Annotated in this window: 47 protein-coding genes (2 of these 47 cut by a window edge); 27 read left to right on the top strand and 20 right to left on the bottom strand. The window is 43.2% G+C overall.

Going from position 1 to position 57,671, the window contains the following annotated elements:
• Nucleotides 1-16 carry the 3' end of a DUF3718 domain-containing protein gene (locus AMBT_RS09030; protein WP_013784311.1) on the top strand. Its footprint begins 302 nt before the window's first position, so only the last 16 of its 318 coding nucleotides appear in the window; its start codon lies beyond the left edge, outside the window; it ends in the stop codon at nt 14-16.
• 115 nt (nt 17-131) lie between these two features.
• Here the strand turns inward: AMBT_RS09030 and AMBT_RS09025 are convergent, their stop codons facing one another.
• The 5 genes from AMBT_RS09025 to AMBT_RS09005 all read right to left on the bottom strand — a co-directional run bounded on the left by AMBT_RS09025 (nt 132) and on the right by AMBT_RS09005 (nt 9,207).
• A complete protein-coding gene (locus tag AMBT_RS09025; RefSeq protein WP_013784310.1) occupies nt 132-3,254 on the bottom strand; it encodes an efflux RND transporter permease subunit in 3,123 nt (1,040 codons plus the stop codon).
• Complete coding sequence (locus AMBT_RS09020) at nt 3,241-6,615, bottom strand: efflux RND transporter permease subunit (RefSeq protein ID WP_013784309.1); 3,375 nt, start codon at nt 6,613-6,615, stop codon at nt 3,241-3,243. Before AMBT_RS09020 ends, AMBT_RS09025 begins: the two co-directional genes overlap by 14 nt.
• 23 nt (nt 6,616-6,638) lie before the next feature.
• Nucleotides 6,639-7,715 (bottom strand): efflux RND transporter periplasmic adaptor subunit, encoded by a 1,077-nt coding sequence (locus AMBT_RS09015; protein ID WP_013784308.1) that lies wholly within the window; start codon nt 7,713-7,715, stop codon nt 6,639-6,641.
• A 185-nt stretch (nt 7,716-7,900) separates the two neighbouring features.
• Nucleotides 7,901-8,308, bottom strand: coding sequence for an OsmC family protein (locus AMBT_RS09010; protein WP_013784307.1), 408 nt, complete (start codon nt 8,306-8,308; stop codon nt 7,901-7,903).
• A 26-nt stretch (nt 8,309-8,334) separates the two neighbouring features.
• Nucleotides 8,335-9,207, bottom strand: a complete 873-nt coding sequence (locus AMBT_RS09005) for a CvfB family protein (RefSeq protein ID WP_013784306.1) — start codon at nt 9,205-9,207, stop codon at nt 8,335-8,337.
• A 65-nt stretch (nt 9,208-9,272) separates the two neighbouring features.
• Here AMBT_RS09005 and AMBT_RS09000 point away from each other — a divergent pair, with 65 nt between their 5' ends.
• The 4 genes from AMBT_RS09000 to AMBT_RS08985 all read left to right on the top strand — a co-directional run bounded on the left by AMBT_RS09000 (nt 9,273) and on the right by AMBT_RS08985 (nt 12,624).
• Nucleotides 9,273-10,001: a 5-oxoprolinase subunit PxpA gene (locus tag AMBT_RS09000; protein ID WP_013784305.1), complete on the top strand. Its 729-nt coding sequence runs from the start codon at nt 9,273-9,275 to the stop codon at nt 9,999-10,001.
• 127 nt (nt 10,002-10,128) lie between these two features.
• A complete protein-coding gene (locus AMBT_RS08995; RefSeq protein WP_013784304.1) occupies nt 10,129-10,833 on the top strand; it encodes a 5-oxoprolinase subunit B family protein in 705 nt (234 codons plus the stop codon).
• Nucleotides 10,823-11,755, top strand: a complete 933-nt coding sequence (locus AMBT_RS08990; RefSeq protein ID WP_013784303.1) for a 5-oxoprolinase subunit C family protein — start codon at nt 10,823-10,825, stop codon at nt 11,753-11,755. The genes AMBT_RS08995 and AMBT_RS08990 overlap by 11 nt, the downstream gene beginning before the upstream one ends.
• Before the next feature lie 2 nt (nt 11,756-11,757).
• Nucleotides 11,758-12,624 carry a D-amino acid aminotransferase gene (locus tag AMBT_RS08985; RefSeq protein ID WP_013784302.1) on the top strand — a complete coding sequence of 289 codons (867 nt, stop codon included), beginning with the start codon at nt 11,758-11,760 and terminating at the stop codon, nt 12,622-12,624.
• Between the two features lie 115 nt (nt 12,625-12,739).
• Here the strand turns inward: AMBT_RS08985 and AMBT_RS08980 are convergent, their stop codons facing one another.
• Together AMBT_RS08980 and AMBT_RS08975 are read right to left on the bottom strand one after the other, a co-directional pair.
• The gene (locus tag AMBT_RS08980) at nt 12,740-13,747 is read right to left on the bottom strand and encodes a LacI family DNA-binding transcriptional regulator (protein ID WP_013784301.1); all 1,008 of its coding nucleotides are present in this window, start codon (nt 13,745-13,747) and stop codon (nt 12,740-12,742) included.
• A 94-nt stretch (nt 13,748-13,841) separates the two neighbouring features.
• The gene (locus AMBT_RS08975; RefSeq protein WP_013784300.1) at nt 13,842-14,435 is read right to left on the bottom strand and encodes a gluconokinase; all 594 of its coding nucleotides are present in this window, start codon (nt 14,433-14,435) and stop codon (nt 13,842-13,844) included.
• Nucleotides 14,436-14,705: 270 nt separating this feature from the next.
• Between AMBT_RS08975 and AMBT_RS08970 the strand changes: the two genes are divergently transcribed.
• The 3 genes from AMBT_RS08970 to AMBT_RS08960 all read left to right on the top strand — a co-directional run bounded on the left by AMBT_RS08970 (nt 14,706) and on the right by AMBT_RS08960 (nt 20,868).
• Nucleotides 14,706-16,046: a GntP family permease gene (locus AMBT_RS08970; RefSeq protein WP_013784299.1), complete on the top strand. Its 1,341-nt coding sequence runs from the start codon at nt 14,706-14,708 to the stop codon at nt 16,044-16,046.
• A 256-nt stretch (nt 16,047-16,302) separates the two neighbouring features.
• Nucleotides 16,303-17,877 (top strand): trehalase family glycosidase, encoded by a 1,575-nt coding sequence (locus AMBT_RS08965; protein ID WP_013784298.1) that lies wholly within the window; start codon nt 16,303-16,305, stop codon nt 17,875-17,877.
• Between the two features lie 87 nt (nt 17,878-17,964).
• Entirely contained in the window at nt 17,965-20,868 is a 2,904-nt protein-coding gene (locus AMBT_RS08960; protein ID WP_013784297.1) for a TonB-dependent receptor, read from the top strand.
• A gap of 62 nt (nt 20,869-20,930) precedes the next feature.
• Here AMBT_RS08960 and fur read toward each other — a convergent pair whose 3' ends face one another.
• The gene (gene fur / locus AMBT_RS08955; protein ID WP_013784296.1) at nt 20,931-21,356 is read right to left on the bottom strand and encodes a ferric iron uptake transcriptional regulator; all 426 of its coding nucleotides are present in this window, start codon (nt 21,354-21,356) and stop codon (nt 20,931-20,933) included.
• Nucleotides 21,357-21,669: 313 nt separating this feature from the next.
• Between fur and AMBT_RS08950 the strand changes: the two genes are divergently transcribed.
• The gene (locus tag AMBT_RS08950) at nt 21,670-23,676 is read left to right on the top strand and encodes a methyl-accepting chemotaxis protein (RefSeq protein ID WP_013784295.1); all 2,007 of its coding nucleotides are present in this window, start codon (nt 21,670-21,672) and stop codon (nt 23,674-23,676) included.
• A 99-nt stretch (nt 23,677-23,775) separates the two neighbouring features.
• Here AMBT_RS08950 and fldA read toward each other — a convergent pair whose 3' ends face one another.
• The 5 genes from fldA to AMBT_RS08925 form a co-directional block, all read right to left on the bottom strand.
• Nucleotides 23,776-24,300 carry a flavodoxin FldA gene (fldA, locus tag AMBT_RS08945; RefSeq protein ID WP_013784294.1) on the bottom strand — a complete coding sequence of 175 codons (525 nt, stop codon included), beginning with the start codon at nt 24,298-24,300 and terminating at the stop codon, nt 23,776-23,778.
• A gap of 29 nt (nt 24,301-24,329) precedes the next feature.
• The gene (locus tag AMBT_RS08940) at nt 24,330-24,548 is read right to left on the bottom strand and encodes a DUF2788 domain-containing protein (protein ID WP_013784293.1); all 219 of its coding nucleotides are present in this window, start codon (nt 24,546-24,548) and stop codon (nt 24,330-24,332) included.
• A gap of 110 nt (nt 24,549-24,658) precedes the next feature.
• Nucleotides 24,659-25,441, bottom strand: coding sequence for an alpha/beta fold hydrolase (locus AMBT_RS08935; RefSeq protein ID WP_013784292.1), 783 nt, complete (start codon nt 25,439-25,441; stop codon nt 24,659-24,661).
• Nucleotides 25,442-25,565: 124 nt separating this feature from the next.
• Nucleotides 25,566-25,967, bottom strand: a complete 402-nt coding sequence (locus AMBT_RS08930; protein WP_013784291.1) for an H-NS histone family protein — start codon at nt 25,965-25,967, stop codon at nt 25,566-25,568.
• Nucleotides 25,968-26,081: 114 nt separating this feature from the next.
• Nucleotides 26,082-27,731: an electron transfer flavoprotein-ubiquinone oxidoreductase gene (locus AMBT_RS08925; RefSeq protein WP_013784290.1), complete on the bottom strand. Its 1,650-nt coding sequence runs from the start codon at nt 27,729-27,731 to the stop codon at nt 26,082-26,084.
• A gap of 365 nt (nt 27,732-28,096) precedes the next feature.
• Here AMBT_RS08925 and AMBT_RS08920 point away from each other — a divergent pair, with 365 nt between their 5' ends.
• Together AMBT_RS08920 and AMBT_RS08915 are read left to right on the top strand one after the other, a co-directional pair.
• Nucleotides 28,097-28,849, top strand: coding sequence for an electron transfer flavoprotein subunit beta/FixA family protein (locus AMBT_RS08920; protein ID WP_013784289.1), 753 nt, complete (start codon nt 28,097-28,099; stop codon nt 28,847-28,849).
• A complete protein-coding gene (locus AMBT_RS08915; protein WP_013784288.1) occupies nt 28,846-29,772 on the top strand; it encodes an electron transfer flavoprotein subunit alpha/FixB family protein in 927 nt (308 codons plus the stop codon). Before AMBT_RS08920 ends, AMBT_RS08915 begins: the two co-directional genes overlap by 4 nt.
• 94 nt (nt 29,773-29,866) lie before the next feature.
• On the opposite strand, the gene AMBT_RS08910 is transcribed toward AMBT_RS08915, so the two are convergent.
• Complete coding sequence (locus AMBT_RS08910; RefSeq protein ID WP_013784287.1) at nt 29,867-30,175, bottom strand: isoamylase early set domain-containing protein; 309 nt, start codon at nt 30,173-30,175, stop codon at nt 29,867-29,869.
• Nucleotides 30,176-30,533: 358 nt separating this feature from the next.
• On the opposite strand from AMBT_RS08910, the gene AMBT_RS08905 reads away from it, so the two are divergent.
• The 3 genes from AMBT_RS08905 to AMBT_RS08895 all read left to right on the top strand — a co-directional run bounded on the left by AMBT_RS08905 (nt 30,534) and on the right by AMBT_RS08895 (nt 35,511).
• The gene (locus tag AMBT_RS08905) at nt 30,534-31,790 is read left to right on the top strand and encodes an efflux RND transporter periplasmic adaptor subunit (protein ID WP_013784286.1); all 1,257 of its coding nucleotides are present in this window, start codon (nt 30,534-30,536) and stop codon (nt 31,788-31,790) included.
• Nucleotides 31,790-34,939, top strand: coding sequence for an efflux RND transporter permease subunit (locus AMBT_RS08900; protein WP_013784285.1), 3,150 nt, complete (start codon nt 31,790-31,792; stop codon nt 34,937-34,939). The genes AMBT_RS08905 and AMBT_RS08900 overlap by 1 nt, the downstream gene beginning before the upstream one ends.
• A 146-nt stretch (nt 34,940-35,085) precedes the next feature.
• Nucleotides 35,086-35,511, top strand: coding sequence for a hypothetical protein (locus tag AMBT_RS08895; protein WP_013784284.1), 426 nt, complete (start codon nt 35,086-35,088; stop codon nt 35,509-35,511).
• A 297-nt stretch (nt 35,512-35,808) separates the two neighbouring features.
• On the opposite strand, the gene AMBT_RS08890 is transcribed toward AMBT_RS08895, so the two are convergent.
• Both AMBT_RS08890 and AMBT_RS08885 read right to left on the bottom strand, forming a co-directional pair.
• Nucleotides 35,809-38,055 (bottom strand): TonB-dependent receptor, encoded by a 2,247-nt coding sequence (locus tag AMBT_RS08890; RefSeq protein WP_013784283.1) that lies wholly within the window; start codon nt 38,053-38,055, stop codon nt 35,809-35,811.
• Nucleotides 38,056-38,177: 122 nt separating this feature from the next.
• Nucleotides 38,178-39,167, bottom strand: coding sequence for a GlxA family transcriptional regulator (locus AMBT_RS08885; RefSeq protein WP_013784282.1), 990 nt, complete (start codon nt 39,165-39,167; stop codon nt 38,178-38,180).
• 138 nt (nt 39,168-39,305) lie between these two features.
• Between AMBT_RS08885 and AMBT_RS08880 the strand changes: the two genes are divergently transcribed.
• From AMBT_RS08880 to AMBT_RS08865, 4 genes are all read left to right on the top strand, one after another.
• A complete protein-coding gene (locus tag AMBT_RS08880) occupies nt 39,306-41,108 on the top strand; it encodes an acyl-CoA dehydrogenase (protein ID WP_013784281.1) in 1,803 nt (600 codons plus the stop codon).
• A 74-nt stretch (nt 41,109-41,182) separates the two neighbouring features.
• Nucleotides 41,183-41,947: an SDR family NAD(P)-dependent oxidoreductase gene (locus tag AMBT_RS08875; protein ID WP_013784280.1), complete on the top strand. Its 765-nt coding sequence runs from the start codon at nt 41,183-41,185 to the stop codon at nt 41,945-41,947.
• 78 nt (nt 41,948-42,025) lie between these two features.
• Entirely contained in the window at nt 42,026-42,787 is a 762-nt protein-coding gene (locus tag AMBT_RS08870; protein ID WP_013784279.1) for an SDR family oxidoreductase, read from the top strand.
• 22 nt (nt 42,788-42,809) lie between these two features.
• Nucleotides 42,810-43,259 carry a YaiI/YqxD family protein gene (locus AMBT_RS08865; RefSeq protein WP_013784278.1) on the top strand — a complete coding sequence of 150 codons (450 nt, stop codon included), beginning with the start codon at nt 42,810-42,812 and terminating at the stop codon, nt 43,257-43,259.
• A 178-nt stretch (nt 43,260-43,437) separates the two neighbouring features.
• Here the strand turns inward: AMBT_RS08865 and AMBT_RS08860 are convergent, their stop codons facing one another.
• Nucleotides 43,438-44,628: an amino acid aminotransferase gene (locus AMBT_RS08860; protein ID WP_013784277.1), complete on the bottom strand. Its 1,191-nt coding sequence runs from the start codon at nt 44,626-44,628 to the stop codon at nt 43,438-43,440.
• 207 nt (nt 44,629-44,835) lie between these two features.
• A complete protein-coding gene (locus tag AMBT_RS08855; RefSeq protein ID WP_041452886.1) occupies nt 44,836-45,600 on the bottom strand; it encodes an NRDE family protein in 765 nt (254 codons plus the stop codon).
• Nucleotides 45,601-45,729: 129 nt separating this feature from the next.
• Between AMBT_RS08855 and AMBT_RS08850 the strand changes: the two genes are divergently transcribed.
• From AMBT_RS08850 to AMBT_RS08835, 4 genes are all read left to right on the top strand, one after another.
• Nucleotides 45,730-46,335: a 1-acyl-sn-glycerol-3-phosphate acyltransferase gene (locus tag AMBT_RS08850; RefSeq protein WP_013784275.1), complete on the top strand. Its 606-nt coding sequence runs from the start codon at nt 45,730-45,732 to the stop codon at nt 46,333-46,335.
• A 19-nt stretch (nt 46,336-46,354) separates the two neighbouring features.
• On the top strand, nt 46,355-47,608 hold the full coding sequence (locus tag AMBT_RS08845) for a cystathionine gamma-synthase family protein (protein ID WP_013784274.1): 1,254 nt from the start codon (nt 46,355-46,357) through the stop codon (nt 47,606-47,608).
• A gap of 390 nt (nt 47,609-47,998) precedes the next feature.
• Entirely contained in the window at nt 47,999-48,607 is a 609-nt protein-coding gene (locus AMBT_RS08840) for an FMN-dependent NADH-azoreductase (protein ID WP_013784273.1), read from the top strand.
• 269 nt (nt 48,608-48,876) lie between these two features.
• Nucleotides 48,877-51,414, top strand: a complete 2,538-nt coding sequence (locus AMBT_RS08835) for a S9 family peptidase (RefSeq protein ID WP_013784272.1) — start codon at nt 48,877-48,879, stop codon at nt 51,412-51,414.
• Between the two features lie 123 nt (nt 51,415-51,537).
• Here AMBT_RS08835 and rrtA read toward each other — a convergent pair whose 3' ends face one another.
• The gene (gene rrtA, locus AMBT_RS08830; protein WP_041452885.1) at nt 51,538-52,122 is read right to left on the bottom strand and encodes a rhombosortase; all 585 of its coding nucleotides are present in this window, start codon (nt 52,120-52,122) and stop codon (nt 51,538-51,540) included.
• A 142-nt stretch (nt 52,123-52,264) separates the two neighbouring features.
• On the opposite strand from rrtA, the gene AMBT_RS08825 reads away from it, so the two are divergent.
• The 4 genes from AMBT_RS08825 (at nt 52,265) to AMBT_RS22425 (ending at nt 55,906) form a co-directional block, all read left to right on the top strand.
• Nucleotides 52,265-53,029 (top strand): enoyl-CoA hydratase, encoded by a 765-nt coding sequence (locus AMBT_RS08825; RefSeq protein WP_013784270.1) that lies wholly within the window; start codon nt 52,265-52,267, stop codon nt 53,027-53,029.
• Nucleotides 53,030-53,044: 15 nt separating this feature from the next.
• Nucleotides 53,045-54,802: a gamma-glutamyltransferase gene (gene ggt / locus AMBT_RS08820; RefSeq protein ID WP_013784269.1), complete on the top strand. Its 1,758-nt coding sequence runs from the start codon at nt 53,045-53,047 to the stop codon at nt 54,800-54,802.
• A 172-nt stretch (nt 54,803-54,974) separates the two neighbouring features.
• Nucleotides 54,975-55,391 (top strand): DUF6538 domain-containing protein, encoded by a 417-nt coding sequence (locus tag AMBT_RS22735; protein WP_013784268.1) that lies wholly within the window; start codon nt 54,975-54,977, stop codon nt 55,389-55,391.
• 302 nt (nt 55,392-55,693) lie between these two features.
• Entirely contained in the window at nt 55,694-55,906 is a 213-nt protein-coding gene (locus tag AMBT_RS22425; RefSeq protein ID WP_148259094.1) for a site-specific integrase, read from the top strand.
• 383 nt (nt 55,907-56,289) lie between these two features.
• On the opposite strand, the gene AMBT_RS08805 is transcribed toward AMBT_RS22425, so the two are convergent.
• On the bottom strand, nt 56,290-57,051 hold the full coding sequence (locus AMBT_RS08805; protein WP_013783868.1) for an IS5 family transposase: 762 nt from the start codon (nt 57,049-57,051) through the stop codon (nt 56,290-56,292).
• 108 nt (nt 57,052-57,159) lie between these two features.
• On the opposite strand from AMBT_RS08805, the gene AMBT_RS08800 reads away from it, so the two are divergent.
• Nucleotides 57,160-57,671 carry the 5' portion of an AbiH family protein gene (locus tag AMBT_RS08800; protein WP_013784266.1) on the top strand. 505 nt of this gene lie beyond the right edge of the window, so only the first 512 of its 1,017 coding nucleotides appear in the window; the start codon lies at nt 57,160-57,162; the stop codon falls past the right edge of the window.

Genomic DNA, 57,671 nt, shown 5'->3' with positions numbered 1-57,671 from the left:
AACGTCACGTAGTTAATTGTGCGTTTACTAAATTAGCGGGTGACTGCGCTGTTATGTTTTATCAGCAGAAACACCCGCTACGTAAGTAATGCTTAACACTATTTACGGCTTAGTCATCGTAACTACACTATTCATACTTTAATAAGTTTAGCTATTCTAGCTTGTCCGTTGACTATCATTCGCTGAGTATTAAAACGCAGCTTGAGTAGCAACACATAAGCAAGTGGTACCAAAAATAAACTGGTCATGGTGGAGAACACTAGCCCACCAATAATGGCAATGGCCATTGGCGAGTAAGGCGGTCCGTCGCCACCTATTCTTGTTGCGCCCATTGCTAGCGGTACTAGACCGAGTACGGTTGTTGCCACTGTCATTAGAATAGGTCTAATGCGAGATTGTGCGCCCAGCACAACGGCGTCATATAGGGTTATTCCCTCATTAACCAGTTGATTAATTCTATCGACTAATACAATCCCGTTGTTGACCACTATACCCATGAGAATCAGCATGCCAATCATGCCCATTATCGACATGGATGTACCCGTTACCATAAAGGCCCAAAAGACGCCGGTAAATGAAAAAAGTAACGACGTAATCACCGAGGTAGGCAGCACGAGTGATTCAAACAGCGCCGCCATCACCACATAAATCATGCACAAGGCGAGCAGCATATTCATTTGCATCACCCCATTAGCCTCATCCTGGCGTGAAAAGCTGCCATCTAGTGTCCACTGGTAACCCGTGGGCAGTTCGATATGGGCTAGTGCCTGTTGAATACGCTCTTTGGCTTCTTCTATAGTGGCATCATCTTCCAAATTTGCGCCGATATCTAACGCCGTTTGTCGGTAGCTTCGATTAATTTGCGAAAGTTGCTGCACAATCGAGAAGTCAGCCACCATAGCAAGGGTGATTGCCCTGTCTTGATTAAACCCAATGTTGATATGCTTAAGTGCATCCAACGATTTTTGAACATCGCTGCCATAGCGAAGTTGAACATTCACTTCACCTGCATCACCATATCGAAATGTGCGTAAATTCGCGCCTCTTAATGCCGTAGCCACAAGCTGGGCTACGTCACTCACTTGAATGCCCAATCGGTTCGCTTTTTCTCTATCAATTCGAATCTGAAGTTCGTCGCGTTTAGAGCCAGTATCGGCTTTTACATCGGTGAGCCCATCAATATTAGCGAGTATAGGAATAAGGCGTTCTGATATTTCTAGCAAGGTATCTGAAGATTCGCCCAACAAGGTAATACGCACACCGCCGCCATTGCCACTGTCCCATTGAAATGATGGGCGAGCTCTAACGAAGGCAGGCATGTTTTCCCGAATATCTTCTTTAATAGCCCCAACACTAACTGGAAGCTCGTCATTTAACGTTATACCGCTCACCGCATGACCAGGTGTAAAGTAGGTATAAACTTGCTTGATATGAAAACGTTCTTGGTTTTCATATAAAAACGCCTCCATTTTATCCACCGTTTTTTCTACTTCATCAAGCGTGTAGTTCTGAGTAACATGATAATTGAGCCAAATTCGTTCTTGGTTATCATTACCTTCATCATCAGAGGTGACGACCTGCATAGGAATAGCAGTAGAAAGCAAAATACTTAATGCTATAAGTGATGTTTTTCCTTGGTTTGCCATTACCCATGACAGAATTCGACCATATCCCGTGATATAGCCAGGTGTGCTGTCTTCTTTCGCTTCAGGAATTGCTATTTTTGTAGTAAGCAAAGGGATCAAGGTTTTGGCAATAAATAACGAGGCGAAAAGCGAGATACAAATGGCGATGGCGACGTGCTCTAAAAATATGGTGACGTCAATTTTTACCCCTACAATATTGGGCAAAAATACAATGGCCGTAGTGGCGGTTCCTGCAATAACGGCTAAGCTAACATTGTTAACTCCTCGCTGGGTGGCGCGGCTGATATTGTTATCTTGTTGACGTTCTTGAAAGATACTTTCGGTAATAACCACCGCATTATCAACCAACATACCTACCGCTAACATTAACCCCATTAAGGACAAAATATTTAGGGTGTAGCCCAATAAGTACATTACCCCTAAGGTGATGCAAATAGAGAAGGGAACAGAAAGCACCACAATTAATGTAGTCGTCAGTTGGCGCAAAAATAAATACAGCACAACGATAGAAAGTAATGCGCCTAACAGTCCGGCACTTAACAAATCAGACAGCGACGAGGTTACGCTTTTTGCCACATCATCCATAACAAACAGGTTAATACCCGTAAATGCAGGGTCAGACTTGGCTTCCTCTATCACTTCCATCACTGCCGACGAGACTTCGACTAAATTGCTGCCAGACTCTCTGAATATATTGAAGCCTACTGCAAAGGTTCTATCTAGGTGGCGGCCTTCGCTTTGCTCGGGCAATTCAAAGCTGATAGTGGCAATGTCTGACAAACGCACATTGGGTGAAACCCACATGTTTTCGAAATCGGCCATGTCGGTGAATTCACCAACAGGATTAACCAGTATTTTTTCGCCATTGTCATACATGTAGCCTGCGGTTAACGAAAAGTTGGCGTTTTGAAGCTTTTGACCCAAGGCAGTGACATCCACTTGATAGGCGGTCAGTAATTTCGGGTCTAACCGAATAGTAATTTGCCTTTTGAGAGTGCCATATAGTTCTACCTTAGACACACCTGCAACACGCTCAATAGGGCGCTTTAAGTTGCGCTCTAATAAGTCATACGCAAGGGATAGATCACGATCGCTCGATACGCGAAGTTGAAAAATAGGCATATCATTGGTGTTAAATTTGTACACCATGACACGTTCTACATCTGCAGGAAGCAGGTGGCGAATAGCGTCAATCTTTTCTCTGGCTTCTACGCCCTTTGCCTTAAGGTTTTCATCCCAATCAAACTCAACGATAACTTCCGCTTTATTTTCATATGACCTTGCTCGCAATCGTTTAATACCCGACATGGTGGCGATGGCTTCTTCCACCGGGCGGGTGATCATGGTTTCAATTTCAACTGGCGTGGCATCAGGGTAGGGCACCTCAACCACCATTTCAGGGATATCAATGCCAGGGAATTTTTCCAGTGGTAATAACTTTCCAGACACTGCGCCGAACAACAACATGGAGATAAACACCATGCCTATAGTCACTGGGCGATTTAACGCAAATCGAGCTAGTGCAGCGCCAATACCATTGATAGCATTTTCAGTGGGCTTATTAGGTTGCGTAGCGCCATTGCTATGCTCATCGTTAGGCGTTTTCATAGGTGCCTCCCGAAACCTCTGAATCTTGGTTTCTTTCTACCACGGTTGATGCTTTTTTATCAAAGAGGCTGTAAAGCACGGGTAGCAGTATTAGGGTTAGTAAGCTAGAAAATAGCAACCCGAAAATTACCGTAATGGCCATAGGTGTGCGTATTTCAGCGCCTTCACCTAAACCAAAGGCCATGGGCATCAAGCCTAAAATCGTTGTCAGGGTTGTCATCACAATGGGGCGTAAACGGGTTTTTCCTGCATCGATGATGGCCGCGTTTTTTTCCATGCCGTTAGCACGTAACTGGTTAATGCGATCAACAAGCACAATAGCGTTGTTAACCACGATGCCGCACAGCATAATAAGCCCAATGAATACCACTACGTTCAATGGTGTATTGGTAAGCCATAGTCCGTACACAGAACCCGCGCCAGCAAGGGGAACAGCGAACAGTATAAGCAGTGGATGTAGAAGTGATTCAAATTGTGACGCCATCACCAAATACACCATAAAAATAGCCAGCGCTAAGGCAAATTGCAGCGACCTGAAGCTATCTTGCATATCTTCACTTTGCCCAGTCACTGTGGCATCCATAGACAAAGGTAACTGCGTATCGTTAAGCACCATATTGACCAATGCAACGGCCTCATCTAGCTTCCCTTTTGCTAAATTGGCAGAAATTAATGCCACCCGTTGTTGCCCAATACGCGTAATTTCACTGGGCCCAACACTCATGTAAACATCGGCTACGGCGCCAAGGGGAATAGGTTGTGATGAATCAGGGTTTACGACAATGGCCCGTACATCATTGATGTTGTCGCGCTGACTGTCTTTGGTTCTAACCAATACATCCACTTTTCTATCTTCAAGGCTGTATTGTGTTGCAACGCGGCCACCAATTTTAGCGGCAATTAAAGACGATACCGTGGCAGCATCAAGGCCTAAACGAGATAGCTTGGCATGATGAAACTCAATTTTTAGTTCTGGGTTACCTTCACGAATACTGGTAGCGATATCGGTGAAATTGTTATGTGTACTTAATTCGTGGGCAATTTTATCGCTATAGGTTTGAAGTTGGCGTAAATCATAACCACTGACTTCAACTTGAATAGGCGAGGCAAAAGTAAAAAGTTCTGGCTCAGTAAAAGTAGCTTGAACATTGGGGTAACGGTTAAGCGCATCGCGCAGAGCGGCCTTTACCTTGTCCATATTGCTACTCGCATTTTTGCCTTCGCTCGAACTGGAACTGGCATTAGGAGCCATTACGATGTTGAGTCTTCCCCAGTGATCGCCACCTTGACTAGGCGCGGCACTAATTAAACTTCCCGTACCCGACATAGCGTATGTTCTTGCTACGTTCGCATCTGCCGATGCGATTGTCGATAAGTTCGATAACGTTGCATCTGTTGTGCTTAAGGGGGTACCCGCTGGTAGGGTAATATCTACCGAGAATTCACCTTGCGACATAGTGGGAATCAGCTCCATACCCAGTTTAGGGACAAGAAGCAGCGCACCGCCGGCTGAAACTAAGGCTATCATGACCACAAGTGTTCTGGCCTTCAAGCTAGCAATTAGGGCGCTGTGATATATTTTCTCTAGGCCATTAAAGCCCTTATTAAATATCCACACTAAGGGCGTAAACAATAGCGACAAGCCCTTTGCAAGAATATGCCATGCACCAATCACTAAGGTAATTAACGCGGCAGGCAAATACACGAACACAAAGCGAAGTATCGTTGCAAAAGGCCATTTTACGGCATAGCCAATTTTCCCTAGCAAGCTAGTGGGGCGCGCTTTTGCCGGGGATGAAAAAGTATCTTCATGGGCAAGCTGTGTTTTTTGCTTTCTTCGCGCCATGGCGGGAATAAGAGTGAGCGCTACCACTAACGAAGCGGCGAGTGCAAAACTGACAGTAAGGGCTTGATCTTTAAATAGCTGGCCCGCTATACCTTCTACAAAAATAAGCGGCACAAATACGGCCATTGTGGTTAGTGTAGAAGCGACAATGGCACCTGATACTTCCTTAGTGCCTGATGCAGCCGGATCGTCAGCCAAAACAGGAGTACTTTGGCTGATATGACCATCAGCATTGTTTGCTAACATAGCTTGCCTACGCTTTTTGTGGCGGTCGATGTTTTCTAACACCACAATACTGTTATCGACAAGCAAACCTACGGCCAGTGCAATTCCCCCTAAACTCATCATGTTTAAGCTTATATCGTTGGCATACATCAGGTTAAAGGTGGCAATAACCGACACAGGAATAGACACAGAAATGATGACTGTAGTCCAGAAGTCTTTAAGAAATAGGTACAGCACCAACATGGCAAGTAACCCGCCCATGATTGCCGCTGACTTAACATTATCGATGGCTTGCTTTATAAACACACTCTGATCGTATATTTGCGTCAGTGTGTAATTCGAAGGAATGTCATTCTCAACTTCACTAAGACGAGAGGCTATTTGCTTTGCTACATCAACTGCATTTGCATCACCTTCTTTGTAAATCGCAATTTCAACCCCTTCACTGCCATTAAAGCGGGTTACCACACTACGATCTTTATAAGCACTTTCTACCGTCGCCACATCTTTTAATTGAATGTTTCTACCTTCGAAACGGCCAATAAAAAGGTTTTCAATTTCGGTCAGGTTTTCAAATTGATTCAGGGTACGCACCAGGAACGCTTGGGCATCGCCTTCAATACGACCACCTGCGGCGTTGACATTTTCGGCTTTAATACGGTCAATAATACGGGTAATAGGGATAGATAACTGACTGGCTTTACGTTGGTCGATAAGAATGTGTACTTCGTTTTCAAGGCCACCGCCAACACGCACAGCAGCCACACCCTCAACAGATTCGAGAGCCCGTTTCACTTGTTGCTCGCCGTATAACCGTAGCCTTTTCATTTGGGCGGTAGACAGTTGGCCGGTGGCCACGTTTTCTGTAAGCCCCAGTTTGATCACCGGATCTAAACTCGGGTTAAAGCGCAACAGACGAGGCTTTTCAATGTCGAGAGGCAGTTGAAGCACATCAAGTTTTTCGCGCACTTCTAAGCTCGCGAAATCCATGTCGGTGCCCCATCTAAACGCCATCACTACATCTGATTGGCCAGCACGAGAAGTAGAGGTTACTTTTCTTACCCCTTTTACTACGCCAATAGCCTCTTCAATAGGTTTAGAAACAAGTTGTTCCACTTCGCCTGGCGCTGCACCTGTGTAATCGGTCCTAATGGTTAGCGTGGGGTAGGAGAGGTCGGGCAGTAAATTTACCGATAACCGACCTAATGAGACCATACCAAACAACAGCACAGCAAAAGTAAACATAGACACGGCAACCGGGCGTTTAACCGCTATATCAACAATACGCATGGTATATCCTTCTTATAGCGGGCTTAGCCGTTAACGACATCTACAGGGGCTTGGTCTTTTAGGTTTTGATGGCCAGCAGTCACCACTTTTTCTTCAGCTTGTAAGCCGCTTAACACTTCAATCATTCCGTTTTGTTCAAAGCCCGTAACAATGTCGACTTTTGTGGCTATATTGTCTTTAACAACAAAGACGCTATGTTGATTGTCCATAGCGATAAGCGCACGTCGAGGAAGTAGCGTAGCGCTATTGTGAAGTGCATATTCAAGGGCTACGTCGGTGAACATACCCGCTTTTAATACGTATTTTTCATTTGGTACCGCAAGGGTAACTTTAAATGTGCCTGTAGCCGCATCAATAACAGGGCTAATTCGCTCTACCGATGCCGTTAACGATTTATTGCCTAGTGCAGCAACAATAAGGGTGGCGGGTTGACCTACTGCTACATTTTGTAATTCGTTTTCAGGCAAATACACCACGCCTTGTAAATTCTGCTGTTGCACAATATGGAACATGCGCTCTCGCTGGAAAGATTCAGTCAGGTTACCTACTTTGGCGTTTCGAGAAGCGATAAAACCGCTAATAGGGGCAGTAATGGTGGTTTCTTTTAAATCTAGTTCAGCAAGATGAACCGACGCTTTGGCTGATTCATATTGTGCGGTCAGTTTGTCGTAGGTATCTACGCTGATAAGGTTCTTAGAATACACTTTGTTTACCTTATCTAACTCACGCTCAAGACCAGTTAAATCTGCCTTTGCCTTCGCAAGATTAAGTTCATATCTGCGTTTATCTAATTGCGCGAGAATTTGGCCTTTTTCAACGTAATCACCTTCTTCTACCACTATCTGTTCAATTATGCCGGACGCCCTTGCTACCACAAATGCTTCTTCTCTTGCTTCCAAAATCGCGGTAGTGGTATACGTGGAGCTAATTGACCCCTTGGTCACCGTAGCGGCTTCTACCGGTATGGCTATCACCGCTTCAGCGATGTCTTCCGTTGGATTTATTGCATCGGCGTCGGTACACGCACCTAGTAACAAAGATAAAGAGAGTATGCCGCCAGTAAGGGACAGTGTGCGAAGCGAGTTAAACGAAGCGTCCATGGTCAAATACCTGATTGTTGTCGTTAATTATTAGAGTAATAACAGCTAACAGCAGCAACCATGCCAGTAAATGTAAGGGGATGTTTATTTATTAATAATCAAAAGGTTAGCTTGATTTTCTGAGGGAAATAAAAAAGGGCTATCAATCACTGATAGCCCTTTACACTAATAGATGGTGTATTAGCCTAATTGTGTGTGGATTCAACTAAAGTATAGCTGGTGGTGATCTCCACGTTGCCCGTTAGCATCAACATAACCGAACAGTATTTTTCAGTAGAAAGTTGTACTGCACGTGCCAATGCCTTCTCGGTCACGCTGCTAGCTACCACTGTGTAGTGGGCATGAATTTTTGTAAATACACGAGGGGCGTCATCAGCACGATCAGCTTCTAGTTCACATTCACAGCTTTCAATTTCGTGGCGGCCTTTTTTAAGAATGTCTACCACATCAATACTGGAGCAAGCGCCAACGGCTAATAATACTGACTCCATTGGTGATACCGCATTTCCACTACCGTCCATGACGGTTTTATACCCACTGTCGGTAGTACCGGTGAAAGTGAGGTCTTTATCCCATGAAACTTGTGCTTTCATTATACTTCCTACCTATTACTTGCTGCTTACGATTGGGTGAGACGAACGGCGTCTGTGCCAATGGTAATTTTCTTTTGCTTATACAATGCGCCTAATGCTTTTTTATAAGCGGCTTTGCTCACATTAAAGTGTTGGTAAATGGCGTCGGGCGGACTTTTGTCGGTTAATGTTGAAATGCCACCATGGGCTTCCAAATCATCTAAGATGGCTTGCTGCAAGGCATCTCGGGTTTCCTTATCATGACGCTGCAACACCACATCAATTTTGCCATCTTCACGGATGGTTTTGACTACGCCATCGGTAGATTGCCCTACTTTAAGTGGTTTAAATGCATCGCTATGGAATATTAAGCCCAGGGCTCTTTCGTTCAATACCACTTTAAAGCCTAAGTCTGACTTGGCATAAACCAAACAACTTACATTTTCACCTTCGCTAAGATAGGCGCTTCCTTCTTTAAGGAAATAGTGCAAACGGGTTGCACCTAAAATTCTATTTGTTTTTTCATCAAAGAAAGCGTGAACAACGTAATACATGCCGGGATCTATAGGCGATTCTTGATAATCGGCAGGAATGAGTAAGTCGTTCTCTAGGCCCCAGTCGAAGAATGCACCGAAGTGTGTAGCCGAGACCGCTTTAAGTACCTTGGTTTCACCCACTTGTATGCGCGGTGGCTTCAAGGTAGCAAACAAATCGCCTCGCTGATCGGTAGCCACAAACACATCTAGGGTTTGCTCCACTTCCAGCGACGTGGTTACTTCGTCGTGAGGTAAGGTTACAGTAGGCATATCTTCACTACTGTAGTCGGTTTCATCTACATTATCGGTAAGTGGTGCTAACGCATAGCCAAACGGATATTCGGCGACCACTTTTAATGTATTAATTTTTCCAATATTTATCATTAACACTGACTTTTAAAAAAGAACAGGTAACATGATATCGGATTGAGGTTAAGAGCTAAACACTTATGAAGTTAAATTGCGATTTAGGTGAAAGTTTCGGTGCATGGCAAATGCCTGTAGACGCCGACATTATGAAATTTATTGACCAAGCTAACATTGCGTGCGGCTTTCATGCCGGTGATCCCGTGGTGATGAAACAAGCATTGTATCTGGCTAAGAACAGTAATGTTGAAATAGGCGCGCATCCCTCTTATCCCGATTTACAAGGGTTTGGGCGTCGAAGTCTCGCTATGCCAATAAAAGAACTGATAGCCTGTGTTCAATATCAAGTTAGTGCATTGATGGGGATGGCCAGTATCGTTGGCGTGCCGGTAAGTTATGTGAAACCCCATGGAGCGTTATACAACGATATGATGCTTGACCCTCAAGTGCGTACCGCGGTCATGCAAGCTGTGGGGAGTATTAACAAAGGCCGGTTGGGGTTGATGGTGCAATCTCACGCACACAATGAAGCCTTGGAGCTTGAAGCACAAGAATATGGATTGACGTTAATATTCGAAGCGTTTTCAGATCGTCGCTATACCGATGAAGGTTTTTTGCAGCCCCGCTCACAAGAAGGCGCGGTGTTAACCGCCGCAGAAGCGCTAACCCAAGCGAAGCTTTTGATTGAAGATGGGGAAGTCGTCACCGTTAGCGGGCAAAGACTGCCATTGCAGGCTGACACACTGTGCGTACATGGCGATACCGCGGGTGCTGTCGAGATTGCACAACAAATTCGTGAATGCATGAAATAGATGGCTTGCAGATATAAGGAATTTACAAAGTAGAAGAAAACACCAAGTGATTTCATTTTTTACTTAATAAATCACCTAAATGCCTTAACGTCGCCATAATTTCACCCTTTTTATTAAGGATATTACTATGCATCCCTTTGGGGATATTAAGCAGATAGTACCTGCCGGTTTAGATGCCATACTTTTGTACTTTGCGGGCGACACGGTAGATGTTGCCAATGCGCGATGTCAGCATTGGTTGCATTCCATTACGAGCCTGACGTTTCCATGGCTAAAAGAATGTGTTCCAGCCTACGATTCATTGCTGCTGGTTTTTGATGCTCATAAAGTGGATAGCCACTTTGTTTATCAGATGCTTCGCTCGCTAGCGGCCCAAGATGCGAATATGAGTATCAATGGCACTGGCGGCATTAGTGCAAAAACTCATGAAATACCTGTGTGGTATGGCGCAGAACCGGCTAACGACTTAGCGTTGGTAAGCCAAAAAACGGGGTTAAGTGAGCAGGATATTATTGATGCTCACATTAGTATGACTTACAAAGTTTACGCCGTGGGCTTCGCCCCTGGCTTTGCTTATATGGGGAATGTGCCCGAAACCTTACAGTGCGCTAGATTAGAAACGCCACGAAATAAGGTACCTAAAGGGGCAGTGGCGATTGCCGATGCGCAAACTGCTATTTACCCATCGTCATCGCCTGGTGGCTGGCACTTGTTAGGTTTATGCCCACTGAATTTAGTGGACACTAGCCATAACGCGCTTTTAAAAGTAGGTGACAATGTTAAGTTCGCGCCCATTTCAGAACAGGAATTCAGAGACTTGCATGAAGGTTAGTGTTGAACAAAATGGTTTGCTGAGCCTAATTATCGACAACGGTCGACAAGGTAAACAGCATCAAGGCTTTTGTCAGTCAGGCCCTATGGATGAAGAAGCATATTGGTGGGCGAATTATTTGGCTGGTAACCAAGAAGGAACGCCCTGTATTGAAATTATAGGATGCGCAAAATTTGTGTGTGATACCGATGCGCAAGTTGCTGCCACGGGTCGCAATGTGGTTTGCCTAGTAAATGATCAGTCAGTTTCTCCATTTGAAACTATCTTTGTTAAAGCGGGTGATCGGGTATCTATTGACAGTGAACACATGGGCAGCAAGGCCTATCTTGCAATACACGGTCGGTGGCAAGTACCTTCACCCCTAGGCAGTGCGAGCACGGTCTTGCGCGAAGGTATAGGCGGCCTAGAAAATAAAGGCGCGCCGTTAGGGGTTGGAGATACCATCAATATTGAAACCCCAACAATTCAAAATGCTCATAGGGCTTTGGCAACGAAGTACTGGCCGCAATACGACTTAAGTCAGCCCTTAGCGCTTATCTTAGGCTACCAAGAAGACAAGTTTAGCGCTTCTGAAAAAGGGCGTTTGTTTTTAAACGAGTATACGGTAACAACAAATATTAACCGTATGGGCTATCGATTGTCTGGTTCACCCATACATAGCAATATGACTAAAATGCGTTCTGAAGCGATACATATCGGTGCGATGCAAATTCCGCCCGACGGACAACCTATTGTGATGATGCGAGACAGACAAACCTTAGGCGGTTATCCAAAGCTTGGCAGTGTAAGTTTGCTTGATGTTAATCGTTTAGCGCAAGCCGTGCCGGGGGAAACTGTTACCTTCATGAGTCAGCATTACGACGATGCTCGCGCCGCATTTTTATTAAATTGGCAAAAACGACTTCGCCTTACAGGAGAATAAGAGTGACCATTGCATTTTTAAACGGCGAATTCATGCCGTTATCAGAAGCTAAAATTTCCCCCATGGACCGAGGCTTTTTATTCGGTGATGGTATTTACGAAGTTATTCCCACTTACCATGGTAAAGCGGTAGGGATGACCGGCCACTTAAGCAGAATGCGCGATGGATTAGCGGCTATTTCTATTACTAACCCATACAATGCACAGCAGTGGCAACAAAATCTAAACGGGCTTATCGACGCCAATGCCAGCCATTTTCCAAACGGAAACATTGGCGTGTATTTTCATATTAGTCGTGGAACGGACACCAAGCGTTATCATGCCTACCCGCAAAATATTACGCCTACCGTATTTGGTTTTGCCTTTGAAATTGCGCCATCTCAACCGTTAGAAGCAGCCAATGTTAAGCCTTTTAAGGTGGCGCTTGAAGAAGACAAGCGCTGGCAGCGTTGCCATATCAAATCAACGTCATTGTTAGGTAATGTGATGCACTTTCAGGCGGGGGTAGATAGTGGCGTGCAAGAAACTATCTTGCACAACAGTGACGGCATTATCACTGAGGCGAGTTCTTGCAACGTGTTCATGGTAAAAGATAATGCCATTTTTACCCCACCATTAGATAACCAGCTGTTACCGGGAATTACCCGTCAAATAGCGTTAGAAGCATTCAAACGAGCGGGTTTGGCAGTAGAAGAAAAGTGGTTTACTAAGGAAGATTTATTCAATGCAGATGAAGTGTGGTTAACCTCTTCAAGCAAAGAAATTGCCCCTGTCATTGAAGTTGATGGTAAAACCATTGGTAGCGGTGAAGTAGGGCCGATGTGGGAGAAAGCCATAAAGGCTTATCACAATTATAAGTTTGAGGCTTAGGGCATAGAGTTAAAACTAAAGGCTTAAAAGAAACGCTTGATGTTTTAAGCCTGAACATAAGTCATTTAACACTGCTGTAAAATGAAGGATAGGGAAGCGCAAGCAGGCAAAATGCCTAGGCGGTTTCCCTTAACTTAATGTGATAGGGGAACACTTTGCTTGTTTCGCTTACACTTTTACCTTCAATAATTGATATCAATGATCGGGTGGCTAATTCAGCCATCTCCCTTCTTGGTGTAGATACCGTGGTAAGGGAAGGGTAAATAGCTTTCGCAAAGCTCAAATCGTTGAAACCACATATATCAATGTCTTTTCCCGGTTTTATTCCCCTGCGATTACATTCCATTACAGCTCCGGCTGCAAGTTCATCACTAACAAAAAATAGGGCATCTAAGTCTGGCCATTTGTGAAGCGATTCCACTAGCAATTCAGCGCCCGCTTGAAATGAGGCATCAGCACGTGACTGAAGGCACATATCATCTTGCAACTGTGCATTATGAAGGGCTTGCTCCCAGCCTCGTTTTCTAAGTACAGCACGCCAATCAAGCAGCAATGAACAAAAAGCAATTTTCTTTCTGCCCTTCACGTTTACTAAATAGTCCGTCATTTCTTTTGCCGCATTGAAATGATTTACACCATAGTTAATATCAAAAGTAGACTCCGACATATCCATAATTTCCGCCACCGGTGCATCGCTGGTTTTTAACATTCTTATGGTTTCGTCGGTATGACGACTAGAAGTGAGAATAAAACCTGAAACTGCTTGCTGAATATAAGATTCAACAATACGTTCCTCTCCCAATTCTGAATAGGTAGAGTCACCAATCATTAATGCATAGCCAAGTTCATCAGCAACCGCTTTTACGCCTGAAACTACATCATTAAAAACATTGTTTCCAAATGAAGGGAGTAGCAACGCAATCGTTTTATTGTTTTGAATAGATAAACTTTGTGCTGCACGGTTGGGGATGTAATTTAATTCCTTAGCCGCTTTCTTTATTTTCAGCGATAACGCTTTAGAAATACTACTTGAATCTTTAAGTGCGCGAGAAACTGTAGTTTTGTGAATACCTAAATGTGCTGCGATATCTGAAATGGTTGTACGTTTTTTTAAATTTTTCATAGGGTATATTCAATTTTTATTATTAGTGCGCAGTTTACATTTTAAGCCGTGATGAGGGCTATAGGCTATATTAAAAGGGGCCTTAATCCAGGGGTTATGTCGCGTCTGTCACTGAGCTGATAAACGTCTTGCATTTGGCCACCACCTCATCGATGCTTTGTGAAACATCCACAAAGAAAGCCTCATCTTTATTTGGTATTTCAAGGGTAGCAAACTGACTTTTGAGCATATCATCGCCCACAAAAAAATGCTGTCTTTGTATAAGCCTTTGGCCAATGGTATCGGTAGAGGCATGTAAGTAGATGAACCTTACATTCGATTGAACGCTTTTAGCTAATGGATTTTTTTTCTCTTCAGCTTGCCTTCCTGTTAGCTCTTCACTTAGCCCTTTACCCAGCCCTTCACATAATATTGCTCGGTAGGATGCTTTAAGCGCTGAACAAGAAATAATAGCGCTTCGATCATTTGCCAAATGATCTTTGGCTATTTTATTCAAATGCGTTAACCAGTCCCATCTGTCGGCATCTTCTAACGGAATACCAGCAGACATTTTTTCTACGCTAGCCGCAGGGTGATAACTATCACCTTCCTCAAAAACAAGTCCCAGTTCAGAAGCCACACGCTCGCCGATAGTAGATTTCCCTGTGCCTGAAACGCCAGTAATAAAGAAAACGGTATTTGCAGTCATTCAACTACCTCTTTGATTCAATGCTAAGCAATGAGCCCGACACTACGTTAATTAATTTAAAATAAGCATAATTCGGAAACCGGTTGCGTTCAAGGTTTCTTTATAATATTGTTACGGCGAATACACAATTTGTTAACGTAGTGTTGCATAGAATAACAACGGGTTGCCTGGGTATTCTCTGTTTACTAAATAATTAAAATTATTATCGTGTACCTCAGATTTTTACGTGCCGCTAATTACAGGTTTAAGTACGGTTTATAGGGAAGAAACATGTCAGATACTTTTTCACTTCTTTTTTTCGCCATCATCAGCATTGTGCTGCTGGCTTATTTGGTTATTGCTAAAAAAGTACATGCATTTATTGCCATTATTATTGCAGCAGCTTTTGTAGGATTAGGCACGGGAATGGACGCCACAGAAGTGCTCAATTCAATGCAAAGTGGAATGGGAAATACTCTTGGATTTGTTGCCACCATAGTGGGGCTAGGCGCAATGTTCGGGCAATTCCTAGAAGAGTCAGGTGGTGTGGATAGACTGGCACTAACCATCAAGCAGAAGTTCGGTGAAAAAAATAGCCAATGGGCACTGGTAATAACCGGTTTCCTTGTGGCGATACCTGTGTTTTTTGAGGTAGGACTTATTATATTAATGCCATTGATATATTCAATGGCGCAAAAAACCGGTAAGTCATTAATTTATTATGGCATTCCTTTAGCAGCAGGGCTTGCGGTTACCCATGCCTTTATTCCCCCCACGCCAGGACCTGTAGCCGTAGCATCTATATTAAATGCCGACATTGGACTAGTGATTTTATTTGGTTTTATCGTTGGTGTGCCATGTGCTTGTATTGCAGGCCCAATTTACGCTTCCTATATCGCCAAAAAAATCCATGTGCCAGTGCCGGAACATATTAGAAATATCGAGGCTAGGCCAGTAGAAGCATTGCCCTCGTTTTCATTAGTGGCCGCTTTGTTATTCTTTCCTCTTGTTGTGATCCTCGTCGGGTCAATTGCGAAATTTGTGCTAGCCGACGGCATAGCAAAACAGGTATTTATTTTTGTTGGGCATCCTTTCATCGCACTCACCATCGCGACCTTGGCATGTTTTAAGTGGCTTGGAAAAAACCAAGGCTTAAGCGCAGATCAAGTGAGAAATGTGGCATCGAAAGGGTTAGAGCCGGTTGCACTCGTGATATTAGTGACAGGTGCGGGTGGTATGTTCAAACAAGTATTAATCGATTCGGGGGCAGGACAAGCCTTTGCTGATGTGGTGGCACTTTCACCCTTACCACCGCTTATGGCTGGGTTTCTTATTGCCATTTCCGTAAGAATTATTCAAGGCTCGGCAACTGTTGCAATGTTAACGGCTGCAGGTCTGATGGCACCTGTGGTAAATGCTTTGTCGTTATCACCCTCTTTATTAGCGCTAATGACTATCTCTATTGCTGCCGGAGCTACAGCAATGTCACATGTAAACGATACGGGGTTTTGGATCATTAACCGCTATTTCGATATTTCAGTAAAAACCACCTTAATATCCTGGACGTGCATGGCCACTATTATTGGCTTTGTCGGGTTAATATTAACCCTTCTCTTAGCCATGATCGTCTAATACTTACTCATCTATAGGTACACATACCCAAACGGCGTTTAAGCGCGTTAGAACATATAGCCTATTTTTGTACCTATTAAGGAAACCGGTTTCCAATATGGTTGAGTTTTAAAAAATTACATTTGTACAAACTATCAGGGCGTTAAAACCTAAGTAAACGGCTGACGATAAAATTTTGAATAGAGGTAGAGTCATACGAAAAAGCAACAGAGCAATTAAATTTAATAAGCAACTTAGCAAGATTGCATTAGTAGTCATGTTGTCTAGTCCATTGGTTTCTGTGCACTCGGCACAACCAGCAAATACAAAGGGCTATTCAGCAATAGTCTATCAAGCGGAAGACGCGTTCCCTGAGCTTTTTGAAGCAGTACAAACCGCAAAAGTTCTTGGTGATTATAAAACCTTCGTCGATGCCATTCCTAATCAAGATCCAAATGTTATTTTACAGAAATATGAATCGTTGAAAGACACAAGTGATTTTGATCTCAAGGCATTCGTATTAGACAACTTCTCCTTGCCTCAAGCGACTAAAGAGACCAAAGTCACTCACGAAGCGTCATTGCAGGTTCACCTTAAAAACCACTGGAAGAACTTAGTTAGGCAACCGGTTAAAACGTCTGAATTCTCTAGCTTGATAGAATTGCCTAACCCTTATGTTGTGCCAGGGGGGCGCTTTAGGGAAATGTTCTACTGGGACAGTTACTTTACCATTGTGGGCTTATTGGCATCAGATCACACCACACTGGCTAAAGGGATGATTGATAACTTTGCCTACCAGATTGACCAATTTGGTTTTGTTCCAAATGGCAATCGAAGCTATTTCTTAAGCCGTTCACAACCACCCTTATTCGCAGCCACTTTACTGGCGTACGCCGATAAAAAAGGGCTTGAAAGTATTGTTCAGTACTTACCTCAGCTTGAAAAAGAATATCTGTTTTGGATGGACGGAAATACTGATATCCCCGCAAGTGAAAAAGAAGGAAAGCACTTAATTACGCTTGAAAACGGTGACTTTTTAAATCGATATTATGGTGCGATAGCCAAGCCCCGAGCTGAAGCTTACGGTAAAGAAAGTCGCTGGTCCCAACATAAATCCCCCTCTGAAAAAGACAATTTTTTTAGAAACCTAAGGGCGGTATGCGAGTCGGGTTGGGACTTTAGTAGTCGCTGGTTCAGCGATGGTAAGAATAAAACCACTACCCATGCGATGGACATTATTCCAGTAGACTTAACCAGCTTACTGTACCAGTTGGAATCCACCATCGCCTTACTGCACAAGCAGGTAAACAACGACAGCAAAGCCAAGTACTTTGAAGCACGTGCAGAACAACGAAAAGCGCTAATCCACAAGTACCATTTCGATGAAGAAACTGGCACTTATCAAGACTATGATTTCAAGCGTAAAGCCCATACTCAACGCCCTTCTATGGCAATGGCTTACCCGTTATACGTGGGCGCAGCCAAACCGCTAGCAGCAGAGCACGTTGTTAAGTACCTCCATAAACACTTCCTCAAGCCAGGTGGTTTTGTCACTACATTAACCAATACGGGCGAGCAATGGGATTATCCGAATGGGTGGGCACCACTTCAATATATTGGTGTAAAAGGCCTTTTGAATTACGACGAAGGCACTTTCGCTAACGACGTTATGAAGCGCTGGTTGGCACTCAATGAAAAGGTGTATGCGCAAGAAGGCAAAATGATGGAAAAGTACAACGTTGTTGATACGTCAATGAAAGCCGGAGGAGGGGAATATCCAACGCAAGATGGCTTTGGTTGGACGAATGGCGTCGACTTAGCTTTTTATGAAATTTTAAACACTGATCAGTAGTAAGCACACGGTTTTAACAGGCGGTACGGAACGGGAGTTAGCAAACGTACCGGCCGCCAAGCACACAACTAAAACTTGGAGAAACACATGAAGAATGGAATATTCAAACTGGGGTTAATTGCATCATCTATTTCCGCCATACTTTCGCCCTCAGTTGCGTTAGCACAAGACGCAGAAAGTACCGTAAATAGTGATATTGAGGTCATTTCAGTTTCAGGCATTCGTGGTGCATTAGCCCGCTCTCAAGCCGAAAAAATGAATGCATCTTCTATTGTTGAATCAATATCAGCAGAAGATATAGGCAAGCTACCAGACTCATCAATTGCAGAATCACTGGCTAGACTCCCAGGCCTAGCAGGGGAGCGAAGTGGTGGCCGTACTTCGGGTATTTCTATCCGAGGTTTTAAAGAAGACTTTACTGGCACGTCACTGAACGGCAGAGAACTTATTGGAATTGGTGATAACCGAGGGGTTGAATACGATTTATACCCTTCTGAAATTATGACAGGCGCCACCATTTATAAAACCACCGAAGCCGACTTAATGGTACAAGGTATTGGTGGCACGGTTGATTTGCAAACCGTTCATCCCTTGCAAGCAAGCGACACTATCACAATTAACACAAGTTACGAACTGGGGGAGCGCGATTCCGATAACCCAGAGTACAGTAATAAAGGCCACCGTGCGGCGCTCAGTTTTAACAAAAAATTTGCCGATGATACTTTTGGTGTTGCAGTAGCACTGGCAACCACGGAATCGCCTAACAATCACCGTAACTATGGTGTTTGGGGTTATGCGACTAATGACGATGGACAAATATTACCAACGGGTATCAGTAGCCATGTTATTAGCACTGAGCTAAAGCGAGATACCATCTCAGCCGTGTTTCAATACCGTCCTACCGATAAACTGGATATTGTGCTTGATGTATTGAATATAGATTATTCAGACTCGGGCATAAGACGGGGCATCATCGACCCGTTCTCGGCTGTTAACGTGGTAGGCACGGGAGCAAATAGTACCGGCACGCAAATTAACGCTAACCCCGTCCTTAGAACTGATCCTAGGCAGAAAACCGGTGAACTGAATACGCTGGGGCTTAATTTAGAATACTTTGTTACCGACAACTGGTCGGTAGAATTGGATGCGGCCACCAGTAAATCGGATAAGCGGGACTTACGCGGCGAATCGTACGCCGGGTTAGGGCGGTCAGGCACCGTTGACCCTTCTCAATATGGTACTCGACAATTTCAAATGTCGCCTGACGGCATTGTATTCACTGACTCATCCGGTTTAGACGCATTTTCCGATCCTAACTTATTGCAACTTGCAGGCCCACAAGCGTGGGGAGGCGGAATGGCGAGTTTATCAGATCAGTTTGAAACCGACGCGTTACAAGTGAATGGAAACCCGCTTTCTTACTTAGACGCACAAGACGGTTTCCTTAATTATGCTGATTTTACTGAAGAACTCACCACTGTAAAATTTGAAGTGGTTGGCAACCTTTCAGGTGATATTTTCACGAAAGTCACTGCAGGGGTTAATTATTCAGATCGCTTTAAAGACAAGGTAAATAAAGGCTTTTTCGCTACTACAGATACCTACCCATCCAGCGAATCGATTCCATCTGACTACGTTTATGGCTTGGCAGACTTAACATGGATGGGGCTAGGAGAGGTGGTAGCTTATGACGGTTTTGCCCCGTATGAGGACGGTACATATACCCAAAACGATGCTGGTTTCTTAGAGCCCGATCGTTTAGGTGATACTTATGAAGTGAACGAAGAAGTGGTTACCTTGTATGTGAAAACCAACTTTGAATACGCGTTTAACGACATGTTTTTGGTAGGTAACGTAGGTGTGCAGTATGTAGATACGCAACAATCGTCTACGGGCACCATAGGCGTAGTAGGAAGCAACTTTAAAGTTTGTGATGATAACGATGATGGTCTGGTCGATGAGAGCTGTAAAGTTGATTTAGGCGCTGATTATAGTCATGTGTTACCCAGCTTAAACCTAAGCCTTGAATTTGCTGACAGCCAGTTTCTTAAGTTTGCGGCGAACAAAACAATTAGCCGCGCACGAATCGATCAAATGAAAGCGTCGGGTTTTGTGAAGTTCACACAAAATATTGACCAAATTTCCATTCCTAACTCCGCAGAAGCCATAGAAAATTATGGCTCGCCTTGGTCTAAATTTACTGGGAACCCACAATTACGGCCGCTGGAAGCAAACAACTTTGATTTGTCGTATGAGAACTATTTTAGTGACGAAGGCTACTTTGCCGTTGCCTATTTTTATAAAGATTTAGTTAACTGGACCAGAGACGGCGATCAAACTATTGATTTCACGAACGATGAAACCAATAACGGCGCTAACTACTTCGTACCAGGTTATCACGACCGTGTTATCGAAAATGATGGTACCTATGGCCCAGCGGGAGTGTTTTATTCACAAGGTGATGTAGTGACACCGCCAGACTTGGGGACATATTCGTTCTTTGAAGATGGACTTGAAGGCACAGTAAAAGGTATTGAGCTTACCGCTAACGTACCATTGAATGTGATAGCTGATGTGCTCGACGGCTTTGGTGTGGCGGCGTCATACACTTACGTTGATGCTGAGTTAGAAGATGGATCACGCGTACCAGGGCAATCAGACAAATCATACTCTATTACTATGTACTATCAGTATGAAGGCTTTGAATTTAGAGTGGCCACAACCGATAGAACAGGCTTCTTAACATACGAGCGGGGAGGGTCGAATAAAATATCAGAAGCAACGCGTAGTGCAGTAACTCTGGTTGATGCGCAGGTCAGTTATGACTTTGCAGATGCTGGAATTGACTCACTTGAAGGGTTGCGCGTATCAATATCAGGCACAAACTTAACAGATGAAGATGAAGAAACCGTTGATGATGCAACGGGTGTCGTGTCATCACGTCGTCAATTTGGACCTTCTTATTTATTCAACGTTAATTACTCCTTTTAAACTAAAAAAGCCCTTCAATTCACATTGAGGGGCTTTTGCTAAACAGAAGTGCTTTGCGGTATCTAATCGTTACCTTCGCAATTTCCATCTGTACATTCACCATAAAGATACAAACTATGATGTGTAAGCTTAATATTATGCTTCTTCGCAATCATATCTTGGCGCTGCTCGATAATATCGTCTTCAAACTCAATTACCTTGCCACATTTTAGGCATACCAAGTGATCGTGATGTTCTTTGTGGCTTATTTCAAAAACTGATTTGCCACCTTCAAAATGATGGCGATTCAAGATACCCGCATCATCGAATTGGTTTAGCACGCGATAAACTGTCGCAAGGCCAATCTCTTCCTCTTGCTCGATCAGAATCTTATACACGTCCTCTGCACTGATGTGTTGATTTTCAGGTTCTTGCAAAATTTGCAAAATCTTGAGGCGTGGCAGGGTTACTTTTAAACCTGCTTTTTTAAGTTCTTTATTCTGATCCATTACAACCTACTGAGAACGAGATGTTTATCAATGTGGCTATTATAGGTAACTCGTCAGGATTTAAAAGTAAAACTACTGATTCTTGTTCGGTACGATGGAAATTCGAACGAATTAGCATTTTTTACTGAAGTGGCATCTCGTTGGCTATTTTGTTTTTTGAGGACAGACCAGTTTGTAAGTGTCAGTTATTGTTAATGATTAATAGCATCTATTTAAACTTTGGGTGCATATTTTTAACATTCTGTTAAACTTGGCGTAATAATGGTAAACGAGGTTGGTACGTAGATTTCATCGCGTGCTTGGAATTATGCCAATGCAATTAACGGTTATAAATAAAATAAAACTAGGTTTTGGCCTTTTTGGTTGTTTGTTACTCATCACAAGTATTCTTTCTTATTTCGGTTTAAACGACATTAGGCGTTCAGCAGAAGACGTGGTTGAGCGGAAAATGCCGGCTCAAACCAGTATGCTTAAAGTCAAAACCGAGATCCTATCTTTATCTGTGGTTACGGCAAATGGCTTTCACGAAAATACCCCCAGCGCGTTGGCCCAAAATCGCCAAGAATTTGAAACTCTATCGAACGAGTTTGTTTCTGATCTCAAGAACCTAACTATTATTCTTCCCAGTAATCCAATTGCGGTAGAGGCAGTAGATGCAAGTTTAGCCTACGTAGAAAATAGTCATGATATGTATAGGGCGTTAGCGCAGCGAATGGTGATAGAAAGCGCGTTGGCCGACAAATTAACTGAAGTAATGAGCGAGGCAGATGAAGCAAGCGCCTTAATGCTGGATTTGTCTTACTTAGAGTCAGATAGTCCAAGCCTAGACACATTAATTGGTGCAGGGACGAATATCGATAACAAGCTGCTTACCACCACAGATTCTTTTAGCGAGCTTGCCGCCAGTATAGATGCACAAGAAACGGCCAATATAATTGACGATATTAAATATCAAATCAGTAATATTACGGTAGATAAAGATTACTTAAACCGCCTTGCACTTGATATTGATGATGGAGGCACGGTAGCTGCTTTCAATGAACAATTTGCTTTACTCATTGAAAACGTAAACGGCACCAACGGTTTAGTGGCGCTGCAACAACAAAAGTTAAATGAAATAGCCGTTGCTCAAGCGAAAAAAGACGAAGCACTAACGGCGTTGCAGTTGGCGTTAAGCAGCATTAATACATTGTTTGATAGTGTGCAGTCTGAATCAATTGAGGGTCAAAATGCGATTTTGGAATCTGTGCAAACCAACTTAGTTAAAAACTTTGTTGTGGCAGTGATTGGCCTGATTGCAGCGATTACGTTAGGTGTGCTGGCGACTCGAAGCATTTCTTCGCCCCTTGGAAGAATTAATGAAGGGTTAACTCAACTGAGTAAAGGGGATTTAAGCCATACACTGCCTGAAATAGGGAACGATGAGTTCACGGCACTTTCCGTCAAAGTGAATAGTTTGACCAATAATTTGCGAGAGTTAGTGGGGAATATTTTAGAACAAGAAAAACGCTTAATTACCATTACTAAAGAAAGTGTCGCCTTAGGTGAAAAAAGCTTACAAGGTGTGGATGAACAACGTAAACAAGTCACGGTAATTTCTACTAATACACAAGATGTGCAAAACACGAGTCGTAGCAATTTAAGCCAAATTAATGATGCTATGGAAGCGCTGCATACCGTGACCGCACAAAGCGAAGAAATTAGTGTGCTAGTTGCCCAAAACCGCAGTCAGGTAGACAGCCAAGCCCGACAGGCTGAAGCATCCGCAGATATTATAAATCGTTTAGATGGACACTCACGCAGTATTGGTAGCATTTTGGACGTTATTAAAACCATTGCAGAGCAAACCAATTTATTAGCACTTAACGCAGCAATTGAAGCCGCCAGGGCAGGGGAGCAAGGCAGAGGCTTCGCCGTAGTAGCCGATGAAGTACGCACCTTGGCAAATCGTACACATGACTCGACCGAAGAAATCGAGTCTATGATAGGCAACCTTCAAAAAGATGCTGAGAAAGCGGTAAAAGCAATAAATGCGGGCAGGGAACAAGCCCAAGAAGGGGTGGAAATTACCCAACAAGTATCTCAGCAGGTCGAAAGTATTCGAGAAATTATTGCTCGTTTAAGCCAAATAAATGAGCATATTGTGACAGACACCCAGCAGCAAGATGTATTACTGGCAGATGTAGCCTCAAGCTTAAATACCATTGTTGCTCTGGCTGACTCCAGTGCCCAGAGTACCCGCCAAGCCAATGAGTCGACTATGATGCTAGATGCGCAAACTGACAGCCTTAGAAAAGCGGTGGAGCGTTTTCAGCTTTAACTTTTTTTGTGGTGTGAATATCGAACAAATAATAACGAAAACAAAAACGCCGCTAACAAAAGCGGCGTTTTTATTACTTATAATCATGAAGCTTGTGAATTAAGCTAATTCAGATAAACACAGTTCGTCATGAATTTGCTTACACCACGATTTTACACGCGACTCAGTAAGCTCTGGTTGACGGTCTTCATCAATGCCTAAGCCTACAAAGTGGTTGTCGTCTGCCATCCCTTTAGAGGCTTCGAAATCGTAACTCTCAGTAGGCCATTGTCCTACTAAAATGGCACCACGGCCTTCAACGATATCGCGAACCATACCCATAGCATCAAGGAAATATTCTGCATAATCTTCCTGATCGCCACAGCCAAAAATCGCTACTAGCTTGTCGGTAAAATCAATGTCTTCTAGTTCTGGAAAGAAATCATCCCAGTCACATTGCGCTTCACCATAGTACCAAGTAGGGATCCCGAAAATAAGCAAATCAAACTCTGCTATATCTTCTTTGCTGCTCTTGGCAATGTCTTTTACATCAATTAGCTGTTTACCCAATTCCTTCTGGATCATTTTCGCAACATGTTCGGTATTACCGGTGTCACTTCCGAAAAACAGGCCAACGCTTGCCATATCAAACCTCTATTATTCGTTACTAGTTACTATACACCTGTGCTTAGCCAGAACCATTCAATGATTCCTTTTGCTAGGAAACCAATGGCTCCTAAGCCTAATACCCCATAAGTCACAACACGCCCAATTAACGGCACGTTATTTTTTGATAGGACATCGTGTACCGCAAAGCTCATCAATACAAATAGTATAAATAAACCGCCGTACAGCATGATGGATTCAATTAGCTCAAAGTTTTCTGCAAGCATAGTGTCTTTATTGGAAAAAATCTGGCGCAACTATATCACAGTATATACGCCTAGCAGAGTCAAAAAGGGTCAAAAAAAAGTAATAATAGGCATTCGCATCTTAGATAACGCTAACTAGCCGTCTTTTCTAATGTGCGAGCCACAATTGCATTGAAAACACTTGGTTTCTCAGCATGTAGCCAGTGTCCTGTACCCTCAATAATGTGGGCTTTGGCACTAGGGAAATATTTCGCAATTTCCTTCCTATAAGAATTATTAATGTAATCTGACTCGGCTCCTTTAATAAACAAGGTTACACCTGTAAAGGTCAAATTACTTTGAGGCCAATCAAGTATTCGTGAATAACTGGCAATTAATCCATCGACATTAAAACGCCATTTCCACTCGTTGCTGTCAGTTTGGTATAAGCTTTTAAGCAAAAACTGCTGTACACCAGGCTCTTTAACGTATTCAGAAAGGGCAACTTGTGCCTCTTTCCTATCACTTATCGCGTCAAGTGGGACGTTTTTAAGGCCATCGAACACTGCTTGATGACTATGTGAATATTTTACGGGGGCAATATCTGCCACAATTAAATGGCTAACACGGTCAGGGTTTAATAACGCAAATTGCATTACCACTTTACCGCCTAAGGAATGGCCTAAAAAAGCAGCTTTATCAATCTGGTAATTATCGAGTATTTCAACAACTCCCGTTACCGCAGCTTCCAACGTAAACCCGTTAGTCCAAGGGGATTGTCCGTGATCAGGTAAATCAATACTAATAATATTGTAGGTGCTTTCAAAGTGACGCTTAACGCCTGCTAAGTTATCAGCACTGCCAAACAAACCATGAACTAACACTAACCATGGAGAATCTTTTTGGGCTTCGGATAATTTGAAATGCAAAGACACTTTATACCCTATTAAAAATAGTAATTAAGACTAGTAGTGGGGGGGAATTTAAAAATGACAAGAGATAGATAGAAGGGGTAGCAGTAAATTTACTCACCGCTAACCCATTTTTATAGCACGAGTACTATGCGTTTACTGAATAGTCTTCCAACGACTTTCCGCTTTCAAGTGCTTCTTTATATACGCGAGGCATACGACCGATGCCTGTCCAAGGGTGGGTAACACCGTCGCTATCTGTTAATTTATATTTAACAGGGCGCTTTTTACCTACCTTTTTAGGGGCATCTTCATTTAATGATTGTAAGTCTTCGAAATTTAAACCCGCTTCTTCCATTTGTTTTTTAATTTCTTCAAGCTTGGCGCGTTTTTCTTGACCGACTTTTTCTTCTTCAAGCGCTTTTTCTTTTCTTTTATCAATAATATTTGCAAGTTTTTCTTGCACTGTTTCTAGCTCTTGAATGCTTAATTCCTTTACAGCACCTTGTAAACGTCTTCCATGGGTTAAAATATCTAAAAATTCGTTCATTTAATAACCTTTGCGTTTCGTAGTGGATTTTTCAGGCGAATCATAATTAAATTTAGCACAAAAAAAAAGCGGAGAAAGTCCGCTTTTTAATTTTTTAAGATAAATGGCTTAAAATTACATATTTGGGTAATTTGGTCCGCCGGCACCTTCAGGCACAACCCAACGAATATTTTGTGAAGGATCTTTAATATCACACGTTTTACAATGCACGCAGTTTTGCGCATTAATTTGAAAACGCTTAGACCCTTCCTCTTCAATAATTTCGTACACCCCTGCAGGGCAGTAGCGCTGTGCAGGCTCTGCATATTTAGGGTAATTAACTTCTAGTGGAATAGAAGCATCTTTTAATTGTAAATGACAAGGCTGCTCTTCTTCATGGTTTGTATTAGATAAAAATACCGAAGAAAGCTTATCAAAACTTAAAACGCCATCCGGTTTAGGGTAGCTAATTTCTTTAGCATCAGAGGCCAAATCAAGTTGAGCATAGTCTTTATGTTCGTCTTTCATGGTGAAAAACAAATTACCATTAAAGAAGTTCTGCTCAAGCGTATTAAATGCGCCCCCCCAGAAATTACCTAATTTATGAATAGCCGGTCCGAAATTACGTGAACGGAATAATTCATCATACACCCACGAATTTTTAAATTTATCGGTATAGCCAGTTAATTCACTTTCAGGGGCTTCTGCATTCTTCGCTAAAGCTTCAATAATAGACTCAGCAGCTAGCATGCCTGATTTCATGGCCGTGTGATTACCTTTGATTTTCGCAAAGTTAAGCGTTCCTGCTTCACAACCTACTAAAATGCCACCGGGGAACGTCATTTTAGGTAAAGAATTAAAGCCACCTTTTGCAATTGCACGAGCACCATAAGAAACACGCTTACCACCTTCTAAGTATTGTTTAAAGACAGGATGGTGTTTTAACTGTTGGAATTCGTCAAATGGGCTTAAGTACGGGTTGCTGTAGTTCAAATCGACGATAAGGCCTACGAATACCTGATTATCTTCTGCATGGTATAAATAACTACCACCAGTTGCGTCATTTAGCGGCCAACCAGCACTATGTACGACTAGACCAGGCTGATGTTTAGCAGGGTCGATATCCCAAATTTCTTTGAAGCCTATTGCGTAATGTTGTGGCGAAGCGTCTTTATCAAGTGAGAAGTGCTCGATAAGATCTTTACCTAAATGCCCACGGCAACCTTCTGCAAATACGGTGTATTTCGCTCGAAGTTCCATGCCCGGCATATAGCCATCTTTGGGTTGGCCATCTGCGCCAACACCCATGTCACCCGTTAATACACCACCAACACTGCCGTCGTCATTATAAATGACCTTAGAAGCGGCGAAGCCAGGGAAAACTTCTACACCCAGTTGTTCCGCTTGTTCAGCTAACCAACGACAGACGTTACCCATCGACACAATGTAGTTACCATCGTTATGCATGGTTTTAGGGGTAATCGCGTTTGGTAGGCGTTTTGATGATGATTCACTATTCAATAAATAAATATGATCTTCGGTCACTGGGGTGTTCAAAGGTGCGCCTTTTTCCTTCCAATCTGGAAAAAGTTCGTTCATTGCTCTAGGCTCAAATACCGCACCTGAGAGAATATGTGCACCCACTTCAGAGCCTTTTTCGACAACACAGACCATGAGCTCTTGGTTGTTTTCATTGGCAAGCTGCATAAGCTTGCAGGCGGTTGATAGTCCAGCTGGGCCGGCACCGACGATGACTACGTCAAACTCCATCGATTCTCGTTCCACGGGTGGCTCCTTATGTTCGATTTTTTATAGTGCACTATTGATGAAACAAATAATGCGATGTGTCAAAAACATGTAAATTAATTGTCGTCCTGAAAGGTAATCTAGGTTGACGTTTACGTCAACAGTAAGTACATTGCAGGGAGTTTACGTTAACGTTAACTAGCAGCACAAATACTGTGCAAGTAAACGTGGTGTTAATGATATTTTGGGTCTAGCCTTTTGAAAATGTCTTCGCCGCAACGCAAAGTTAGCATAAAGCACATTGTTTAAGTTTCAGAATGCGTGGTGAAGTAACGCTGTTTCCTTAACCGCTTATTAGCATGGAATAGCAACATACACCGACGAACTCAACAATTGAGGTAAATATGAAAATACTCGTCCCGGTCAAACGCGCGATCGATTATAACGTTAAAGTAAGAGTGAAGGCCGATAACTCTGGCGTTGATCTTACTAACGCTAAAATGGCTATTAACCCTTTTTGCGAAATTGCTGTTGAAGAAGCAGTAAGACTAAAAGAGAAAGGGATAGCGACAGAAATCGTAGTGGTTTCTATTGGCGATAAAAGCTGCCAAGAACAAATTCGTACTGCGTTAGCACTAGGCGCCGACCGCGGTATTCAAATTGATACAGACCAAAACCTAGATTCGCTTCAAGTGGCTAAGCTGCTTGCTAAAGTTGTTGAAGAAGAACAGCCTCAGTTGGTGGTGTTAGGTAAACAAAGTATTGATTCAGACAATAACCAAACTGGGCAAATGCTTGCTGCATTAACCGGTATGCCTCAAGGCACCTTTGCATCAGAAGTAGCGGTAGACGGAACAAGCGTTAACGTTACCCGTGAAGTTGATGGCGGTTTACAAACCGTTGCCTTAACGTTACCAGCCGTTGTGACCACCGATTTACGTTTGAACGAACCTCGCTATGCTTCGCTGCCAAACATTATGAAAGCGAAACGTAAGCCACTGGATGTTAAATCAGCTGCTGACTTCGGTGTAGCACTTGAATCTAACGTTAAAATTCTCAAAGTAACGCCACCGCCTCAACGTGAAGGTGGAGTGAAAGTGGCGGATGTTGCTGAGTTGGTCGAAAAACTTAAGAATGAAGCAAAGGTGATCTCATGACAGTTCTTGTATATGCCGAGCACGACAATGCTAGCTTGAAGTCAGAAACTGCAAAAATGGTTCATGCTGCAGCAAAAATGGGCGGCGACATTCATGTGCTTGTAGCGGGTGAAGGTTGTCAGGCTGTTGCTGACAGTGCTGCGCAAATTGACGGCGTAAGCAAAGTATTGCTTATCGACAATGCAGTTTACAAATATCAGCTTGCTGAAAACGTTGCCGATCTTGTGTTATCACTTGCTGATGATTACAGCCATCTATTAGCGGCCGCTACTACAACGGGCAAAAACTTCATGCCTCGTGTTGCTGCACTTTTAGATGTTGCTCAAATTTCTGACATCATTGGTGTTGAAAGCGAAGATACCTTTATTAGACCTATTTATGCTGGCAACGCTATTGCGACAGTACAATCGTCTGATAGCAAAAAGGTGATCACTGTGCGTGCCGCTTCTTTTGATGCTGCAACAACAGGTGGAAGCGCTGAAGTAACGACACTAGATGTGGTTAAAGAAAGCGAAAAATCTAGCTTCGTCTCTGAAGAGCTTACTGAGTCTGAACGCCCTGAACTAACCGCTGCTGAAGTGGTTATCTCTGGTGGTCGTGGAATGCAAAATGGCGAAAACTTCAAGTTACTTGAAGGTATTGCTGACAAACTTGGTGCTGCTATTGGTGCATCACGTGCCGCAGTTGATGCGGGCTTTGTACCAAATGACATGCAGGTAGGCCAAACCGGTAAAATCGTTGCACCGCAGCTGTATATTGCTGTAGGTATTTCTGGTGCTATTCAGCATCTTGCCGGTATGAAAGACTCGAAAGTCATTGTTGCTATCAACAAAGACGAAGAAGCGCCTATTTTCCAAGTAGCGGATTATGGCCTTGTTGGCGATTTATTTGATGTGTTGCCTGAACTAGAAAACACGTTATAAAAAAACGCGTTTAAAAAATCAAAAAAGGCTGCTTTCAAACGCAGCCTTTTTTAATGCTCGCAGTTACGGTTAAAAGCCGCAGGCGAGGGCAGTGTTAAACACGAACCACAGAATTATCTTCGCTTCCAATGCTAGACGGTAGATAAGCATCGGCGGCCCAATCGTTTTCCCACATTTCGCCATCAAGTAAGTAGCGGAATTGGTACTCATTATCAGTATCTAAATTAATAGTTACGGTAAAATCACCGCTTTTTAGTTTTTTCATTGAAAGAGGTTGTTTATCCCACTCGGTAAAGTCGCCCACTAAGCTCGCCTCATCGGCATTCTTTGCTTCTTCGGCAGAAAGGCGGAATGTTACTTTACAAATGGGTTTTGATTTCAGGTATTGCTTCTTCAGGCTCATGACAGTTCATCCCTTTTCACGTAACAAATTCGTTGTTGCATTGAGTCAGTGCAACTTTGCCTGCAAAGGCGCAGGTGTCTAAATAATCAACGATTATTGTTAATTTGGCAATCTTACATTTCAATTATGAGCGGATTTTTTTATATTAGGTCGTTATGTGCATTGTTTTGTTAACGATTACATAAATTCTAACAAACGAATACGAGCGCTTTGCACAGAAACACATTACACTAGAAAGCATAGAAAAATAATAAATCACGTATGGTTTAACTCTTTGTTCGCTTGACAAATATTTTCTATTTCAAGAGGCATATTTGGAGCGCAGGTTAAATGCTAGTACTACGTTATAGGGTAAATAATGAAAAACTCCATCTGGGTAAAAAGTGGTATACCTCTTATCATCATTTTAGTCGCGTTTGTTGTTGCGGCAATTATGATCTCTTCACGTAAGCCGCCAGAACAAATTCCCGTTGAAACGCAAGCCTTCCTTGTTGATGCCAAACCAATGGAATACCAACCGGTTAGCTTCGTGGTTGACTCGCAAGGCAACGTAGTGCCTCGCAACAAAACATCGCTTAGCGCGCAGGTAAGTGGCCGTGTAGTGAGTTTGTCCGATAAATTCATTGTTGGGGGCATGTTCCAAAAAGGGGATGTGTTAATTACTCTTGAACAAGATGACTACCGCACTGAAGTGAAGTTGGCTGAAGCTGAACTGGCTCAAGCGCATGCTGCGCTTCAAGAAGAACTCGCAAGAGGTAAAGTCGCCGAGCAAGAATGGCGTTCAGTCAGCAGTGTTGTGCCACCAGAGCTTGGCTTGCGTAAGCCTCAATTAGCCAAAGAGCAAGCGAATGTTAAAGCCTCAGAAGCAAAACTTGAGCGTGCCAAGCGTAACCTTGATCGTACCCAAATTAGAGCCCCATACAACGGCATAGTGGTTGAGCGAAACATCGATTTAGGTCAATTTGTTTCAGCAGGGGCCACAGTAAGCACTGTTTATTCAACGGACACCGCTGAGGTACGTTTACCTATCACCGATAAAGACTTGATGTTTGTTGATATTGGTAACCAATCAAGCAATCAATCTGATGTGACATTAAATGCTACGGTAGGTGGTAAAAATAGAACGTGGACCGGTAAGTTAGTTCGTTCTGAAGGTATTTTGGATTCAGGCAGCCGCGTGCTTTACGCCGTGGTTGAAGTTAAAGACCCTTATCAATTTAATGGTGGCGACAATGCGACACTTCGCTTTGGCCAATTCGTTCAAGCCAAAATCGTTTCTCATCAAAAGCAAGACTTAACCGTGATTCCTCGCTCCATTCTACGCCTTGATAACACAGTGCTAACCGTTAACGATAACCGCGAGATTGAAATTGTACCGGTAGACGTAGTACGTACCACAGCAGAACAAGCTTTCATTGGTGGCGGCTTAAACAGTGGCGCGCTGGTAGTAACCAGTGCGGTTCCGAATCCTTACAATGGTATGAAAGTAAGACTGCCAGGTGATGAGCCTGCCATGCCACCAGAAGCAGAGAACGATAAAAAGGCAGATAGCGAAATTGTAGGCGTTAAAGACGATACTACTGAAACCTCCCCTGTTTCTTCTGGGAGTAAGTAATGAGTCAGATTGATACGCAAAAAGGGTTAATCGCTTGGTTTGCGCGCAACAGTGTGGCGGCAAATTTGTTGATGTGGTTGTTAATTGTTGGCGGCCTATTTGGTGCCTTTAGTATTCAAAAACAAGTTTTCCCTAGTTTTGAAATAGACATTATCAATGTTCGCGTACCGTATTTGGGCGCTGCGCCTCAAGAAGTAGAAGAGGGCGTAATTTTAAAGATAGAAGAGTCGATTAAGAACTTAGAAGGCATTAAACAAGTCACCTCTACTGCGGTAGAGGGGATGGGTACGGTCAGCATTCAAGTTGAAGAAGATTACGACATTCAATCTTTACTCGATGAAGTGAAGGTGCAAGTTGATGCCATTCCTCTTTTTCCAGCCGACACAGAAAAGCCGGTTATCTATCGCCAGAAAATTCAACAGGATGTTATTTGGATTTCGGTATTTGGCGATGCCAGCGAACGTGAGTTAAAAGAGTTCGCAAAAGATATTCGAGATGACGTTGCCAATCTTCCCGGTATTTCAAGCGTGCAAGTTGTTGGGACTAGAGACTACGAAATATCGGTTGAATTGTCTGAGGTAGACCTACAAAAATACAACCTTACCTTTGCAGATGCGGTCAGTCGTTTAAGTCAGTCGAGTATTGATTTACCTGGTGGGTCTATTCGCACCGAAAATGGCGATATTCTGCTTAGAACGAAAGGGCAGGCATATACTGGCTGGGATTTCTCCCAGATAGTGCTAGTCACCAATACTGATGGCACACGGGTGACGTTAGGCGATGTTGCTTATATTAACGATGGTTTTATTGAGAACAACCAATATGCATTGTTCGATGGAAAACCAGCAGTTAGCCTTCGTGTACAAGCGGTGGGTGATCAAAATGCATTAGAAATATCAGAACAAGTCAACGGCTATATCGACGAGAAAAAGAATGATTTTCCAGCACATATTTCCGCCGATACATGGGGAGATAGTTCATTTTATCTAGCAGATAGATTGAACATGATGCTTGAAAATATGTTTTTTGGTGGCCTGTTGGTGTTCTTAGTGCTGTCCTTATTTTTGAGAATAAAACTCGCGTTTTGGGTGATCGTTGGCCTGCCGGTTTGTTTTCTAGGTACGTTGTTAGTTATGCCTATTGATATGCTTGGTGTTTCTATCAACATGCTGAGTTTATTTGCCTTTATTCTTGTACTTGGAATAGTAGTAGACGATGCCATCATAATGGGGGAGTCGGCCTATTCCGAAATAGATGAGAAAGGGCACAGTACCGAAAATGTGATTGCAGGCGTTAAGAAAGTGGCTATGCCTGCTACCTTTGGTGTACTTACTACCATAGCGGCATTCTCACCCATGCTTATGGTGTCGGGTCCTTTTGGTGTCATTTGGAAAACCATTGGGCTCGTGGTGATCATTTGTTTGGTGTTTTCACTCATCGAGTCGAAGCTTATTTTGCCTGCACATTTAGTGCATATGAAACTAAAGCCTTATGATCCAGCAAAGGCCAACAAGCTGCAAAAATTTAGAGACTTTTTCAGTGAAGGTATTAAGCGTTTCATACACAATGTTTATGCGCCATTTTTAGAAAAGACAATTCGTAATCGTTACACCACGGTATCGGTTTTCTTAGCCATGCTAATTCTTACTATTGGTTTATTTGGCGGCGGTATTGTTCGATTTGTTTTCTTCCCCAGTATTCCTAGTGACTTCATGTTTGCAAGTTTTGAGCTAGAGCCAGGCTCTTCACTAAAACAGCGAGACGAAGTGCTTACTGCATTACGTGAAGGCATGATGCGTATGGATGAAAAAGTGCGTGATGATACAGGTGAAGGCGTAATTAAACACTCCATGGCATTTGATAACGGTGACTTGGGTGGGGAGGTATTTGCCGAACTGACCAAAGGTGAAACTCGTACCATGGCCGATTATGAAATTCATCAGCTGTGGCGCGATGAAATGTCTGAAATACCAGGTGTTAAGACATTCAGTATTGGCGCTCCGGGTGGCCCTGGTGGTGGTGCTGATCTTAGCTTCGAATTTAGCTCTGGTGATATTGCGTCTTTAAAAGCCGTAAGTGATGAATTAAAAAGTATCTTGTCAGGTTACGACGGCGTAACCGATATTAATGATACGTTCTCAGGTGGTAGTGAAGAGATTCAATTAGCATTGAAACCTCAAGCCGACGCATTAGGTATTACGCTACAACAACTAGGGCAGCAAGTGCGTTTTGGCTTTTACGGCGCAGAAGTTCAGCGTATTCAACGTGACGATGAAGAAATAAAAGTCATGGTGCGTTACCCAAGAGCAGAACGTAGTTCTATTGAACACTTAGAAAATATGCGTATTCGTGCGCCTAACGGCCAAGAGATACCTTTCCAGCAAGTGGCTAGCTTTACCGTAGGCGAAGGCTTCGATTCTATCATTCGTGTAGATGGCAGCCGCTCTGTTACTGTCACCGCCGTAGTAGACAAGGCGTTGATGGATCCGTCTGAAATTACGGGTGAGGTTATCGAATCTGTTATGCCTGATTTGTTAGCACGCTATCCTAAAGTGGATTTCCAGTTACAAGGCAATGCAAAAGAACAAGCTGATGCAATGATGAGTTTGGCGCAGGGCTTATTGTTTGCGTTATTTGCGATTTACGCGCTATTGGCTATACCCCTTAAATCTTACAGCCAACCGTTTATCATCATGTCAGTCATACCATTTGGTGTGGTAGGCGCTATTATTGGGCACTTAGTATTAGGCATGGCGGTAAGTGTACTGTCGATTTGTGGCATTATTGCGTTATCCGGTGTAGTGGTTAACGACAGCTTGATTATGGTGGACTTTGTTAACCGAGCACGCCAAGAAGGCCATTCATTAATGCGCGCAGCCATTAGTGCTGGTACGCAGCGTTTTCGCGCGATTATATTAACGTCGTTAACCACCTTTATGGGGCTAATGCCAATTGTATTTGAGCGAAGCCTACAGGCACAAATTGTTATTCCTATGGCAATTTCGTTGGCCTTCGGTATTTTGTTTGCCACGATTATTACCTTACTACTAGTACCTGCCTTGTACCTCATATTGAATGACATTAAAAATGTATTTAAAGGTAGAAAGCATACTGAGTCTGTTGGTTCGGCATCGATAGAGCAGCACTAACACGGGCTAGTGAATAGAAAAACTCCCGTCTAGTTCGGTAAACGGATTATAAAAACACCGCATTGGTTGGCCAATGCGGTGTTTTTGTTTGCATTTTGTACGATTAGCTATATACTGTATAAATAAACAGTATATAGGTGAACGCGATGACTACAGGTGTTAAAGCAGTTGATCAACTTATTGAAAAGTTCGGAATATTATCTTCGCCAGGGCAAGATAAGTTCCAGCGCTTAACCCATTTATTTGGCGGTGATAAACGGGCGGACTCGTTGCCTTTTTGTATGTATCAAAAAGTAATGGGCGCGCCTGTGTCTCGTCGATTTACAGTCCACCACTTTTATCTGCCCTACAAAAACTGCAAGTTAGCCAGTTTCATGTTTAATGAAAAAGGCGAATTAATAGAGCAGGTTTATTTTACCAAGATGTCTCGGATGGTGAATGTTTGCCGTAAGTTGCAGCGTATTCTCTTGGAAGAAAAGGACCTGCGTGAATATGCATCCCAAGGAATGCTGCAGCAGGGAAAGCGTCAGAAGGACAGGGAATGGGCGCAGACGGAGCAATTTGCGGCCTAATCACTTGTGTAGCTGCAGTGTAGAGCTATGGCATGAATGCATTAAGGCAAGTGTCACTGAGTCACTAGCAACGACCAAACGTGCTAACGGGCAAGGGCAAACTGCAGAAATAAAAGCTAAAAGCTAAAAGCTAAAAGCCCAAAGGCATAGGCTCAAAATAGAGAATAAAAAAGCGAAGGGTCGTTAAAACGACACCTTCGCTTTTTTGTGTTTATCACTCTTAAATGCAGTGCTTGATAAGGCTAAGAATAAAAGTGCAGATCAGATCTGCACTTTTAACCTAAATCAAAATAGTGCTTAGTAGAAAGAATACTTCACTTCAACACCAAGAATACGTGGCTCGTTCACAATACCGGTAAGGTTTGCGAAGTCGATCGCACCTTTAACGTTATCTTCATCGGTAATGTTACGACCAAACAAGGCTACTGTGTAGTTATGTTCGAAGTTTTCGTAACCAATACGTAAACCGCCTTCAAAGTTGTCATCAGTCGTAAATTCAACCGCTTCGTAAAGGAAAAGGTTAGTTTCGCCCTGGAATGCCCAATCAGTAAAGATGAAGAATTCGCCGTCGTCACCCATAGGTACGGTGTAACGTGCGGTAAAGTTAAAGATTGATTCTGGCGCTTGAGGGAATGGGTTACCATCAATTGATGCTGAGAAGCCATCGGCGCGAGGATCTAATACTGTGCAGTAACCTGTGAAGCCTGCATCAGCACTTGTACCACAAGGTGCCACAGTTAATGTATCGTCTTTAATTTCTGTGTGGTTATAACTATAACCAGCAGTGAAAGTAAGTTCGTCTGTCGCTAGCCATTGGGCATCAACTTCAAACCCGTAGGCTTCACCTTTATCGGCGTTAACAAGCGCAGTAAAGTTGTTACCACCACCAATAGCTGAAAACTGCATGTCGTCTACTGTGTAATAGAAAGCAGCAGCATTTAGGCGCAAAGTATCATCTAGCAAGTCAGACTTAACGCCTACTTCAAATGAGTTAATGGTTTCTGCTTCAGCTACAGAAGGAGAGCCTTCAAAGGCTACATCGCGGCCTTGAATGGTTTGCGCGCGAAAGCCGTTAGCATATCGAGCAAATACTGACATATCGTCAGTAACACGATAGTTGGCGCTAAGCTCATAGCTCATTTGACCGTCGTCTACGTGAATATCATCATATTCTTGTACGCCAGCAAAACCGATAAGTACCGCGAAGCCATCAACGTTTTGTTCACCAACAATAAGCGATTTGTCATCGTGAGTGTAGCGAAGGCCACCAGTAATGTTTAGCTTCTCGTTAACTTGGTAAGAAGTCTGTCCAAACAATGCCCATGTTTTGTTGTCATGGAATACGGTTGTTGCACCGAAGAAGCCATCAACACTGGTTACATTGAAAGACGCGTCATAATAGAACGCACCTACCTGCCAGTTCATAGCATCTGTTGTGTTGCTTGAAAGGCGGAATTCTTGAGTGTATTGCTCTAGGTCGTTTAACTTATCTTGGGTAACGAAGTTTTGGCTCGCAATGCTATCACCGTCTACGTCACCTAAGCTGTAACCGTCAGCCGTTTCTATTGCAGAAATAGACGTGAAGGTTACGTCATCCATGTCGTATTCAAGTTTTAATGAAGTACCAAAACCGTCATATTCTTGAGGGTTGTTATCAGCACCTGTGCCTAATAGGTCACTATCATAGCTTACGGTGTCACGATCATAACTGGCATTTAGGCCATTTTCGCCTTTATTGAAAACGTTGCCACGGAAGATAGAGGCTGTGCCTTCTAATTCACGGCCGTGTACATTTAACAATGCAGAGAAGTCGTCAGACGGTTCCCAAAGAAGCTGTAAGCGGTATGCTTTCTCGTCAAAGCCACCAAGCGCATCTTTTTGGCCTGTTGCAGCATTGTCGATGTAATCATCACGCTCTTGTGAAAGTACAGACAAGCGTGCAGATAGCTCGTCAGTTAAACCGCCGCCTACTGCGCCTTCAAAGTTCATAGTACCGTAAGAACCAAAACCGGCTTTAGCGTAACCTTCTAAATCTTGTGTAGGTTTTACGGTATCGAACTTAATGATACCTGCTGTCGTGTTGCGGCCAAACAAGGTGCCTTGTGGGCCACGTAATACTTCAACTTGTTGCACATCAAAAAGTGGGAAGCTTTTCAGTACCACATTTTCCATTACCACTTCATCCATGATAATAGAAACAGGCTGTGAAGCGGCTAAATCGAAGTCAGTGTTACCTAGGCCACGAATATAGAAACGTGGCGCTACGCGACCGTTTGACGATTCAGCGTAAAGGCCAGGCACACGAACGGCCAATGCAAGAATGTCTTCACCACCTGAAAACAAGCTTTCAAATTTTTCACCACTTAGGGTCGCTACAGAAATAGGTACTTCCTGAATTGACTGGGTACGTTTTTGCGCTGTTACGGTAATTTGTTCAAGAGCCGTTTCTTTTTTTTGTATTGTTTCTGCTTCTTGAGCAAGGATTGAAGTACTGAACGCTGCACTAACTGCAAGCGCCAAAGAGGCTAGTTTATGTGTTCTCATGTGTCCACCAAGAGTTTTGAATTATACTTTTGTAGTGTTTTTCGGTACAGAAAAAGCGGTCTGTACGCGGCGTAGCATTTTACACAAACTAGGTAATAAAAACTTATCATTGTTGTAAATATTTATTTTCTTATGAACTTGGCGCGATATTGTGAGGGCGATAAACCGGTATATTTTTTGAAAAGCCGAGTGAAAGAACTGAGGTCCTCGTAACCCACACTATTCACAATGGATTCAAGAGGAGACATAGATGTTTCTAAAATTTTTCGTGCTTGTTCTAACCGTAAACCTTGTAAATATTGAATAGGCGTTATTGCACAGGCTTGCTTGAAACGCCTTATTAATGTGCGCTCAGTCATATTATGTTCGTGGGCAACATGTTTCAGCGTGAGCCGTTTTGTAAAATGTTCTTCCAAGTAATTTTGCACTGCTAACACATCTTTATCTTGGTGAAATTTATGCTGGCGACTGCTTGCATACACGGTTTGATTCGGCCTGGAAAAATCGAGTACATGAGACTTGGCAGTATCACTGGCCACTTGATGACCGCAATAACGTTCTATAAGCAAAATAGCCAAATCTATCCACGCCATACCGCCACCTGCACAAAAAATAGCATCTTGTTCAGTTACCATCTTTTCAGACTGCAAATTAACATTGGGATAATGAGAGCGAAATTTATCAGCATAGCCCCAATGGGTAGTGGCAACTTTATTATCAAGTAACCCTGACTCTGCTAACAAAAAAGTCCCGGTGCAGTTACCCGCAATATCTGCCCCTTGTTTTTGCAGCCGTTTAATATGTACAAGTTGATTCGCGTTTTCTTGTAAAACCGTATCGATATCGCCGCCAATCGTGGGGATCAGCAAAATATGAGTGTCTGTCACATCTTCAATAGCAATGTTAGGGGTTAGCAGTAACTGGTTAGTACAGTGAAAAGGTTTGTCGTGAAAACTCGCCAGCTGAACTTTAAATTTAGGGGTGGTGGGTTGGTTATGAATGCGCTGCCAACTGATGCCTGCAAATGCGAAGACATCGAGTGCGCCAGTGATGGCAGAAGCCAAAGCTTGATCAAATCCTAATACGGTCACGACGAACGGTGGTTTATTCATAAAAATAATACAGTTTATTAAATACGATAACTAACGGTGATTGTTGGCGTAAATGGCCATGATTGTGTCATAAATGACAATAATGGCATGATAACGAATATGACACAATGCATTAACAATTTGCTCAAGGACTTTATTATGGCTGACCAACTTATTCCCCGTCGGGAAATGCAATTCCAACTCTATGAAGTATTAAATACACAGTCTTTGTGTGAAAAACCCCGTTTTGAAGAACATAACGTTGAAACGTTTAATGCCGTTATTGATATGGCAGAAAAAATGGCTGAAGAGCTGTTTCTTCCTCACAACGCTATCGCTGATAAAGATGAGCCTACTTTTGATGGCAAAAAAGTCACCATGATAGATGAGGTTAAAAAAGCCTTTGATACTTATAGGGAGTCAGGCTTTATTGCAGGTCACTTCGATTATGAAGATGGCGGAATGCAATTACCCGTTACCATTATGAATGCGTGTGCGGGTTACTTCTTAGCGGCAAATCCTTCCACTACAGCGTATCCTTTTCTTACTGCTGCGGCGGCAAATGTGGTGAAACATTTTGCCAATGAAGAAACCAAGCAAGCTTTTTTACCTAAAATGCTAACAGGTGACTTTACCGGCACTATGGCATTAACTGAGCCTCATGCGGGCTCTGGCTTGGCAGATATTCGCACATCGGCAACGCTTCACGAAGATGGCACGTATCGCGTGAAGGGCAGTAAGCTTTATATCTCTGCAGGCGAACACGAATTATCAGACAACATTGTTCATTTGGTATTAGCGAAAATTCCTGGCGGCCCTGCGGGCGTAAAAGGTATTTCATTATTTGTTGTTCCTAAATACCGTCTAGATGAAAACGGTAACCCTGGCCCCCGTAACGACGTCACTCTGGCTGGGCTTATTCATAAAATGGGTTATCGTGGTACGACCTCTACTGCACTTACGTTTGGTGAGAACGGTGACTGTCATGGTTATCTCGTGGGTGAACCACACCAAGGCTTGCGTTACATGTTCATGATGATGAATGAAGCGCGCATTGGTGTAGGTTACGGCGCTGCCATGATTGGTTATCGTGGCTATCGCTATTCACTTGAGTATGCAAAAGATCGTACCCAAGGGCGTGCTGCGCCGAAACTAGCTCCAGAAGATGAGGCAACACCAATTATTAACCATGGTGATGTGCGTCGCATGTTGTTAGCGCAAAAGTCCTATTGTGAAGGTGGCATGGCACTGTGTTTATATGGCAGCACCTTAATTGATGCGTTGGAGACGGAAGAAGACACCGCAAAACGCACCGAAATTTCCCAGCTACTCGAGCTACTTACCCCAGTATTTAAAGCGTGGCCTTCTGAATTTGGCCCTAAAGCTAACGACTTAGCCATTCAAATTCTTGGCGGCGCTGGTTATACCCGAGAATACCCCGTAGAACAGTGCTGGCGGGATAACCGTTTGAACCCTATTCACGAAGGAACAAATGGTATTCAAGCCTTGGATTTACTAGGTCGTAAATTATGGCAAAGCGAAGGCAAAGGGCTCCAAGTATTAATGGCTCGTGTTTCTGGCGACATGAAAGCGGCTACAACACCACGAGCTCAAGCGCTAGCGGCAAAACTTAAACCTTACCTTGACCAACTTGGCGGGCTCATTCAACAAGCGGCGGGTGACTTACGTTCAGATAAACAAGCCGTGTTACTGACTAACGCAAGCTGCTTTTTGAATATCTTTTCTGCCTGCGTAGTGAGTTGGATTTGGTTACGCCAAGCGAATGTTGCCGAGCAAGCATTGGCTAATGGCGCAAGTGGTCAAGACGGCGATTTCTACGAAGGAAAAGTGGCAGCTGCTGAATACTTCCTCAATTGGGAATTACCGCTAGTGAAACGTGATATAGAAGTCATTACGTCACAAGAACCAACCTGTGAAAATGTGAAAGCCAGTTATTTCTAATAACGGCTTCAAGGGCATAACAATGACATACCAACAATGGCACATTGCAAAAAATATTAAGGCGGGGCAATAAAATGGTGGCATCAAACGTAGAAGGGAAACATATCCTTATCACAGGGGGCGGCTCAGGTATTGGCGCAGCCTCGGCCAAAACCTTATGTGAGCGCGGGGCATTGGTCGGTGTTGCCGATTTGAATATGGATGCAGCAGAAGCCTTAGTGCATCAGCTCAAAGAAGCGGGCGGTAATGCCTATGCGGTAAAAGTAGATGTTACTGAGCCTGCACAAGTGAATGCCATGTTTGAAGTGGCGTTTTCACAGCAAGCCAAGCTAGACGTAATCATCAATAATGCGGGTATAGACCATTTCCCAGCGCCCCTTACTGAAGTAGACGATGCTATGTTCATGAAGAACATTCAGGTGAATCTAGCGGGCGTGTGGTATTGCATGAAAAATGCGCTTAAACATATGACCGTAAATGGTGGTGGTCATATTATTAACATTGCGTCGGTAGCGGGCTTACGCTCCGCGCCTATGATCAGTGCCTACAGTGCATCTAAACACGGAGTTATTGGCTTAACTAAATCGGCAGCGGTGGAATATGCCCGTGCGAATATTCGCATTAATGCGGTGTGCCCAAGCTTTGTTGACACGCCAATGGTACAGGGCGTGTTGTCTAAATTAGACGAACGTGGACAAAAAGCCATGGTGGGAGCAAACCCCATGAAGCGTTTAGGCAAACCTGAAGAAATAGCGAATGCGATAGCATGGTTGTGTAGTGACGAGTCTTCATTCATGACAGGACAATCGGTTGTACTTGATGGCGGCATGTTGGCCTAATCACCCAATTTCTTGAGTTTGATAAAAGTTATTGCGTTTGATGAAAGCGCGACAGATTTTAAAAAAGGGAAAACTATTATGAAAAATTTATTCGATTTAACTGGCAAGGTTGCTTTAGTAACAGGTGCTAGCCGAGGTATTGGTGAATCAATCGCACGTTTGTTAGCGCAATATGGCGCACATGTTATTGTGTCTAGCCGTAAAATTGATGGCTGTGAAGCAGTAGCCTCTTCAATTCGTGATGCAGGTGGTAAAGCAACAGCGCTTGCATGTCATGTTGGCGATATGGAGCAAATTACCGCTGCTTTTGCCGAAATTAAAAGCGAATTCGGTAAGCTAGATATACTCGTGAACAATGCGGCAGCTAACCCGTACTTTGGTCATATCCTAGATACAGATTTAGGCGCTTACGACAAAACAGTAGACGTGAACATTCGTGGCTACTTCTTTATGTCGATTGAAGCGGGCAAAATGATGAAAGAGCAGGGCGGTGGCGTCATTCTTAACACGGCTTCAGTGAACGGTGTAACACCTGGTGACATGCAGGGTATTTACTCTATTACGAAAGCCGCGGTTATTAGCATGACGAAATCGTTCGCAAAAGAGTGCGGTAGCTTAAATATTCGCGTTAATGCGTTATTACCTGGCTTAACTGATACTAAGTTTGCCTCAGCACTAACTTCAAATGATCAAATTTTGAAGCACGCGCTTAAAGTGATCCCACTAGGCCGTGTTGCCGATCCGGATGAAATGGCAGGTACGGTATTGTACTTAGTGTCTGACGCATCTAGCTACACCACAGGCACGACAGTGGTGGTTGATGGTGGTATGCTAGCGTAAAAAACGCTAACGAGATTTTACCATGCATATATGGGTTGACGCAGATGCGTGTCCCAGTGTGATTAAAGACATACTTTTTAAGGCAGCCCGACGTACCGGTCTGCCTTTGTCTTTAGTTGCTAATCATTCTATGTCTGTTCCACCAGATAAACATATTACGTTAACTATCGTGCCTTCTGGCTTTGATGCCGCAGATGATTATATTGTTGAAAAGATAGAAGCCGGTGATTTAGTGATTACCGGAGACATTCCTTTGGCTGCCGATATTCTGGCCAAGAACGCCAAAGCCATGAACACTCGGGGCGATGAATACGACAAATCATCCATCCGTGCCGCGCTTACTATGCGAGACTTTATGGATACCATGCGTTCAAGCGGTGAACACACGGGTGGCCCTAAAGCGTTTTCTCAGCGAGATAAACAGAATTTCGCCAATGCGTTAGATAGAATGATTACCGCGGGCACACGCTAACGCGAGGGGTTTGATCTTTATCTCAACTGAGATAATTTGAGTGACTCGCTCAAACAAAAAAAGGGCTACGTTTTCATCACGTAGCCCTTTTTAATTTTTATTATTTAACCGAAAAGCCTATCTTTTAAAACTTAGCTTATTTAAAGCTTAGCGCACTTAAATATCAAAGCTCTTAAAACTAGAGCACAGATACTAAGGCTTTCGCTAACGCTTCAACGTTTTCGTTATTAATACCCGCAATGTTTACGCGGCTAGAGTCAACAAAGTAAACACTGTGTTTTTCACGAACTTCACGCACTTGCTCAGGTGTAATACACAAGAACGAGAACATGCCTTTTTGATCGTTAACAAAGCTGAAGTCTTTTGGCGAACCATTGTCGTGCAAGTTCTTAACCAGCATGGCACGTAGCGTTTTCATACGGTTACGCATTTCATCTACTTCATTAACCCATTCTTGATTAAGCGCTTCGTCAGACAAGATAATATCAACCAACGCACCGCCGTAGCTAGGTGGCATAGAGTAAATACCACGAGCAATAGATTGAATTTGGCCTTGAGCAATTTTGCGTGTGCTGGTATCAGCAGTAATGATGGCAGCAAGACCAACACGCTCACGGTATAAACCGAAGTTTTTAGAGCAAGATGCCGCAACAATCACTTCTGGTAGGTTTTCAACCAAAAGACGAAGGCCATACGCATCTTCATCTAAGCCTTCACCGAAACCTAAGTAAGCCACATCAATGAAAGGTAGGAACTCACGCTCTTTAGCAACCGCTAGTACTTCGTCCCACTGTGCATTCGTTAAATCTGCACCCGTTGGGTTGTGGCAGCAACCGTGAAGTAACACGATATCGCCTTTCGCTGCACCGCGAAGGGTATCCATCATGGCATCGAAGCGAATGCTAGCAGACGCTTTATCGAAGTACGGGTAGGTTTCAATTTTAAGACCAGCAGAACCAATTAACGGGATATGATTAGCCCATGTTGGGTCGCTTACCCATACTTTAGCGTTCTCGTTACAACGAACCAGTAATTCTGAAAGAATGCGAAGTGCACCACAACCACCTGGCGCTTGAACCGCGGCAACACGGTCAGCAAGTAATACAGGGCTGCTCTTGCCTAAAAGCAAAGTAAGCATGTTGTCGATGTAACCCTGATTACCTTGTGGCGTAATATAGGTTTTGCTGGTTTCACGTTCTAACAACAGTTGTTGCGCTTTCGCTACGCTAGTAAGAATAGGGGTATTACCTTGCTCATCTTTATAAACACCGACACCTAAGTCGATTTTATGAGAATTTAAATCTTCACGATAAGCAGCTGACAAACCAAGTATTGGGTCTGGGGCGAGATGGGGTAATACTTCAAACACGATATTTCCTCGTTGCAATGCAAAAAATAGCAGGCACGCATTATGCCACCGATGGTAGAAAAAACGACCCTTTATAGTAGAAAATATGTCATTAAATTGGTATTTGTGGTGTAAAACGAAATACACATCACAAAATTACGTGTCAGTTAATACTCATCAGATGCATGTCACTTGCGCCTATGTGTGTAGTGCTAGGCAGAACACGACTTAACCGATAATAAAATGTTGGTTGCCCACTACGTCACCGCGCGTATTAAAAGTACGTTCATACCAATGTATTTGTTGGTGGCTATTTACAAGAAGCAGAGTAGAAGTACGAGTACCATATTCTGGTGATTGGATAAAAATAGACGACAGACGTTTTTCCCATTCATACCCAATGCCTGTGTTAGGCAGCGTATGATCAGATGCTTTGTCTTCGTCTTTTAAAATGGCGAAAAGTGCCTCAGTATCAAGCTGATTATTTTGGCTCACGTAATCGGTTAACGACGCTATTCCTTTGGTGACTTTCGGCCAAGGTGTCGTTAAGTTAGCGTTGGATAAACCGTAAACACCTTGGGTTAACGTAGCGTGGGTGTCTTCGAAGTTGTTGTACACCGCGAGTGATTTTACATCACCATAAACCAAATTATAGCCATTATACTTGTGCCGGTTTGCACGTAATACGTTAAGGTAGGTGGGCTGTTTCATTGCTTCATCAATAAGCCAATCTGCCACTAAGCCGCCGCGAGAAATAGCATCGGTTTTTATCGTCTCAGGAGCTCTAATATTGGTTAAGGCGGCCACTTTTCCGTTACGCGTAACTCCCATCCAAGTGCCGTGAGCCTGTAAATCATGGCCTGCAAGCACATGTGGGTGATTATTCCAAAACCCAGACACAGCAGTGGGTCTAGCGTGAAATTCATCTCTATTTGCCGCAATAACCAAAGGGAATTCCTGACTTTGGTCTACTGCAATAAACAATATGCACATATACAACTTTACTCGCTGACTGTTGTGAATAATGAACACGGTAACCGCATTCAATATCATGTAAAGGTGGTGGATTGCCGCTAACTTTTTTATGCTTACCCGCTAAAACGTAGTAAGAGAATAACAAGAATGAAAAAAACGATTCATCATCAGTTAGTGGGCAATAAGTTACCACGCAAATGGCCACACTGGCTAAGTGCTTGCGGCAGTTTTATTTTAACTAAACGGGGGTGGCGAGTGGAAGGCGAGCTCATCAACGATAAAAAAGTGATATTGGCTGTTGCTCCACATACGTCGAACTGGGATTTCTTTATAGGCATACTGGTGGTGTTTGCGTTAAGAATTAAGGTTAACTTTTTTGGCAAACACACCATTTTTACACCCCCTTTAGGCTATATTGTGAGGAAACTTGGCGGCATACCCATAGAGCGAAGTAAAGCACATGGGGTGGTGAATAATATCGTACGTCAGATACAAGACAGCGAAGAAGTAGTATTGGCCTTGGCACCAGAAGGGACACGAAAAGGCGTATTTCCTTGGAAAACCGGTTTTATGTACATTGCTAAAGAGGCCAATATTCCCATTCAGCTGCTAGGGCTTGATTACGCCAAGAAAACCGTTGTACTTGGCCCAATTATTGACCAAATCGACGATATTGAAGAACAAATGCAAACTATTTATGCGTTTTATGCTAACGTTTGCGCCCATTATCCAAAAAACTGTATAACCAGCTAACGTAACGGAGCGTTCACCCGTGTCAAAACAGGGATTTACAACCCGGCAGGTTCACGCAGATCGTTTGCTCAATACCCCAGAGCATGGCGGCGTGCATACCAGCACTTCTAATTCTGTACTTTTCGAATTTTCTGATGCCCAAGGTATCATTGATGCTTTTCAGGGCAAACGTGCAGCCCACGTATATTCGCGCTCATCATCTCCGTCGGTTGCCGCATTGCAAAATATGCTTAACGACCTTGAGGGCGGCTTAGGGGCTTTATGCTTCTCAACAGGGATGTCTGCCATTAGCAGTACCTTGTTTTCGCTTTTAAAAGCTGGCGATCACCTTATCGTTAGCCAATATCTGTTTGGGAATACGCGAAGCTTCTTCGATACGCTTGCCGATTATGGTGTTCAGATTACCTTTGCTGATGTAACGGATATCCAAAACGTTAAAGAAGCTTATTTACCTAACACGAAAGGGGTCTATACTGAAACGGTAGCCAACCCGGTAACCCAAGTTGCCGACCTACGTGCTATCGGTCAGTACTGCGAAGAGCGTAATATTTTGTTTATGGTTGATAACACCATGACACCGCCACCGCTTTTTTACGCCAAAGAACTAAAAGCCTCGTTAATATTTTGCTCACTGACCAAATACATTTCTGGTCATGGTAATGTGTTGGGCGGTGCTGTTATTGATACCGGCCTGTTCAATTGGAAAGGCTTTGGAAACATTAAAAGTGCTTACCAAGTTGCCGATGAAGCCCAATGGGGTTTAACACAAATTAAGAAAAAAGGGTTACGCGATTTAGGCGCCACACTGGCCCCTCAGTCTGCAACCGCCATTGCGTTAGGTATGGAAACGTTAAGCTTGCGCTTAGCTCGAGCATGTGAGAATTCACAAAAGCTCGCTATGTTTTTAGATAACCACCCCAAAGTAAAACACGTATTTTATCCTGGGCTGGCTAGCCACCCGCAGCACTTTATGGCGCGAGAGCAGTTAAAAAGAGGCTATGGCGCTATTCTTAGCTTTACCCTTGTTGATGATATTGACCCAGTTCAATTCTTAAATGCCCTAGAGTTGGTAATTTGCGCTACGCACTTAGGTGATAACCGTACGCTGGCGTTGCCTGTTGCTCCAACGATTTACTTTGAAAATACAGCAGAAGAGCGGGAAGCTATGGGTGTTTCAGATACCATGATAAGAATATCGGTAGGTATTGAAGATACCGACGATCTTATTAATGATTTTACGAATGCCTTCGACCGCAAATATGCAGCAGAATAAATTCTCTGTTTCATTGATTTAACGTCAATTTCACTTTTTGTTCGTCATCGGAGCAGTAACGAACAAAAAGTGGTGTTATTATCAATTCTGCAAGAAGTAGCTAGATCCTTTTCATCGCATTAATTCTCTTAGTTGTGTTGTGGCAAACTCGATTGATTCTGGGTTAGCAGTGAGAGGATCAGCTTCTTGCCCTTTCTTTCCATTTAAATCCCTCCAACCATGCAATGTCTAATTTACCGTTCCGTATTCCTGTTAGTCATATTACGCTAATGAATTCTATAACACGGGTCATTCATCAATTAAATTCGAACGATAGGTGGGTATTTTCCTAATATATATTCGATTTACAGTCTTTTATTATTTACACACTAAATTAATAGGAGAAATGTAATGACGTCTATTCTTGTTGTGTATTCAAGCCTTAATGGCGAAAACAGTAAATCAACCGAGCTCGCTGACTATTATCTTCAGTCACGTGAGGGCAGCGAAACATCGGTTACAAAAGTTGATGTAGCAGAACTAGCGTTGGCACATCTAACCGGTGAAGAAATGCAAGCGTGGATGACAGACGCTAGCGAGCGTACTTCTTCACAAAAGCGTTTAGCTGCGGTTTCCGATGACCTCGTTGCACAACTTCAAGCGGCAGATGAAATTGTGCTAGCAGTTCCTATGTACAACTTCGGTATTCCTTCTTCACTTAAAGCCTATTTCGACCGTATTGCACGGGCGGGTATTACCTTTAAATATACTGAAACTGGGCCGGTAGGTTTGCTTGAAGGCAAGCAAGCGAAGGTATTTGCTAGTCGAGGCGGCGTTTACGAAGGCGGTGATTACGATACACAAACACCATACTTAACTCACTTTTTAAATTTCATCGGTATTACTGACGTGAAATTTGTTTATGCAGAAGGACTTAGTATGGGTGAAGACAGTGCTAATGAAAGTATCGCTAATGCGAAGGGTAAAATAATTGAACTAACCCAAAAAGTCGCTGACTAAATCTATGCAGTTAGCAAAACGCAATGAGTGCGTTTGAGCTAAAGTGTGTTCCAAGTTGAGTGTGCTTGATTGCCCCGCATATTATGCGGGGCTTTTTTATGCGTCTTGCCATTTTATGCGCGGCTTTTTATTAAGAGATTTTTATCAGTGGTTTATATATTAGGGATTTGTCGAATTGAGTAATTTCCACTTAGGGTTTACAGCCTAATAGTCAATCGCTCGATTCTCTGGGTATAATGTGGGCATAACTAAAAAATAAAGTCGTTATTATGCAGAAATTTTCCTCCCTTGTTTTAGCAACAAGTATTACGCTTCTCCTTGGTGGGTGCGCCAATACAGATTCAAACACTCAATCAAACGCTAAAACAAGCTCCGCCCAAAGTGACACCCTTTCATCTAGGGCACCTAAAAGTATCCGTAATGAGCCAATTGCTTCCTACACTCCCGACATTGAGCAGGGCCCTGTACAGTATTCAGAAAACGGTGAGATTACCTTAAAACAAATTATGGCAGATCCACAATGGTTAGGCAGAGCCCCGACTAATATGGGGTGGTCAATTGATGGTAGCCACATTGTTTACGAAAGAGAACAAGCTAACAGCAAGCTAAAAGATGTTTATATAGCAAGTCTTGATGCAGCAGATAAAAGTGAAAAAGCACCGCTATCTCAATTACATCAATATAAATACGATGAGCGGGTAGAGCGCGCAGACGGCGTCATTGCCTACCGGTTTAAAGACAGCGTATATGTGCAATTTGCTAATGATGACGTTGTGCAACTTACCCGTGGTGGTAGCTTTCTCTCATCGCTATCTTTTATGACTGATGGGCGTTTAATGGCATTAAGTGGCAACAGCGCCATTGCTATAGATCTAACCAACGGCAGCAGAGAAGAATTGGTAAGTTGGGCATTCAGCGATGAACCAGAACCAGTCGCCGCGCCAAAAGATTATATTGCCGAGCAGCAACAATCATTAATTCAGTATATTGCTAAAAAGCGTAAAGATCGTGAAGCGAAGGCGAAGGCGCAAGATACGCTTGCGGTAAATAACACCAGCATTGCACCTGATACTTTTTATTTTGATAAAGCCCATAAACTGGTAGGCGTGAGCGTATCTCCGAAAGGGAATTTTGCGATTGTGGCGACCACGCCAGATACACCTTCCCGAGACGATAGTGACATTATGCCGCACTACATTCAGGAAGATAGCCGCATAGCGAGCAAGCCTGTACGTAGAAAAGTAGCTGACGCTGAACCGATTAATCATCAGCTTTGGCTTTTAGACTTAGCAAGTGGCGAAAAGTCTCTATTAAATTACTTTAGCTTACCGGGCTATAACGATGATGTATTAGCCGATGTAAAGGCTGAAAATGCAAAAGCTAAGGGTGAAAGTTATGATGTTAATCGCTTACCAAGACCTATTACTTTGCTGTCTAGCTGGAACTGGCAAAAGCCGTCTATAAGCTGGCATAAAGACGGTGAGCAAGTTGCGGTAATGGTAGAGGCTTGGGACAACAAAGATCGCTGGATTGCTACAGTAGACTTAGACAACCAACGTTTAGTTAACCAACATCGCCTACATGATGATGCGTGGGTAAATTATCGTTTTAACAGCTTCGGTTGGTTTAATAACAGCGAAACCTTGTATTATCAGTCTGAACATTCAGGGTATGCACATCTTTATACGCAAGAACCAGGGCAAGCGCCTAAAGCCTTAACTCAAGGTACGTTCATTACCGACAACCCAACGTTGTCTAGCGATGATATGTGGATGTACTTTACCGCGAACAGTAAACATCCTAGTATCTTTGAAGTTTATCGCGTGAAGGCTACCGGCGGTGAAGTAGAAGCGCTAACCGACCTCAACGGTTTAACAGAGTATGAACTCAGTCCAGATAACGCCACATTAGTGTTAAGTCATGGCAAAGTGTCTCGCCCTCCTGAGCTTTATGTTAAAGCAGTAAATAGCAAAGAAGCGGCTATAAAAATTACCGATACGGTAAGCGATGCATTTACCGCTATGCCGTGGGCAGTGCCTAATGTAGTAGCCATTCCATCTAGTCACACCGATGCCCCTATTTATGCCCGCGTATACTTACCTAAAGATTATCAAGCAGATAAGCCGCTCAAGGCAGTAGTCTTTAATCACGGTGCAGGTTATTTGCAGAATGCCCACCTAGGGTGGTCGTTGTATTTCAGAGAATACATGTTTAATAGCATGCTAGTGCAACAGGGGTATGTGGTACTTGATATGGACTACCGTGCCTCAGCAGGTTACGGGCGCGACTGGCGCACGGCTATCTACCGCAACATGGGGACACCTGAAGTACAAGATTTACGAGACGGTGTAAATTGGTTGGTAGAAAACGCCAATGTCGATCGCAATCGAATAGGCACGTATGGGGGCTCTTATGGTGGGTTCTTAACCTTTATGTCTATGTTCAACGCACCAGATCTTTTTGCAGCTGGTGCAGCGCTTCGCCCAGTTACTGATTGGGCGCACTATAACATTGGATATACGTCAAACATCCTAAACACCCCGGATGTCGATCCTATTGCCTATGAGCGCAGTTCACCTATTTATTTTGCAGAAGGGCTAGAGAAACCACTGTTAATTAATGCACCCATGGTAGATGACAATGTGTTTTTCCATGACACGGTTCGACTAGTACAGCGCTTAATTGAGCTAGAAAAGGAAGACTTTGAAACGGCTATTTACCCTGTAGAGCCACATGGCTTCGTTCAACCAAGCTCTTGGTTAGATGAATACCGCCGAATCTATAAGTTATTCGAAGAGAATTTGTAGTGAGCAAAGGCTGGCTATTAAGATAAAAAAACGCCCCTATAAAGGGGCGTTTTTGTTTTAGTGGTAGTCAGTAGTGAGTAAAGGAAGTCGTATTGTCACCCCCGATGCTATTTCACTCGTTAACTACCGTTTTTTAGCGGTTAGCCACATAAGTGTGAAGATGATTAATCCACTTAGCGCACCGAATAAGTGCGAATCGATGGCAACTTTGGCGTCAATCAGTGCAGCAACCTGAGCACTACTGCCTGATATTTGTTCATAAATCACTTTAAGCGCCACACCGCCCAGTAAAATCCAACCCGAGCGCATCTTATTCATAATATCCATTAATGCGCCCCATACGAATATACCGTGTAGCGCACCAGATAACCCCGCATACCAAATAAGATCTTCAGAAAACAGATAAAGGCCTGCACTTGTGCCTAAGCTGCACCATACAAACACTTTTAAAAAACGACCTATTCGGTAATGTTCGCCGTGTAACGCCCATAGTAAGGTAAGGCCTGATAAATTCAGCAGCAAGTGATACCCATTGGTGTGCACAATATTGCCAGATAATAAACGCCAGGTTTCTAACCCTTGAATGGCGAAACGATCGTAAGCTAACCACTCACCAGAGAGTGGCTCTAAGAAAAAAGCGACGATAGCGCAAAGCGCTAAAATAAGTGGGCCTACGCTATACTTAGGTGAGACCGGTAGTGACATCATCATTGTTATTTATTTTAGTAATCCGTGTGTGCTGGGTATGATACATAAAATTGCCAGTAGGGTGGAAAGCGTTATCGGTAAAAATGCTTTTTTCGTCGGCTTCCGCCTATATAACAATCATAAAAACGTAATGAGGTGACAAATGTCTCTAATTTTAAGTGAAAAGAAAAACGGGATCTTAACGATCACCATTAATCGCCCAGAGAAGAAAAACGCCTTAACCCGAGAAATGTATCAGAGCATGGCTGACGCATTATTCAGTATTGAAAATGACGATAGCATTAAGACTGTGCTGTTCCGTGGTGAAGGCGACTGTTTTACTTCAGGTAACGATATTAGTGATTTTGCAGGGCGCAAAGAAGGGGATGACGTGAATGAGTCTGCGGCATTTATGCGTGGGCTAATAAACTGCAAAGTGCCGGTAGTAGCGCAGGTTCATGGCATGGCTGTGGGTATAGGCACGACAATGCTTTTACACTGCGATTTTATCTATGCTGAGACAAACACCCGATTTGTTCTACCATTCATCAACTTAGGTCTTGTTCCTGAATTTGCTTCAAGTTATCTTCTTCCGAAAATGGCAGGGCATGTAAAAGCCAGCGAGTGGCTGATGTTAGGCGAACCATTTGGCACAGAAGATGCCTGTCAGTTTGGGTTAATTACCGGAAGCTATTCTGCCGAGGAGTTAACCGAGAAAGTGACATCGGTATGTAAAAAGTTGGTGGCAAAGCCCTCATTTGCATTGATGCAAACCAAATCACTATTAAAGAATGATGTGGAATCTACCCATCACTATATGGATATTGAATTCGATGTGTTTGGTCAAGCTATGGATTCAGAGGCCGCCCGTGAAGCGTTTGATGCGTTTTTGTCAAAACGTCCGATCAATCCGGAGAAATTTAAATAAAGAGGAAGTCATATTTTGAAACGTGGTTCATGGTTTAGTTCATCGTTTTTAGCCATTGCAGTTTCAAGCTGCCTGTTGGTGTCTGCAAATGCACAGCAAGTAAGAGAAGTAGGGGAGCCAGAGGCCGCCACGGGGTATGTAGATAAACAAGCCTTTTCTGCGAATGATTACATGGTGGTAGCGGCTAACCCATACGCCTCCTGGGCAGGCAAAAACATATTGGCCAAAGGGGGAAGCGCCATTGATGCAGCGGTTGCCGTGCAATCAATGTTATCGCTGGTTGAACCACAGTCCTCAGGCATTGGTGGTGGCGGGTTTATATTGTATTGGGACAATAAAAACAAAGTGCTGCACACCTTCGACGGTAGAGAAACCGCCCCTGCGGCCGTAAACTCGCATTGGTTTATTGAAGGCAATAAGCCCATGCGATGGCTTGATGCCGTGGTAGGTGGGAAATCAGTAGGTGTACCTGGCGCGATTAAAGCGCTGGAAACTGCACAAAGTGAATTCGGCACCTTGCCATGGAACACATTGTTTGACGATACGATTAAAACGGCGACCGAAGGGTTTCGCGTGTCGCCGCGGCTGGCTAAGCTTATTGCGCTTGATTACCATCCAGGTTTAAAAACGTTTCCAACCAGTTCTACCTACTTCTTTCCTGCGGGGCTTCCGTTAAAAGAGGGCGCGATACGTAAAAATAAGCAATTGGCTAAAACCTTAAAAGGTCTTGCCGAAAACGGCACTGATTATTTGTATAAAGGCGAGTTAGCAGAAAAGATTGTTAAAACGGTAAATTCTGCGTCAATTAACCCAGGTCAAATGACGACTGAGGACTTAGCCGCTTACGAGCCTATTCGACGTGAGCCGGTATGTGGCTTGTATCGTGATAAACAGATTTGTGGCATGGCACCGCCAAGTTCCGGTGGTATTAACGTGTATCAAATTCTAAAAATGTTAGAAGGGCAGGATTTTTCTACCCTCACGCCTGACTCTGTAGAATTCGCAAACGTTTTCACTCAATCAAGCGCGCTGGCCTACGCTGACAGAGAAAAATACATAGCGGATAGTGATTTTACCAACCTTCCGTTTGCCGCCATGATTAACACTGCGTATTTGAATCGCCGCGCCGAAGGTATTGCGCCAGATAAGAAGTGGCGACGTGTACGTGCTGGTAACCCTTACGGCGATGCCAATATTAGCCTTGGCAGCAACATGGAACAGCCTAATACCTCGCATTTCTCTATTGTTGATAAAGAAGGCAATGCGGTATCAATGACCACAAGTATCGAGTTTATGTTCGGTTCGGGTTTGATGGTGGGTGGCTTCTTGCTAAATAACCAATTAACCGACTTTTCGTTTTCGCCTACGCAAAATCGTTTCCCTGTCCCTAACCGTGTTGAGCCAGGTAAGCGTCCACGAAGCGCAATGAGCCCTACAATGGTATTCGACAAGGATGGCGACTTAGAAGTGGTGGTAGGCTCTCCTGGTGGCTCACGTATTGTAAGTTACGTGGCTCAAACGTTAGTGGGCGTGTTAGATTTTGGATTAGACATACAGCAGGCCATTAATTTACCTAAAATTACTAACCGAAATGATTACACGGCTCTTGAAAAGGGAACGCCAATTGCTGAGCTTGAAGCGCCGTTAAAAGCGTTAGGGCATAATGTAAAGGTTGTCGACTTAAACAGCGGTTTACATGGTATTCAAATTAAATCGGGTAAAATTATTGGTGGCGCGGATCCAAGACGTGAAGGTGTTGCGGTAGGGCGCTAAGCGGTTTATTTAAACAATATTCCGTAAATAAAACTAAGCTGTTCGAATCGAGGGTTTGAATCCCTCTCTCTCCGCCAAATACCTACAGGCCCCTAATTCTCTAGGGGCCTCAAAGTTAAAGGCCTAGAGAGAAACGACGATATCACCAACTAGTACAAATTGGCGGTACAAAATGGGCGCAATTGCAACACCGTACAAAGACCCTAAATCTGGAATTTATTACGTCAGAGTAGCTTTTCCTGCTAACGTACGACATATTATTGGCAAGCGTGAACTTAAGATGTCATTACGTACGAAAGATTCAAGAGAAGCCAAACTCAAAGCGATAGACCCCACTCAAGACGCCTATACTCAGATTGAGCTTGCCAGAGCTAAATTGTCAGTCACTTCCAATGTAGAGTTAACACCCAGAGATTGTGCTGTTATTGCGCAACGCTGGTATGCAAGAGTTAGAAGCAACATTGAAGCTGGTGGTGATACTTCTGAATTTATAAGTTATGACGTAGGTAAGCTTAGTGATACTGGCCTGACAGATGAAAGTCTTGAAGTTACTTTTACGTTTGGATTTACGGATACACTGTCAATTTAGGGGGCAGAGATAGAAAGGGCAACAGATGAAGAGCGGACCGTTCTAATTGATGAACTTGCTCACATCTTTGACCTTCAGCGCGATGGGGGAGGAAGTGTACTCAAACGCTGAATGAAACAGCTAAAAGTGTAAGGCGCTATGTAGAGTTTGTGGGGGATAAGGATGTTACAGCCATCGTGTCTGCTGATTTGGTCCACTTCAGGAATACCTTACTTAAGCTTCCTATGTCCAAGCAGAAAGCAATAAGATCCTTACCTGTAGATAAAGAGGATATCTGCAAAGACTCAAAAGGAATTTATTTCTTGAATATTCGAATGGGCGAAGACCAATCAGTGAAAAATGATACCTCTCTCAGGCATGTGCCATTGCATGAGCACTTATTGGAACTTGGCCGTATTGATTACGTTAAGGCGGCTGATGGGGGGTTATTTCCACAAATTACTGCTGATAAATACGGGAAGCAAGGACCTTATATAGGTGACTGGTGGTGCAGGTGGTTAAGGCAGAGGGGATAAAAATATCTCAACCGCTTCATGCTTTCAGGCATTCATTTAAGACATTGCAGAGAACTCTAAAAGTTAGTGATAGTGTGAGCAATTCTATCACTGGACACTCTTCAGGGAACGCTGGGGATGAATACGGTACTGTTTATTTGGAGACTATACAGAAAGTTATTAATCAAATCCCAAGACTAGGCCTGCAACGTTTTTTAGCTAATTTGTTGAGCTTTCACATTCATGTAGTTTTAGATATTTCTCAAGTGTAAATTGTTAAAAACATTGCTCCTGCAATATTTTTTTAAAACTTATATACTCCTTAGAAAGTTAATGTCTAGCCTTAATAGGTTGAGATTTAAGTTATTACTAGGGCCTGTTGATCTTTGCTGCATATATTTCACTCAGCAGTACATGGGTAGCCACATCATCGAAAATGCCAGTGATACCATGCTGGCATAATTCCTTGCTAACTTTTCATACCTCGTTGATATTGAACGATAATGCTTTATTCGAGCAAAGGCGTTTTCAACTAGGTGGCGATATTTATAGAGGCACCAATCAACGCTGCCTTTGTCTATATCTTGGCCATAGTTCCGTTTCGGTATGACGGAGATACCTCCTTTGGCTTCAATATATTCTCTTAATGCGTCACTATCGTAGCCTTTGTCACCTACGAAAATGTTTACTTCCCTTAAATGGTCAACCAGACTTTGAGCCCGAGCTATATCATTTCTCTGGCCTTCTGATAGTTCAAAATAAATTGGAAGCCCACCACTATCCACGGCTAAATGAATTTTTGTGGAGTTACCACCTCGGCTTTTTCCAATGCACTCATTATCCTTAGTAGCTGCTCCGGCACTATGCTGATGAGCTTTGACAATCGAACCATCAGCAAAGACCCAGTCGTAATCAGCCAGTTTGGCTAACTCATTGAATAACATATTCAATAAACCTTTCTTCGACCATAAATTGAATCGGCGATAAACGGCGCTCCAACCGCCGAATTCTGTTGGTAAATCACGCCAAGGAATTCCTGTTCTCAGCCGGAAGAGTATCCCTTCAAACGTCATTCTATGTTCTGGTTTATTGTAAATGCGGCCTGTACTCTTCATTACTTGAAGTAGCTTTTGCCACCGCTTATCAGTTAGCATTAGTCTCGGCATGGTAGTGAGTTGTTCTTTTACTTTTGGCGAAGCAAATTATAACTCTTTACCATGCTGCTCAAAAACCAATCACGAAAGATCAACACGCCTTAGGGATAGAGCAGCAAGATGCATATAGCTTATATGATTGGCAATGGATTCGATATTGCCCTTGGGTTGAAAACAAAATACTCAGACTTCTATCAGTTCTATGTCAAAACTGAATCGAACAGTGAGCTAATTCGAGAATTCAAGAAGGCGCTTAAAGAAGAATTAGATATTACGGACAAATGGTCTGACTTGGAACTGGCTCTCGGTCAATATCTTCAAAATCTCTCAAATATTAGTCAGTTCGATGAGCTGTTAGATGATATCCGCTTTAACTTGTCTGAATACCTTAAGAATGTTCAGGGCCTATTTAAATCAGACATATGCAAGAAAATAGATACGAAAGAGTTTTTAGAGCAATTGCTTACACCAGAACGCTTTCTGAGAGGACGAAATAAAAGTGCATTAGAACAGTTCTATAGCTCTGTTGGAACGAAACCATATTACTTCAATGTTATCAGCTTTAATTATACTAATTCTATAGAGCAGATACTAAAGATTACTCATGATTCTAATGAACATTTATCTTTGGG

This window comes from Alteromonas naphthalenivorans (assembly GCF_000213655.1).
Lineage (GTDB): Bacteria > Pseudomonadota > Gammaproteobacteria > Enterobacterales > Alteromonadaceae > Alteromonas > Alteromonas naphthalenivorans.
The sequence above is the reverse complement of the archived record's forward strand: the minus strand, read 5'-3'. Positions and strand labels throughout refer to the sequence as shown.

What these genes read in the sequence shown, in the direction of transcription:
- AMBT_RS09025 (WP_013784310.1), bottom strand. Translation starts at nt 3,254, where the DNA reads ATGAAAACGCCTAACGATGAGCATAGCAATGGCGCTACGCAACCTAAT.
- AMBT_RS08870 (WP_013784279.1), top strand. Translation starts at nt 42,026, where the DNA reads ATGAAAAATTTATTCGATTTAACTGGCAAGGTTGCTTTAGTAACAGGT.
- AMBT_RS08960 (WP_013784297.1), top strand. Translation starts at nt 17,965, where the DNA reads ATGAAGAATGGAATATTCAAACTGGGGTTAATTGCATCATCTATTTCC.
- AMBT_RS22735 (WP_013784268.1), top strand. Translation starts at nt 54,975, where the DNA reads ATGGGCGCAATTGCAACACCGTACAAAGACCCTAAATCTGGAATTTAT.
- AMBT_RS08975 (WP_013784300.1), bottom strand. Translation starts at nt 14,435, where the DNA reads ATGACTGCAAATACCGTTTTCTTTATTACTGGCGTTTCAGGCACAGGG.
- AMBT_RS08835 (WP_013784272.1), top strand. Translation starts at nt 48,877, where the DNA reads ATGCAGAAATTTTCCTCCCTTGTTTTAGCAACAAGTATTACGCTTCTC.
- AMBT_RS08905 (WP_013784286.1), top strand. Translation starts at nt 30,534, where the DNA reads ATGAAAAACTCCATCTGGGTAAAAAGTGGTATACCTCTTATCATCATT.
- AMBT_RS08915 (WP_013784288.1), top strand. Translation starts at nt 28,846, where the DNA reads ATGACAGTTCTTGTATATGCCGAGCACGACAATGCTAGCTTGAAGTCA.
- AMBT_RS09015 (WP_013784308.1), bottom strand. Translation starts at nt 7,715, where the DNA reads ATGGACGCTTCGTTTAACTCGCTTCGCACACTGTCCCTTACTGGCGGC.
- AMBT_RS08850 (WP_013784275.1), top strand. Translation starts at nt 45,730, where the DNA reads ATGAAAAAAACGATTCATCATCAGTTAGTGGGCAATAAGTTACCACGC.
- AMBT_RS08855 (WP_041452886.1), bottom strand. Translation starts at nt 45,600, where the DNA reads ATGTGCATATTGTTTATTGCAGTAGACCAAAGTCAGGAATTCCCTTTG.
- rrtA (WP_041452885.1), bottom strand. Translation starts at nt 52,122, where the DNA reads ATGATGTCACTACCGGTCTCACCTAAGTATAGCGTAGGCCCACTTATT.
- AMBT_RS09020 (WP_013784309.1), bottom strand. Translation starts at nt 6,615, where the DNA reads ATGCGTATTGTTGATATAGCGGTTAAACGCCCGGTTGCCGTGTCTATG.
- AMBT_RS08840 (WP_013784273.1), top strand. Translation starts at nt 47,999, where the DNA reads ATGACGTCTATTCTTGTTGTGTATTCAAGCCTTAATGGCGAAAACAGT.
- AMBT_RS09005 (WP_013784306.1), bottom strand. Translation starts at nt 9,207, where the DNA reads ATGATAAATATTGGAAAAATTAATACATTAAAAGTGGTCGCCGAATAT.
- fur (WP_013784296.1), bottom strand. Translation starts at nt 21,356, where the DNA reads ATGGATCAGAATAAAGAACTTAAAAAAGCAGGTTTAAAAGTAACCCTG.
- AMBT_RS08930 (WP_013784291.1), bottom strand. Translation starts at nt 25,967, where the DNA reads ATGAACGAATTTTTAGATATTTTAACCCATGGAAGACGTTTACAAGGT.
- AMBT_RS08920 (WP_013784289.1), top strand. Translation starts at nt 28,097, where the DNA reads ATGAAAATACTCGTCCCGGTCAAACGCGCGATCGATTATAACGTTAAA.
- AMBT_RS08965 (WP_013784298.1), top strand. Translation starts at nt 16,303, where the DNA reads ATGTTGTCTAGTCCATTGGTTTCTGTGCACTCGGCACAACCAGCAAAT.
- AMBT_RS08865 (WP_013784278.1), top strand. Translation starts at nt 42,810, where the DNA reads ATGCATATATGGGTTGACGCAGATGCGTGTCCCAGTGTGATTAAAGAC.
- AMBT_RS08990 (WP_013784303.1), top strand. Translation starts at nt 10,823, where the DNA reads ATGAAGGTTAGTGTTGAACAAAATGGTTTGCTGAGCCTAATTATCGAC.
- AMBT_RS08880 (WP_013784281.1), top strand. Translation starts at nt 39,306, where the DNA reads ATGGCTGACCAACTTATTCCCCGTCGGGAAATGCAATTCCAACTCTAT.
- AMBT_RS08940 (WP_013784293.1), bottom strand. Translation starts at nt 24,548, where the DNA reads ATGCTTGCAGAAAACTTTGAGCTAATTGAATCCATCATGCTGTACGGC.
- fldA (WP_013784294.1), bottom strand. Translation starts at nt 24,300, where the DNA reads ATGGCAAGCGTTGGCCTGTTTTTCGGAAGTGACACCGGTAATACCGAA.
- AMBT_RS08805 (WP_013783868.1), bottom strand. Translation starts at nt 57,051, where the DNA reads ATGCCGAGACTAATGCTAACTGATAAGCGGTGGCAAAAGCTACTTCAA.
- AMBT_RS08910 (WP_013784287.1), bottom strand. Translation starts at nt 30,175, where the DNA reads ATGAGCCTGAAGAAGCAATACCTGAAATCAAAACCCATTTGTAAAGTA.
- AMBT_RS09010 (WP_013784307.1), bottom strand. Translation starts at nt 8,308, where the DNA reads ATGAAAGCACAAGTTTCATGGGATAAAGACCTCACTTTCACCGGTACT.
- AMBT_RS08950 (WP_013784295.1), top strand. Translation starts at nt 21,670, where the DNA reads ATGCAATTAACGGTTATAAATAAAATAAAACTAGGTTTTGGCCTTTTT.
- AMBT_RS09000 (WP_013784305.1), top strand. Translation starts at nt 9,273, where the DNA reads ATGAAGTTAAATTGCGATTTAGGTGAAAGTTTCGGTGCATGGCAAATG.
- AMBT_RS08885 (WP_013784282.1), bottom strand. Translation starts at nt 39,167, where the DNA reads ATGAATAAACCACCGTTCGTCGTGACCGTATTAGGATTTGATCAAGCT.
- AMBT_RS08995 (WP_013784304.1), top strand. Translation starts at nt 10,129, where the DNA reads ATGCATCCCTTTGGGGATATTAAGCAGATAGTACCTGCCGGTTTAGAT.
- AMBT_RS08890 (WP_013784283.1), bottom strand. Translation starts at nt 38,055, where the DNA reads ATGAGAACACATAAACTAGCCTCTTTGGCGCTTGCAGTTAGTGCAGCG.
- AMBT_RS08970 (WP_013784299.1), top strand. Translation starts at nt 14,706, where the DNA reads ATGTCAGATACTTTTTCACTTCTTTTTTTCGCCATCATCAGCATTGTG.
- AMBT_RS08825 (WP_013784270.1), top strand. Translation starts at nt 52,265, where the DNA reads ATGTCTCTAATTTTAAGTGAAAAGAAAAACGGGATCTTAACGATCACC.
- AMBT_RS08900 (WP_013784285.1), top strand. Translation starts at nt 31,790, where the DNA reads ATGAGTCAGATTGATACGCAAAAAGGGTTAATCGCTTGGTTTGCGCGC.
- AMBT_RS08895 (WP_013784284.1), top strand. Translation starts at nt 35,086, where the DNA reads ATGACTACAGGTGTTAAAGCAGTTGATCAACTTATTGAAAAGTTCGGA.
- AMBT_RS08980 (WP_013784301.1), bottom strand. Translation starts at nt 13,747, where the DNA reads ATGAAAAATTTAAAAAAACGTACAACCATTTCAGATATCGCAGCACAT.
- AMBT_RS08875 (WP_013784280.1), top strand. Translation starts at nt 41,183, where the DNA reads ATGGTGGCATCAAACGTAGAAGGGAAACATATCCTTATCACAGGGGGC.